Source organism: Cellulomonas cellasea (genome assembly GCF_030372105.1).
In the GTDB taxonomy this organism is placed as follows: Bacteria; Actinomycetota; Actinomycetes; order Actinomycetales; family Cellulomonadaceae; genus Cellulomonas_A; species Cellulomonas_A cellasea_A.
The window spans coordinates 1-53,499 of the sequence record NZ_JAUDBQ010000020.1; the positions used below are offsets into that span (position 1 = coordinate 1).

At 72.8% G+C, this 53,499-nt stretch carries 62 protein-coding genes; 42 read left to right on the forward strand and 20 right to left on the reverse strand.

Features of this window, described 5'->3' with window-relative positions; translation table 11 throughout:
• Together QUV83_RS15980 and QUV83_RS15985 are read right to left on the reverse strand one after the other, a co-directional pair.
• On the reverse strand, positions 1-2,396 hold a 2,396-nt coding region (locus tag QUV83_RS15980; RefSeq protein WP_289565919.1), incomplete at its 3' end, for a DMSO/selenate family reductase complex A subunit.
• A 318-nt stretch (positions 2,397-2,714) separates the two neighbouring features.
• Positions 2,715-4,301 carry a M15 family metallopeptidase gene (locus QUV83_RS15985; protein WP_289565920.1) on the reverse strand — a complete coding sequence of 529 codons (1,587 nt, stop codon included), beginning with the start codon at positions 4,299-4,301 and terminating at the stop codon, positions 2,715-2,717.
• A 223-nt stretch (positions 4,302-4,524) separates the two neighbouring features.
• Here QUV83_RS15985 and QUV83_RS15990 point away from each other — a divergent pair, with 223 nt between their 5' ends.
• The 3 genes from QUV83_RS15990 to QUV83_RS16000 all read left to right on the forward strand — a co-directional run bounded on the left by QUV83_RS15990 (position 4,525) and on the right by QUV83_RS16000 (position 9,589).
• Positions 4,525-4,845: a hypothetical protein gene (locus QUV83_RS15990; protein ID WP_289565921.1), complete on the forward strand. Its 321-nt coding sequence runs from the start codon at positions 4,525-4,527 to the stop codon at positions 4,843-4,845.
• A 16-nt stretch (positions 4,846-4,861) separates the two neighbouring features.
• On the forward strand, positions 4,862-5,437 hold the full coding sequence (locus tag QUV83_RS15995) for a protein-L-isoaspartate O-methyltransferase family protein (RefSeq protein ID WP_289565922.1): 576 nt from the start codon (positions 4,862-4,864) through the stop codon (positions 5,435-5,437).
• Between the two features lie 198 nt (positions 5,438-5,635).
• Positions 5,636-9,589 (forward strand): S8 family serine peptidase, encoded by a 3,954-nt coding sequence (locus QUV83_RS16000; RefSeq protein ID WP_289565923.1) that lies wholly within the window; start codon positions 5,636-5,638, stop codon positions 9,587-9,589.
• A 146-nt stretch (positions 9,590-9,735) separates the two neighbouring features.
• On the opposite strand, the gene QUV83_RS16005 is transcribed toward QUV83_RS16000, so the two are convergent.
• Positions 9,736-10,227 carry a ribonuclease H family protein gene (locus QUV83_RS16005; RefSeq protein ID WP_289565924.1) on the reverse strand — a complete coding sequence of 164 codons (492 nt, stop codon included), beginning with the start codon at positions 10,225-10,227 and terminating at the stop codon, positions 9,736-9,738.
• A 90-nt stretch (positions 10,228-10,317) separates the two neighbouring features.
• The gene (locus QUV83_RS16010) at positions 10,318-11,292 is read right to left on the reverse strand and encodes a 5'-3' exonuclease (RefSeq protein WP_289565925.1); all 975 of its coding nucleotides are present in this window, start codon (positions 11,290-11,292) and stop codon (positions 10,318-10,320) included.
• Positions 11,293-11,310: 18 nt separating this feature from the next.
• On the opposite strand from QUV83_RS16010, the gene QUV83_RS16015 reads away from it, so the two are divergent.
• Positions 11,311-11,577, forward strand: a complete 267-nt coding sequence (locus QUV83_RS16015) for a hypothetical protein (protein WP_289565926.1) — start codon at positions 11,311-11,313, stop codon at positions 11,575-11,577.
• Between the two features lie 56 nt (positions 11,578-11,633).
• Here QUV83_RS16015 and QUV83_RS16020 read toward each other — a convergent pair whose 3' ends face one another.
• The 4 genes from QUV83_RS16020 to QUV83_RS16035 form a co-directional block, all read right to left on the reverse strand.
• Positions 11,634-12,650, reverse strand: coding sequence for a LacI family DNA-binding transcriptional regulator (locus tag QUV83_RS16020; protein WP_289565927.1), 1,017 nt, complete (start codon positions 12,648-12,650; stop codon positions 11,634-11,636).
• A gap of 22 nt (positions 12,651-12,672) precedes the next feature.
• Positions 12,673-13,593: a carbohydrate ABC transporter permease gene (locus QUV83_RS16025; protein WP_289565928.1), complete on the reverse strand. Its 921-nt coding sequence runs from the start codon at positions 13,591-13,593 to the stop codon at positions 12,673-12,675.
• A 1-nt stretch (position 13,594) separates the two neighbouring features.
• Complete coding sequence (locus QUV83_RS16030) at positions 13,595-14,557, reverse strand: carbohydrate ABC transporter permease (RefSeq protein ID WP_289565929.1); 963 nt, start codon at positions 14,555-14,557, stop codon at positions 13,595-13,597.
• Between the two features lie 88 nt (positions 14,558-14,645).
• The gene (locus tag QUV83_RS16035) at positions 14,646-15,977 is read right to left on the reverse strand and encodes an ABC transporter substrate-binding protein (RefSeq protein ID WP_289565930.1); all 1,332 of its coding nucleotides are present in this window, start codon (positions 15,975-15,977) and stop codon (positions 14,646-14,648) included.
• A 195-nt stretch (positions 15,978-16,172) separates the two neighbouring features.
• Between QUV83_RS16035 and QUV83_RS16040 the strand changes: the two genes are divergently transcribed.
• Both QUV83_RS16040 and QUV83_RS16045 read left to right on the forward strand, forming a co-directional pair.
• Positions 16,173-18,329, forward strand: a complete 2,157-nt coding sequence (locus QUV83_RS16040) for a beta-galactosidase (protein ID WP_289565931.1) — start codon at positions 16,173-16,175, stop codon at positions 18,327-18,329.
• 50 nt (positions 18,330-18,379) lie between these two features.
• Complete coding sequence (locus QUV83_RS16045; protein WP_289565932.1) at positions 18,380-20,131, forward strand: glycosyl hydrolase 53 family protein; 1,752 nt, start codon at positions 18,380-18,382, stop codon at positions 20,129-20,131.
• Between the two features lie 70 nt (positions 20,132-20,201).
• Here QUV83_RS16045 and QUV83_RS16050 read toward each other — a convergent pair whose 3' ends face one another.
• From QUV83_RS16050 to QUV83_RS16065, 4 genes are all read right to left on the reverse strand, one after another.
• The gene (locus tag QUV83_RS16050; RefSeq protein ID WP_289565933.1) at positions 20,202-20,666 is read right to left on the reverse strand and encodes a hypothetical protein; all 465 of its coding nucleotides are present in this window, start codon (positions 20,664-20,666) and stop codon (positions 20,202-20,204) included.
• Between the two features lie 114 nt (positions 20,667-20,780).
• Positions 20,781-22,148, reverse strand: a complete 1,368-nt coding sequence (locus QUV83_RS16055) for a hypothetical protein (RefSeq protein ID WP_289565934.1) — start codon at positions 22,146-22,148, stop codon at positions 20,781-20,783.
• Positions 22,149-22,256: 108 nt separating this feature from the next.
• Positions 22,257-22,805, reverse strand: coding sequence for an RNA polymerase sigma factor (locus tag QUV83_RS16060; RefSeq protein ID WP_436231937.1), 549 nt, complete (start codon positions 22,803-22,805; stop codon positions 22,257-22,259).
• A gap of 189 nt (positions 22,806-22,994) precedes the next feature.
• Positions 22,995-24,317: a MinD/ParA family ATP-binding protein gene (locus QUV83_RS16065; protein WP_289565935.1), complete on the reverse strand. Its 1,323-nt coding sequence runs from the start codon at positions 24,315-24,317 to the stop codon at positions 22,995-22,997.
• A 144-nt stretch (positions 24,318-24,461) separates the two neighbouring features.
• On the opposite strand from QUV83_RS16065, the gene QUV83_RS16070 reads away from it, so the two are divergent.
• The gene (locus tag QUV83_RS16070) at positions 24,462-25,190 is read left to right on the forward strand and encodes a glutamine amidotransferase (RefSeq protein WP_289565936.1); all 729 of its coding nucleotides are present in this window, start codon (positions 24,462-24,464) and stop codon (positions 25,188-25,190) included.
• Positions 25,191-25,350: 160 nt separating this feature from the next.
• Positions 25,351-25,797: a hypothetical protein gene (locus tag QUV83_RS16075; RefSeq protein ID WP_289565937.1), complete on the forward strand. Its 447-nt coding sequence runs from the start codon at positions 25,351-25,353 to the stop codon at positions 25,795-25,797.
• A gap of 4 nt (positions 25,798-25,801) precedes the next feature.
• On the opposite strand, the gene QUV83_RS16080 is transcribed toward QUV83_RS16075, so the two are convergent.
• Positions 25,802-26,380, reverse strand: a complete 579-nt coding sequence (locus QUV83_RS16080) for a nucleotidyltransferase family protein (RefSeq protein ID WP_289565938.1) — start codon at positions 26,378-26,380, stop codon at positions 25,802-25,804.
• 57 nt (positions 26,381-26,437) lie between these two features.
• Between QUV83_RS16080 and QUV83_RS16085 the strand changes: the two genes are divergently transcribed.
• On the forward strand, positions 26,438-27,217 hold the full coding sequence (locus QUV83_RS16085; RefSeq protein WP_289565939.1) for an endonuclease/exonuclease/phosphatase family protein: 780 nt from the start codon (positions 26,438-26,440) through the stop codon (positions 27,215-27,217).
• Here the strand turns inward: QUV83_RS16085 and QUV83_RS16090 are convergent.
• Positions 27,195-27,638, reverse strand: a complete 444-nt coding sequence (locus tag QUV83_RS16090) for an ATP-binding protein (RefSeq protein WP_289565940.1) — start codon at positions 27,636-27,638, stop codon at positions 27,195-27,197. The two genes, QUV83_RS16085 and QUV83_RS16090, sit on opposite strands and share 23 nt — an antisense overlap.
• Before the next feature lie 224 nt (positions 27,639-27,862).
• On the opposite strand from QUV83_RS16090, the gene QUV83_RS16095 reads away from it, so the two are divergent.
• Together QUV83_RS16095 and QUV83_RS16100 are read left to right on the forward strand one after the other, a co-directional pair.
• Positions 27,863-29,290 carry a DHA2 family efflux MFS transporter permease subunit gene (locus QUV83_RS16095; protein ID WP_289565941.1) on the forward strand — a complete coding sequence of 476 codons (1,428 nt, stop codon included), beginning with the start codon at positions 27,863-27,865 and terminating at the stop codon, positions 29,288-29,290.
• On the forward strand, positions 29,287-29,553 hold the full coding sequence (locus tag QUV83_RS16100; protein ID WP_289565942.1) for a hypothetical protein: 267 nt from the start codon (positions 29,287-29,289) through the stop codon (positions 29,551-29,553). The genes QUV83_RS16095 and QUV83_RS16100 overlap by 4 nt, the downstream gene beginning before the upstream one ends.
• A gap of 132 nt (positions 29,554-29,685) precedes the next feature.
• Here the strand turns inward: QUV83_RS16100 and QUV83_RS16105 are convergent, their stop codons facing one another.
• Both QUV83_RS16105 and QUV83_RS16110 read right to left on the reverse strand, forming a co-directional pair.
• Positions 29,686-31,302 (reverse strand): ammonium transporter, encoded by a 1,617-nt coding sequence (locus QUV83_RS16105; RefSeq protein ID WP_289565943.1) that lies wholly within the window; start codon positions 31,300-31,302, stop codon positions 29,686-29,688.
• Positions 31,303-31,434: 132 nt separating this feature from the next.
• A complete protein-coding gene (locus QUV83_RS16110) occupies positions 31,435-31,725 on the reverse strand; it encodes a hypothetical protein (protein WP_289565944.1) in 291 nt (96 codons plus the stop codon).
• Between the two features lie 165 nt (positions 31,726-31,890).
• Between QUV83_RS16110 and QUV83_RS16115 the strand changes: the two genes are divergently transcribed.
• The 5 genes from QUV83_RS16115 to QUV83_RS16135 all read left to right on the forward strand — a co-directional run bounded on the left by QUV83_RS16115 (position 31,891) and on the right by QUV83_RS16135 (position 37,910).
• Positions 31,891-32,124 (forward strand): hypothetical protein, encoded by a 234-nt coding sequence (locus tag QUV83_RS16115; protein WP_289565945.1) that lies wholly within the window; start codon positions 31,891-31,893, stop codon positions 32,122-32,124.
• A complete protein-coding gene (locus QUV83_RS16120) occupies positions 32,106-35,039 on the forward strand; it encodes a helix-turn-helix transcriptional regulator (RefSeq protein WP_289565946.1) in 2,934 nt (977 codons plus the stop codon). Before QUV83_RS16115 ends, QUV83_RS16120 begins: the two co-directional genes overlap by 19 nt.
• Before the next feature lie 71 nt (positions 35,040-35,110).
• Positions 35,111-36,319, forward strand: coding sequence for a cobalamin-independent methionine synthase II family protein (locus tag QUV83_RS16125; RefSeq protein WP_289565947.1), 1,209 nt, complete (start codon positions 35,111-35,113; stop codon positions 36,317-36,319).
• 92 nt (positions 36,320-36,411) lie between these two features.
• On the forward strand, positions 36,412-37,143 hold the full coding sequence (locus QUV83_RS16130; RefSeq protein WP_289565948.1) for a DUF5701 family protein: 732 nt from the start codon (positions 36,412-36,414) through the stop codon (positions 37,141-37,143).
• Between the two features lie 56 nt (positions 37,144-37,199).
• Positions 37,200-37,910 carry an alpha/beta fold hydrolase gene (locus QUV83_RS16135; protein WP_289565949.1) on the forward strand — a complete coding sequence of 237 codons (711 nt, stop codon included), beginning with the start codon at positions 37,200-37,202 and terminating at the stop codon, positions 37,908-37,910.
• 2 nt (positions 37,911-37,912) lie between these two features.
• Here QUV83_RS16135 and QUV83_RS16140 read toward each other — a convergent pair whose 3' ends face one another.
• Positions 37,913-38,125 (reverse strand): DUF1918 domain-containing protein, encoded by a 213-nt coding sequence (locus QUV83_RS16140; RefSeq protein WP_066585832.1) that lies wholly within the window; start codon positions 38,123-38,125, stop codon positions 37,913-37,915.
• Between the two features lie 221 nt (positions 38,126-38,346).
• Between QUV83_RS16140 and QUV83_RS16145 the strand changes: the two genes are divergently transcribed.
• Positions 38,347-38,589, forward strand: a complete 243-nt coding sequence (locus QUV83_RS16145) for a hypothetical protein (protein ID WP_289565950.1) — start codon at positions 38,347-38,349, stop codon at positions 38,587-38,589.
• An 81-nt stretch (positions 38,590-38,670) separates the two neighbouring features.
• The gene (locus tag QUV83_RS16150; protein WP_289565951.1) at positions 38,671-40,215 is read left to right on the forward strand and encodes a glycoside hydrolase family 43 protein; all 1,545 of its coding nucleotides are present in this window, start codon (positions 38,671-38,673) and stop codon (positions 40,213-40,215) included.
• A gap of 3 nt (positions 40,216-40,218) precedes the next feature.
• Here the strand turns inward: QUV83_RS16150 and QUV83_RS16155 are convergent, their stop codons facing one another.
• On the reverse strand, positions 40,219-41,382 hold the full coding sequence (locus tag QUV83_RS16155; protein WP_289565952.1) for a DNA cytosine methyltransferase: 1,164 nt from the start codon (positions 41,380-41,382) through the stop codon (positions 40,219-40,221).
• A 63-nt stretch (positions 41,383-41,445) separates the two neighbouring features.
• On the opposite strand from QUV83_RS16155, the gene QUV83_RS16160 reads away from it, so the two are divergent.
• Together QUV83_RS16160 and QUV83_RS16165 are read left to right on the forward strand one after the other, a co-directional pair.
• Positions 41,446-41,892 carry a very short patch repair endonuclease gene (locus tag QUV83_RS16160; RefSeq protein WP_289565953.1) on the forward strand — a complete coding sequence of 149 codons (447 nt, stop codon included), beginning with the start codon at positions 41,446-41,448 and terminating at the stop codon, positions 41,890-41,892.
• A gap of 257 nt (positions 41,893-42,149) precedes the next feature.
• A complete protein-coding gene (locus QUV83_RS16165; protein WP_289565954.1) occupies positions 42,150-43,397 on the forward strand; it encodes a tyrosine-type recombinase/integrase in 1,248 nt (415 codons plus the stop codon).
• Between the two features lies 1 nt (position 43,398).
• Here the strand turns inward: QUV83_RS16165 and QUV83_RS16170 are convergent, their stop codons facing one another.
• Both QUV83_RS16170 and QUV83_RS16175 read right to left on the reverse strand, forming a co-directional pair.
• Entirely contained in the window at positions 43,399-43,788 is a 390-nt protein-coding gene (locus QUV83_RS16170) for an ImmA/IrrE family metallo-endopeptidase (RefSeq protein WP_289565955.1), read from the reverse strand.
• 8 nt (positions 43,789-43,796) lie between these two features.
• Positions 43,797-44,660: a helix-turn-helix domain-containing protein gene (locus QUV83_RS16175; RefSeq protein ID WP_289565956.1), complete on the reverse strand. Its 864-nt coding sequence runs from the start codon at positions 44,658-44,660 to the stop codon at positions 43,797-43,799.
• 179 nt (positions 44,661-44,839) lie between these two features.
• Between QUV83_RS16175 and QUV83_RS16180 the strand changes: the two genes are divergently transcribed.
• From QUV83_RS16180 to QUV83_RS16285, 22 genes are all read left to right on the forward strand, one after another.
• Positions 44,840-45,121: a helix-turn-helix domain-containing protein gene (locus QUV83_RS16180; RefSeq protein ID WP_289565957.1), complete on the forward strand. Its 282-nt coding sequence runs from the start codon at positions 44,840-44,842 to the stop codon at positions 45,119-45,121.
• Entirely contained in the window at positions 45,118-45,885 is a 768-nt protein-coding gene (locus QUV83_RS16185; RefSeq protein ID WP_289565958.1) for a hypothetical protein, read from the forward strand. Before QUV83_RS16180 ends, QUV83_RS16185 begins: the two co-directional genes overlap by 4 nt.
• Positions 45,882-46,673, forward strand: coding sequence for a DUF6551 family protein (locus QUV83_RS16190; RefSeq protein ID WP_289565959.1), 792 nt, complete (start codon positions 45,882-45,884; stop codon positions 46,671-46,673). The genes QUV83_RS16185 and QUV83_RS16190 overlap by 4 nt, the downstream gene beginning before the upstream one ends.
• Positions 46,673-47,026: a hypothetical protein gene (locus tag QUV83_RS16195; protein WP_289565960.1), complete on the forward strand. Its 354-nt coding sequence runs from the start codon at positions 46,673-46,675 to the stop codon at positions 47,024-47,026. Before QUV83_RS16190 ends, QUV83_RS16195 begins: the two co-directional genes overlap by 1 nt.
• Positions 47,023-47,217 (forward strand): hypothetical protein, encoded by a 195-nt coding sequence (locus QUV83_RS16200; RefSeq protein WP_289565961.1) that lies wholly within the window; start codon positions 47,023-47,025, stop codon positions 47,215-47,217. Before QUV83_RS16195 ends, QUV83_RS16200 begins: the two co-directional genes overlap by 4 nt.
• A 72-nt stretch (positions 47,218-47,289) precedes the next feature.
• The gene (locus QUV83_RS16205) at positions 47,290-47,658 is read left to right on the forward strand and encodes a DUF7432 family protein (RefSeq protein WP_289565962.1); all 369 of its coding nucleotides are present in this window, start codon (positions 47,290-47,292) and stop codon (positions 47,656-47,658) included.
• Positions 47,655-47,852 (forward strand): hypothetical protein, encoded by a 198-nt coding sequence (locus tag QUV83_RS16210; protein ID WP_289565963.1) that lies wholly within the window; start codon positions 47,655-47,657, stop codon positions 47,850-47,852. The genes QUV83_RS16205 and QUV83_RS16210 overlap by 4 nt, the downstream gene beginning before the upstream one ends.
• A complete protein-coding gene (locus QUV83_RS16215; RefSeq protein WP_289565964.1) occupies positions 47,849-48,151 on the forward strand; it encodes a hypothetical protein in 303 nt (100 codons plus the stop codon). Before QUV83_RS16210 ends, QUV83_RS16215 begins: the two co-directional genes overlap by 4 nt.
• Entirely contained in the window at positions 48,148-48,510 is a 363-nt protein-coding gene (locus QUV83_RS16220; protein ID WP_289565965.1) for a hypothetical protein, read from the forward strand. Before QUV83_RS16215 ends, QUV83_RS16220 begins: the two co-directional genes overlap by 4 nt.
• Entirely contained in the window at positions 48,507-48,839 is a 333-nt protein-coding gene (locus QUV83_RS16225) for a hypothetical protein (protein WP_289565966.1), read from the forward strand. The genes QUV83_RS16220 and QUV83_RS16225 overlap by 4 nt, the downstream gene beginning before the upstream one ends.
• Positions 48,836-49,021, forward strand: coding sequence for a hypothetical protein (locus QUV83_RS16230; protein ID WP_289565967.1), 186 nt, complete (start codon positions 48,836-48,838; stop codon positions 49,019-49,021). The genes QUV83_RS16225 and QUV83_RS16230 overlap by 4 nt, the downstream gene beginning before the upstream one ends.
• A complete protein-coding gene (locus QUV83_RS16235) occupies positions 49,018-49,212 on the forward strand; it encodes a hypothetical protein (RefSeq protein ID WP_289565968.1) in 195 nt (64 codons plus the stop codon). Before QUV83_RS16230 ends, QUV83_RS16235 begins: the two co-directional genes overlap by 4 nt.
• A gap of 112 nt (positions 49,213-49,324) precedes the next feature.
• Positions 49,325-49,522 (forward strand): hypothetical protein, encoded by a 198-nt coding sequence (locus QUV83_RS16240; RefSeq protein WP_289565969.1) that lies wholly within the window; start codon positions 49,325-49,327, stop codon positions 49,520-49,522.
• The gene (locus QUV83_RS16245; protein ID WP_289565970.1) at positions 49,519-49,806 is read left to right on the forward strand and encodes a hypothetical protein; all 288 of its coding nucleotides are present in this window, start codon (positions 49,519-49,521) and stop codon (positions 49,804-49,806) included. Before QUV83_RS16240 ends, QUV83_RS16245 begins: the two co-directional genes overlap by 4 nt.
• A complete protein-coding gene (locus QUV83_RS16250) occupies positions 49,803-50,165 on the forward strand; it encodes a hypothetical protein (RefSeq protein WP_289565971.1) in 363 nt (120 codons plus the stop codon). Before QUV83_RS16245 ends, QUV83_RS16250 begins: the two co-directional genes overlap by 4 nt.
• A 76-nt stretch (positions 50,166-50,241) precedes the next feature.
• Positions 50,242-50,643 carry a hypothetical protein gene (locus QUV83_RS16255; RefSeq protein WP_289565972.1) on the forward strand — a complete coding sequence of 134 codons (402 nt, stop codon included), beginning with the start codon at positions 50,242-50,244 and terminating at the stop codon, positions 50,641-50,643.
• 44 nt (positions 50,644-50,687) lie between these two features.
• The gene (locus QUV83_RS16260) at positions 50,688-51,059 is read left to right on the forward strand and encodes a hypothetical protein (protein WP_289565973.1); all 372 of its coding nucleotides are present in this window, start codon (positions 50,688-50,690) and stop codon (positions 51,057-51,059) included.
• Positions 51,056-51,916, forward strand: a complete 861-nt coding sequence (locus QUV83_RS16265) for a PD-(D/E)XK nuclease-like domain-containing protein (protein WP_289565974.1) — start codon at positions 51,056-51,058, stop codon at positions 51,914-51,916. The genes QUV83_RS16260 and QUV83_RS16265 overlap by 4 nt, the downstream gene beginning before the upstream one ends.
• Positions 51,913-52,761 (forward strand): hypothetical protein, encoded by an 849-nt coding sequence (locus tag QUV83_RS16270; protein ID WP_289565975.1) that lies wholly within the window; start codon positions 51,913-51,915, stop codon positions 52,759-52,761. The genes QUV83_RS16265 and QUV83_RS16270 overlap by 4 nt, the downstream gene beginning before the upstream one ends.
• Complete coding sequence (locus QUV83_RS16275) at positions 52,761-53,066, forward strand: DUF4406 domain-containing protein (protein ID WP_289565976.1); 306 nt, start codon at positions 52,761-52,763, stop codon at positions 53,064-53,066. Before QUV83_RS16270 ends, QUV83_RS16275 begins: the two co-directional genes overlap by 1 nt.
• A complete protein-coding gene (locus QUV83_RS16280; protein ID WP_289565977.1) occupies positions 53,063-53,185 on the forward strand; it encodes a hypothetical protein in 123 nt (40 codons plus the stop codon). Before QUV83_RS16275 ends, QUV83_RS16280 begins: the two co-directional genes overlap by 4 nt.
• An 86-nt stretch (positions 53,186-53,271) precedes the next feature.
• A partial coding sequence (locus QUV83_RS16285) for a hypothetical protein (protein WP_289565978.1) occupies positions 53,272-53,499 on the forward strand: 228 nt, incomplete at its 3' end.

Consider the following 53,499-nt stretch of genomic DNA (forward strand, 5'->3'; position numbering starts at 1 on the left):
GCTGTGTGCTGCGCATTCCCCTTGGACAACGGGGTGGGATGGATCCGCGTCAGCACGTTCACGGCGCCGCCGGTGTCGACGCCGTCCTTGTCGGGCTTGTACCAGGCGCCCTGGGGCACGGAGAGCACGCCCGGCATGATCCGGGCCGTGACCTTCGCGGGGATGCGGATCCGGCCACGGTCGTTGAAGATCTCGACCATGTCGTCGTTCTCGATGCCGCGCTCCTTCGCGTCGGCGGGGTTCATCCACACCTTCTGCGGGTGGGCCTCCTGCAGCCAGGGGACGTTGCCGTAGGTGGAGTGCGTCCGGGACTTGTAGTGGTGCCCGATGACCTGCAGCGGGTACTTGTCGTTGGTCCGCGCCTCGATGGCGCCTTCCCACGTGTCGACATGCTCGGGCAGGGCCGTGAGCTTGTCGCCGGGCTCCGGGTTGGGGAACTCCCAGGTCGAGGTCATCTCCCACAGCTCGGAGGAGAAGATCTCGATCTTCCCGGACGGGGTGTCGAGGGGGTTGGCGACCGGGTCCTCGCGGAACGCCTTGAGCGGGACGGTGGGGCCGTCGGGGCTCGTGTACCGGTAGACGCCCTGCTTCTGCAGCTCCTCGAACGTCGGGAAGTCAGGGCGGTCCTTGCGCGTCTCCTCGTGCATCCACCGGACCCACTCCTCGCCGGTGCGGCCCTCGGTGAACTCCTGCTCGATGCCCAGGGCCTTGGCGATCCCGGTGCAGATCTCGTAGGACGGCTTGGAGTCGAACAGCGGCTCGATCGACTTCTCGCACATGATCAGGTACGCGACGTCGCCGGTGTACTCGCTGGGCGCCATGTCCCAGCGCTCGGCGGTCGTGGTGTCGGGCAGGATCAGGTCGGCCATCTTCGCCGAGGCCGTCATCTGGTTGTCGACGACCACGATGAACTCGCAGAGCGACTCGTCCTTGAGGATCGCGCGCGTGCGGTTGATGTCCGCGTGCTGGCTGGCCAGCATGTTGCCCGCGTACTGCAGCAGGAACTTGATGCCCACGTCGAGCTTGTCCTTGCCGCGGACCCCGTCCTTGAGCCGGGTGAGCTCCGGGCCGCGCTCGATCGCGTCGGTCCAGCCGAACATCGAGATCTGGGTCTCGACCGGGTTCGAGCCGTCCGGGAACCACATCGACGCGGGCCAGTAGTAGCCCTCGCGACCGCCCGTGCCACCGCCGGAGATGCCGACGTTCCCGGTGATCGCCGCGAGCGTGTAGATCGCCCGGGCCTGGTTCTCGCCGTTGGCGTGCCGCTGCGGCCCCCAGCCCTGCGTGATGTTGGCGGGCTTGGCGAGGGCGATCTGCCGCGCGACGCGGATGATCTGCCCTGCCGGGACGCCGGTGACGTCGGCCGCCCACTCGGGGGTCTTCTCGATCCCGTCGGAGCCCTCGCCCATCACGTAGGAGCGGTAGGAGTTGCCGGAGGGGACACCCTCGGGCATGTGCGCCTCGTCGAAGCCCTGGCAGTACGCGTCGAGGAACTCCTGGTCGTGCAGGTTCGCGCTGATGATCGCGTGCGCCATGCCCGCGACGAGCGCCGCATCGGTCCCCGGGCGGGGCGCCAGCCACTCGTCGGCGAGGTTCACCACCGAGTCGGACTGCCTCGGGTCGATGACGATGAACTTCACGCCGGCCTGCTTCTTGGCCCACAGCGACGTGAAGAGCACGCCGCCGCCGCTCATGCGCGTCTCCATGGGGTTGTTGCCCCACAGGACGATGAGCTGGGAGTTCGCGGCCGAGTCCTCGAAGCTGTTGCTGATCTGCTCGTCCGGGTTCCCGTAGTGGAACCGGGTGCAGGTGCCGATCTGCCCGTAGGAGTAGTTGCCGTAGTACCCGAGGTTGCCGCCCATGAGGTTGAGCAGCCGGGCCCAGCCCCCGCTCGTCGACATCAGGCCGTTCCAGGTGCCCGAGCCGTAGTTGCTGTAGATGGCCTCGTTGCCGTACTTCTCGATCGTCCCCTTGAGCTTCTCGGCGAACAGCTCGTACGCCTCGTCCCAGGTGATCTGCTCGAACTCGCCGGAGCCGCGCTCGCCGACCCGCTTCATGGGGGCCTTGAGCCGGTCGGCGTTGTAGATGCGCTGGCGCATCGAGCGGCCGCGCACGCATGCGCGGATCTGCCGCGTGTAGAGCTCGTCGTCACCGGTGGGGTCGGGCGAGACCCGGACGATCGTGCCGTCCTTGACGTCGAACCGCAGCGGGCACCGTGAGCCGCAGTTGATGATGCAGGCCGACCAGGTGGTCTTGTCCCCGGACACGTCCGCCGTGAGCGTGGCCGCGTTCGAGGGGCCGACGCCGGGCAGGAGGCCCAGCGACGCTCCCGCGCCCACGAGGGCCGCGCCGCCGCCAGCCGCTCCCGACCACTTGAGGAAGGATCGGCGCGGCATCCCGGTCGTGGGTGGAATCTCTGTCGTCCCAACGTCTGTCATCGGGGGGGTCCTCTCGCGCAGGTCTCAGGTACGGCGTGGCGCTGAGACGGATACCCCATGCTCTCGGCCCCCCAATTCGCCACGTAGGGCGATGGTCCTGCCCAGATTGGGACGATTAGCCGATGAAAACTACGGTATAAGCCATGGATATGCGCAAGGCGCGTGTGCGCTATTGCCCGAAATGCGACACTGCCGCACCCGCGAATCCCCCATACGCAAGACGCCCGGCTGGAAAAATCCAGCCGGGCGCCTTGGTGGAACCAGTCGAGCGATATGTCAGCCGTTGTACTCCCAGTGCCAGGCCTCAGGCTTGCTGCCGCCCTGCTGCGCCCAGCTGGGGTGCACCCAGCCGAACCGGCCGGCGTTCGCCTTCATCCACTCGTGCTGGGGCGACCCGAAGGTCTGGATGCCGCCACCCAGGTCGAGGGCGCGGGCCCAGCCGTGGTTCGAGGTGCCAGGCGTCCCGGCCAGGTAGCCGAGCTGCGCCTTGACCCGCACCTGCGCGTCGTAGGACCGGTAGGAGTCCGTGATGCTCATGTCGGTGCCGAACGCCTGCCGGTACTCGATGTTCATGAGCTCGAGCGACGCGGCGGCGTCGCAGCGCAGCAGGGCGCTGGAGTCGAAGGTCAGCCCGCACAGCGACGACTCGGGGAACCGGCCGTTGCTGGCGCTGGGCACGCCCTCGGCGGCGACGCGGGCGGACGCCTGCGCCGCGGCGGCGCGCGACGCCTCGTCCTTGGCGGCTCGGGCCGCGGCCTCCGCCTCGGCCTTCGCAGCGGCCTCGGCGGCAGCCTGGGCAGCGGCGGCCTCGGCGGCAGCCTGCTCAGCGGCAGCCTGCTCGGCGGCAGCCTTCTCGGCCAGTGCCTGCTCGGCCACGGCGATCTGCTCCGCGGTCGGCTGGGGCGCCTCGGGCGCCTGCGCGATCACGGCGGTGCCCGTCGTGCCGATGCCCACCGCGGCGCTGACCTTCTCCGTCAGGTCGGTCACCTGGTCGAGGGCCTCGTGCACGTGCTCAGCCACCGGCTCCGAGGCGTACGCGTTGGCCGTCGCCGACAGCACGTCGGTCAGCGCGGTCGCCGCGGACCGGTCGGTGGTGAGCGGGCCGATGTTAGTCGGCTCGACGGCGGCGAGCTTGGCCGACGCGATGAAGTCGTCGCCGACGACCTCGGTGGACTCGGTCGGCTGAGCCTGCTCGGCCTCCTGCTTGGCGGCCTCGATCACTCGGGCGACCTCCACATCAAGGGCGGAGGCCTCCTCGACCAGGCCATGCTCGCTGAGGAGGTCGTTGAGCTGCGCAGTCGCGGCGTCGAGCTCGTCGGTGGGGATGTCAGCCTCACTCGCGGCCTCGCGGATGGAGTCGGCCACCTTGGCAGCCTCGGCGGCCGCCTCGGAGACGTCGGCCAGGCGCTCCTCCTCGGACATCTCGGAGGCCTTGGAGCTGATCTCCGGGGTCGCGTACGCGGCGCCGGCACCGAGGAGCAGGCCTGCGGCGAGCACGCCCTGCGCGACCGGGCGCGACTGCAAGGTGCGCGTGATGTGATGCATGCGCACCGTCTCGACGATGCGACCGGCGTGGTGCGCCGCGCGGCCGGTGGCCTCGCGCATCACGTCGGCGGCCCGGCTCGTGCGCACTGCCTCGGCAGCGGGGCTGGCGAGGAGCGTCTGGGCCTGGTCGCTGGACCAGGCGAGGAGCGCCTGCGCCTGGTCGCTGGACCAAGCGAGGAGTCGGGCGAGCTCGGCTCGGAGCGTCTGGACGACGGTGGTCTGCTGGAGGACGGAGAAGAGGGTGGCCAGGCCGAGGAGCTGGACCATCTTGTGAGGCCGGAGGGCCCGGATCACCCTGTGGATGCGAGTGTTGGTCATCATCAACATGGTGGATATGTCGGGGGCGACAGAGCGCATCGCCCGATGGACGCGGCCTCGGAGAGACCGCCGGGCTATCGAAGGCTTTCTGTTACTCACGCGTAACACGATAGGCAGCCGGACAGCCGTCCAAAAGCCCCTGGGCTGAGATTTGCGTCACGTTGGCGTCTCAGATAGGCCAGGCGCCGCCTGAGGCCGCAGGCGGACGGCTAGGCTCGCCTGCGTGACACCCGCAGACCCGGCCACCCCCGCCGATCCCGCCATACGCCCTGGTGGGCTGGACGACCTGTACGACATCGCACGGCTGGCTGCGCGCCTCAACGTCGAGAACGCGACGATCCGGGTCTGGCTCTCCCGCAAGGTTCCGTGGCTGCCGCCGCCCGACGGCCGGCTCAACGGCGGGGCCGTCTGGCGCGCGTCGACCCTCGAGGGGATCGAGGAGCGCCGCACGCCCGGCCGCCCCGGACGCAAGCCGCGCGGCGTCATCGTGCACACGCCGCCGCACGGCACCCGGCTGCCGCAGATCGCGCCGCTCTCGGAGTGATGCCTACGCTGAGGCGATGACCGGGTCCGCCACCTCGGACGCCGTCGCGGAGGCCATGACGACGCTCACCCGTCGCGCGTTCTTGCCCCCAGCACAGCGCGCCCACGCCGATGAGGACCGACCGCTGCCGCTCGTCCACGGCCAGACGAACTCGCAGCCGAGCACCGTGGCCGCCATGCTCCGCCTGCTCGACGTCCCGCCCGGCGCGAGGGTGCTCGACATCGGGTCCGGCTCCGGCTGGACCACAGCCCTGCTCGGCCGGCTCGTCGGCCCGGGGGGCAGCGTCCTCGGCCTGGAGATCGACCCCGACCTGGCTGCCTGGGGCGGGGAGAACCTGGCCGCGTGGTCCATGCCGTGGGCCACGATCGAGCAGGCCGACCCGGCAGCCCTGGGGCGGCCCGTCGAGAGCGGCTGGGACCGCATCCTCGTCTCGGCCTCCGGCCAGCAGCTCCCCGACGCGCTGGTGGCCCAGCTCGCGGACGGCGGTCGGATGGTGCTGCCGGTGCGCTCGACGATGTGGCTGGTCGAGCGGCGTGGCGAGGACATCGCGCGCACCACGCACGGCTCCTACGCCTTCGTCCCGTTGCGCTGACGCACAGCGCGCCCGCGTGATCGCGGAGCCTTCGCGTACCGGGCCTTCGCGTACCGGTCGGTAACGGATGTCCCTCGGAAGGGTGACGAACCACCCATCCGCCAGTACGGTGCAGTCCGGGGGCCCTCCCGGACCGGGACGCACGCGACGGTGGCGCCGCCAGACACCATCCGCGCCCGCCGCCCGCAGGAGTGACCCATGACGCGTCGCTTGCCGTCCGCCCCCACCTCTCGCCACCCCGGCATATCCCGCCGTTCCGCGCTCGCCCTGCCCGTCGCGCTGGCGCTGCTGGCGTCCGCGCTCACGGGCGCCGGCCCCGCCACCGCCGCCCCGCCGGACAGCCCCGCTGCAGAGGCCGGCGCCCCCGGCGGCTCCGTGGCCCCCGCCGACGCGCTGTCCGACGCGAAGGTCTCCCGGGCGATGGCCGAGGCGACCGGGCACGTCACCGCGTTCGTGCAGCTCGACGCGCCCTCCGCGCTCGACGTGCACGAGGACGGCGGCGACGCCGCGCAGGTGCAGGCCGCCACCGAGCAGGTCGAGCAGCTCGCCGAGGCCGTCATCCCGGCCGAGGCCGCCGCGCCCCAGGCCCGCTCGGCCCAGGCGGGCGAGCCGCAGCGCATCTCCACCCTGACGAACGTCATCGCGGGCAGCCTGGTGTCCGGCGACGCCGCACAGCTGCGGGCCCTCGCCGAGCGGGACGACGTCGTCGCCGTCCACCAGGTCACGCCGCGCACCATCGACAACACCAGCAGCGATGCCCTCACGCGCGCGCTGGACGTGTGGCAGAGCACCGGGCAGACCGGCGAGGGCATCCGCATCGGGATCATCGACACCGGCGTCGACTACACGCACGCGGCATTCGGAGGCCCCGGCACTCAGGAGGCCTACGCCGCCGCATACGGCGCGGACGGGACGGGCCCCGTCCCCGACGGGCTGTTCGACGGCGCCAAGTACCTGGGCGGCCGCGACTTCGCCGGGCACTCCTACGACGCGAACCCGGCGTCCGCCCTGCCGGGCGCCACGACGGTCCCGACGCCGGACGACAACCCGATCGACAGCCTGGCCACCAGCCCCAACAGCGGCCACGGCACCCACGTCGCAGGCACCGCCGCTGGATACGGCGTGCAGGCCGACGGCGCCACGTTCCGCGGTGACTATGCGGCACTCTCGGACCTGACCGGCTGGCAGGTGGGCCCCGGCTCGGCGCCCGGCGCCAGCGTGTACGCGCTCAAGGTCTTCGGCGACATCGGCGGCTCCACGAACCTCACCGCCCAGGCGCTCGACTGGGCCGCCGACCCGAATGGCGACGGCGACCTCAACGACCACCTCGACGTCGTCAACCTCTCCCTCGGCGCCTCCGCCACGCCGTCGGACGACCCGGACAACCTGCTGATCGACCGGCTCGCCGACCTCGGGGTGCTGTCCGTGCTGTCGGCCGGCAACTCCGGCGACATCACGGACGTGGGCGGCTCCCCCGGCAGCGCCGCCAGCGGCCTGACCGTCGCGAACTCAGTGGGCAGCCCGCTCACGCTCGACGGCGTGGAGGTCACCGCCGCGCCCGACGCCGCGCTGCTCGGCGCCCACGCCGCACAGCACTCCGTCGCCTACGCGGGCGACCAGGACGTGACCGCGCCCGTCGCCTTCCTCGGCGAGACGGTGAGCGGCTGCTCGTCGCTGGCCGGCCAGAGCGCGGAGATCACCGGGAAGGTGGTCTACCTCTCGTGGGACGACGATGACGCGACCCGGGCCTGCGGCAGCGGCGCGCGGTTCAACAACGCGCAGGCCGCAGGCGCGGTGGGCGTGCTGCTCGGCACCGAGCGGGCCGTGTTCTCCGGCGGGATCGCGGGCAACGCCGCCATCCCCGGCGCGCAGCTCACCGCCAGCGCCACCGACACGCTGCTCCCGGCGATCCGCACGGGCGCCGTGAGCGTCAGGCTCGGACCGTCGCTCGCCGCGTCGGTCAACGACGACTCCGCGGGCGACGTGCTCAACCCCGGCTCCTCGCGGGGCGCCCACGGGTCGCTCGGCATCGCGAAGCCCGACGTCGCGGCGCCCGGCACGAGCATCCTGTCCGCCGCCTCCGGCAGCGGCAGCGCCGCGCACTCGCTGTCCGGCACCTCGATGTCCGCGCCGCATGTGGCGGGCATCGCCGCCCTGGTCCGCGCCGCCCACCCCGGCTGGACGCCCGCCGAGGCCAAGGCCGCCGTGATGAACACCGCCACGCATGACGTGTTCACCGGCGCCCGCGGCACAGGCGACGTCTACGGCCCACAGCGGGTCGGCTCCGGCCGGGTCGACGCGGCCGACGCGGTCGCCGCGTCGGTGCTGGCCTTCGGCTCGGAGGACCCGGACCAGGTCTCCGTGACGTTCGGCGTGGTCCCCGTCGGCGCCGAGACAGTCGTGCAGCGCAAGACGGTGACCGTCCGCAACACCGGCAGCACAGCGGTGCGGTACTCGACGTCCTTCGCGGCGGCCACCACCACCGGCGGCGCGACGATCACCACGTCACCGGCGACGATCACCGTGCAGCCCGGCCGCACCCAGCTCGTCACCCTGACGCTCACGGCCGACCCGGCGACGCTCGCCCGCGACCTCGACCCGACGTCGGCGGCGACACAGGGCGGGCTGCCCCGCGAGCATGTCGCCGCCCTCACCGGCCGGCTCCTGCTCACCTCGGGCGGCACCGAGCTGCGCGTGCCCGTGCAGGCCGCCCCGCGCCTGGTCAGCAGCCTCACCGCCGCCGACATCGCGTTCCCCGACGCGGGGGCCGTCGAGGCCGAGCTCGCCCTCACCGGCCGCGGCATCGCCTCGGGCGGGTGGACCTCGCTCGTCGCGCCGCTGCAGCTCGCCGCCACGAGCCCCCGGCTCGAGCGTGCCCCCGGCCTCGTCACCTCCGACTCGTCGGTGGCCGCGGGCGACGTGCGCGCGGTGGGCTGGGCGTCGACGGCGCCGCAGCGCTCCGCGGCGGGGCTCAACCCCGCGGGCGGGTATCTGGGCGTCGGCATCGCCGTGGACGGCGAGTGGGCGACGCTGGGCCAGTCGGTGCTGCCCGTCATCGACCTGGACCTCGACGGGGACGGCGCCTACGACCGGCAGACGGTGGTGCAGAAGCTCAACGAGGCCACCGACGTCACCGTGCAGCTCACCTACGACTACACCAGCGGCGAGCTGCTCGACGCGCAGCCTGTCAACGGGTTCTTCGGCGACGTGGACACCACTGTCTTCGACAACAACGTGGTGCTGGTGCCGCTGAGCCTCGCGGACGTCGGCATCACACCGGGGTCCACCCCGACGCTGCGGGTGTGGACGCACTCCCAGTACGCCGCCGACCCCAGCCGCCAGGTCGACGCGGTGGAACCGTTCACCGTGGACCCGTACGCCCCCGCGCTGTGGTTCGACGGCGGCGCTGCCGACGCGTTCTGGTCGGTGGGCGAGGAGGGCGCCGTCGCGACTGTGCACCGCGACCCCGCCGCCGCTGAGCTGCCGCAGGTGCTGGTGCTGCACAGCCACAACGCGACCACGACGACGCGCACGCAGGTGCTCGACGTGACGGTCCCCACCGCGACGCCGCCGTCCGCGTCCACCACCACGGCCAAGGCCTTGCCGCGGGTCAGCGGCTACGGCTCGGCCGCGAGCGTGGCCGTCACGGTGACCGGCGCCTCGGCCGGCCCGACGGGAACAGTGGAGGTCCGGCTGCGCGACACGGTGATCGCCACCGGGGCCCTCACGGTGGACGGCCTGACCGGCACGGCGACCGTCCCGCTGCCACGTGACCTGGCCGTGGGCGCGCACACCCTCACCGTCGCCTACACCGGCAGCGTCGAGGTGTCGGCGTCGTCGGCCACTGTCGGCCATGTCGTGCTCCCGGCCCTCACGCGGCTCAGCGTGGCGACCACGTCATGGTCGGTTCCCCGAGGCTCCACACCCGCGCTCACCGTGAAAGCCGCAGGCGCCGACGGCGCGCCCGCGCCCACCGGCGCCGTGCGGGTGCTGGTGAACGGGCGCACCGTCGCGACACCGGCCCTGGTGGACGGCGCCGCGACGGTCACCCTGCCCCCGGTCACGGGACGCGCGATCGTCACCGTGTCCTACGGCGGCGACGGCGGGTACCTGCCAGCCGTCGCGGGCGGGGTGCTCACGGCGCGGCGGTAGGCGGTCGCCGCAGGTCGGCTGACAGGTCGATCGGCCTGTCAGCGCACGCCGAAGGCCGGGCCGCCGGGACGACTCCCCCGGGTGGCCCGGCCTTCGGCGCGTCAACGGCCGCGGCCGGCGAACAGCCGGAGCAGCCGGTCAGCCGCTCAGAACAGGAAGTCGGGCTCGGGCGCCGGCCGCGGCGCCACCGGCACCCGGTCCGAGGTGCCCGCCAACGCCGCGCGGGCCGCCTGGCCCGCGAGCACGTCCGCGCGCTCGTTGAAGGTGTCGCCCTGGTGGCCGCGCACCCAGTGGAAGACGACCTTGCCAGGCCGCTCAGCGATGGCCTTCTCGATGGCCTGCACGAGGGCCAGGTTCTGCACGGGCGAGCCGCTGGCGGTGCGCCAGCCCTTGCGCTTCCACCCCGCGACCCACTCGGACGCGCACTTGATCGCGTACTGCGAGTCGGACTCGATGCGGAGCTGCTCGTCGCCCGGGTGGGCCAGGATCGCCTCCAGCAGCGCGGTGAGCTCCGCGATCTGGTTGGTGCCCGACGGGCCGCCGCCCGACTCGCAGGTGCCGTCGTGGTTGACCCAGGCCCAGCCGATGGCCCCTCCGGGGTTGCGCAGGCAGGAGCCGTCCGTGCTGACCGTGATCACCGGAGCATTCTGCCTGCCCGTCCCGCGACCCGACGACTCGGCGCCCCGGTCCGGTCGTCGACGCCCGCTCAACCCGCGCGTCAGCGCCGCTCAGCCGGACAGCGTGCCCGCGGCGGACAGCGCGTCCACCACGCGCCGCACGCTCGACGCCAGCCCCCACCGCTCTGCGAGCGCGACCAGCCCGTCGGGGTCGACGGGGGTGGCCGGCAGGGTGTCGTCGAACTCCCCCACGGGGGCGTCGGGCGCGACCCGCACCACCATCGGCGCGACCTCCAGGTACGACGCGGCCTCCTGCAACCGGCGCCGCTGCGTGGCCGTCAGCCCGGAGTCGCCCGCATCCCGTGCGGCCAGCACCCCCGCGAGGTCCCCGTAGCGGTGGATGAGCGCCGCGGCGGTCTTCTCCCCGATGCCGGGCACGCCGGGCAGCCCGTCGCTGGGGTCGCCGCGCAGCACCGCGAGGTCCGCGTACGCGGCGCCGGAGGTCACGGCGTACCGCTCGGCCAGCCACGCGTCGTCCACCACGGCGATGTCCTTGATGCCGCGGCTCACCGTGTACAGCACCCGCACCCCGGCGTCGTCGTCGACGAGCTGGAACAGGTCCCGGTCGCCGGTGACCACATCGACCCCCGCCCGCACAGCGTCAGGGCGTGCGACCTCGCGGGCCACCAGGGTGCCGATCACGTCATCGGCCTCGTAGCCGGGCGCCCCGACCCGGGCGATGCCGAGCGCCGCCAGCACCTCGATGATCACCGGGATCTGCGGGGTGAGGGTCTCGGGCACCACCTCGATGCCCGTGGTGCCGGGCACCTCCTGGGCGACCCGCTGCGCCTTGTAGGACGGGATCGCCGCCACCCGGAACTCCGGGCGCCAGTCGTCGTCCCAGCACGCCACGAGCCGGCCCGGGCGGTGGTCGTCGACGAGCCGGGCGATCATGTCCAGCAGCCCGCGCACCGCGTTCACCGGCGTGCCGTCAGGCGCCCGCACCGAGTCCGGCACACCGAAGAACGCCCGGAAATACAGCGAGGCGGTGTCGAGCAACATGAGCTTGTCGATGCGTTCGGCCATGTGCGTACTCTCCCACCGGTGACCGTTCTGGCCACCCGAGTTCTGGCTCCTCGGGCGGGCATCATGAGCCACATGACGGCGATCGCAGACGACGAGACCACCTACCTGCGCCTCATCGAAAAGCTCGCCCACGAGGTGATCGGGCTAGCAGTTGACGAGCCGTGGTTCGGCTTCGGTGAGGAAGGCCAACTCGCGGCCGAGCCACTCCATCGCGCCATCAACGAGCTCGCGAGCCACCTGCGGATGCGGCATCACGAAGGCGACGGGTGCGTGGACGAGCACTAACCGCGCCGGTTCGGATCCATGAGGACGACCGTGCCAGATCCGCGGCCCGGTTCGAGCTACGCCGAGGCGCGCCGCACCAGTGATGTCGGCAGCGTGATCGCGGCGGGCTCCTGGCCCTCGATGACCTCGAGCAGCAGCCGGACCATCTCGGCGCTGATCCGCTCGAAGGGCTGGCGCATGGTGGTGAGCGGCGGGTGCAGGTTCGCGGCGAGGCCGGAGTCGTCGAAGCCGCCGACGGCGACGTCCTCGGGCACGCTGCGGCCGGCGTCGCGCAGCGCGACGAGGGCGCCGGAGGCCATGAGGTCGGAGGCGACGAACACGGCGTCGAGGTCGGGGCGCCGGGCGAGCAGCTCCCGCATCGCCTGCTCGCCGCCGTCGCGCGTGTAGTCGCCATGCGCGACGAGGGTCTCGTCGAAGCGGTCGCCTAGTTCCTCGCGGTACCCGGCGAGCCGCATCGTGCCGCCGGGGGTGTCCAGGGGGCCGGTGATGGTCGCGACGTGCTGGCGGCCCTGGTCGAGCAGGTGCCGGGTCATGCGGCGCGCTCCCCCGGCGTCGTCGGCGGTGACGTAGCCGACCTGCTCCTCGAAGCCGAGCGGCATGCCGCACGCGATGACGGGGACGTCGGCGCGCAGCAGCGACGCGACCAGCGGGTCGTCCCGGTGGGAGGAGATGAGCAGCACGCCGTCGACGTGGCCGGCTGTCACGTACGCGGTGATGCGGCGGCGCTCCTCGGGGGTGGACGCGACCATGAGCAGCAGCGGCATCTCCCGCTTGGCCAGGGCCTCGGCGGCGCCGCGCAGCAGGATGGAGAAGTTGGGGTCCTCGAAGAGCAGGTGCTGCGGCTCGGTGAGCAGGAACGCCACCGAGTTCGAGCGCCCGGTGACGAGGCTGCGGGCGTGGTGGTTGGCCGCGTAGCCGGTGGCCCGGATGGCCTCGTTGACGGCCGCGAGCGCATCCGGGGACACCCAGTGCCCGCCGTTGATCACCCGGGAGACGGTGCCGCGCGAGACTCCGGCGGCGGCCGCGACGTCCCGGATCGTCGGCCGTTTGCGCGGTGTCGGCTGCTGCTCCACGCCACGTGACTCTAGGCGCATCTCAGGCCTTCACCGCGCCCGCGGCGAGGTCGACCTGCCAGTAGCGCTGCAGCGTGAGGAAGAGCGCGACCAGCGGGATGATCGACAGCAGCGCGCCGGTGATCACCGAGGTGTACATCGCGGGTTGTGAGGCGCCCTGGTTGAGCAGCCCGGACAGGCCCACGGTGAGCGGGAACAGCCGGTCGTTGCCGAGCATGATGTACGGCAGCATGAAGTTGTTCCAGATGGCCACGAACTGGAACAGGAACACGGTGACCAGCCCGGGCAGCATCATCGGCACGGCGACGGTGGCGAAGATCCGCAGCTCGCCGGCGCCGTCGGTGCGGGCCGCCTCGATCACGTCCGTGGGCACCGAGGCCGCCGCGTAGATGCGCGCCAGGTAGATGCCGTACGGGCTGATGATGCTGGGCAGCAGCACCGACCAGTAGGTGTTGGTCAGGCCCACCTGTGCCAGCAGGAGGTATTGCGGGATCGCCAGGACGACGCCGGGCACCAGGACCCCGGCGAGCAGCACGTTGAAGATCGCCTTCTTGCCGGCGAACTGGTACGTGGCGAGCCCGTAGCCGGCGGTGGCGGAGACCACCACCGACAGCAGCCCGCCGACGCCCGCGTACAGCGCGGTGTTGGCCATCCACCGCCAGAACAGGCCTCCCCGGTAGGACGCGAGCTCACCGATGTTCTCCAACAGGTGCGTCGACGGGGCGAAGGTGAACGTCGAGAACAGCTCGCCGGCGCTCTTGCTGGACGCGATGAGCACCCACGCGACGGGTAGTAGGCAGTACACGGCGCCGAGCACGAGGATCGTGGTGGCGACGGCGCTGGGCCGCTCGCCTCCCGCGGGCCGCTTGGGCCGGCGGCGCGTCGGCGTGGCGCCGGTGGCCGTCCCGGTGGCGGGCGCCGGGGTGGGGTACGTGGTGGCCATGTCACTTCTCCTGGTTGAAGGCATGGTTCTGCACGAGGCGCAGGAACCCGAACGACAGCAGGAAGGTCGCCAGCGCGATCACCACGGAGGTCGCGGCCGCGGAGTACAGGTCGTCCCGGGTGAACGCGTCGCGGTACACCTTCATCAGCGGCGTCCACGTGCTGGAGATGGTGTTGGTCAGCGGCTTCAGCGTGGTCGGCTCCGCGAAGACCTGCAGGGTGGCGATCATCGAGAAGACGAACGTCATGATGAGCGACGGCGCCACGATCGGGACCTTGATGCGCCAGGCAATGGCGATCTCGTTGCAGCCGTCGATGCGCGCCGCCTCGTACAGCTCGGTGGGGATCGCCTTGAGCGCGGTGTACAGGACCACCATGTTGAAGCCGACGCCGCCCCACAGCGCGATGTTCGCGACAGCGAAGATGACCAGGTCGGAGGACAGCAGCTGGGGGAAGTCGCCGCCGAGCCGCTCCGCGATCCACGCGAACGGGCTGACCGCGGGCAGGTAGAGGAAGCCCCACAGCAGCGAGGAGATCACCGCGGGCACCGCGTACGGGAGGAAGATCGACACCCGGGAGAACCCGCGGGCCCGGGTGCGCCGCGAGTCGAGCAGCAGCGCGAACAGCAGCGCCAGCCCGAGCATCGTCGGCACCAGCAGCAGGCCGTAGAGCCCCACCCGGAGCACCGACGCGATGAACTCGGGGTCGGAGAGCGCCCGCTCGTAGTTGGACAGCCCCGCCCACACCTCGGTGCGCGCGCCCTTGCCGAGCCCCAGGCCGCTGACCTTGACGGTGCGCAGGCTGAGGTAGGCGGCGTACCCGATGGGCAGCGCGAGGAAGAGCACGAACAGGGTGACGGCGGGGGCGAGGAACGCGTACGGCGCGAGCGTGCGGCGGCGGCCGGGACGCGGGCCCTGCCTGGTGGCGGGCGCGCCGGGCCGCTGGACCGCTGTGGGGCTGGTCACGGGCTGATCTCCCTCGGTGGGCGACGGGTGCGGTCAGTGCGCGGTGGGCCGGCCGGCCGGGGGGAGGACGGCCGACCCACCGCCTGCCTCACTCCTTGACGGAGAACCCGGAGGTCTTGAGGTCGTCGATCGTCGCCTTCTGCATGGCCTTCACCGCGTCGGTGAACGCGCTGCGCGACTTCGCCTCGGTGGCCTTGCCGAACTCGTCGTTGTAGGCGGAGTACGCCACGTTGACGTTGGGCCCGAAGGTGAAGCTGCCTGCCGTCTGCGCGATCTCGCCGGCCAGGTCGTAGAAGTCGGCCTGCTCGGAGAAGAACGCCGGCGGGTTGGCGAGCGCCTTCGCCTGGCCCGGGATGTTCGCCGGGTAGAGGCCGCCCTCGGAGACGAGCGCGCTCACGGCCGCCTGGTCGGTGTTGAGCCAGGTGATGAACTCGGTGGCCTCGGCGACGTGCTTCGACTGGGTGGTGACGGCCGTGGCCGAGCCACCCCAGTTGCCGGTGGCGGGCTTCGACGCGTCCCACTGCGGCATGGCGGCCATCTGCCACTTGCCCGCGGTGTCGGCGGCGTTGCCCTCGAGCACCCCGGGCGCCCAGATCGCCGACAGCCAGCCCACCTGCGTGCCGTCGTTGAGCGCGGCGTTCCACTCGGGGGTGTACATCGGCTTGTTGTCGATCACGCCGGACTCGACGAGGCCGCCCCAGTAGTCCGCGACCTTGAGGGTGGCGTCGTCGTCGATCGACACCGTCCACGACTCGCCGTCGATGCCCCACCACGACGCCCCGGCCTGCTGGGCGAGCCCGGTGAACCAGCCCGCGTCGGCGGCGGAGAACGTGCCCAGGTATTTGGTGGGGTCGGCGGCGTGGAGCTGCGCGGCCACGTCGGCGTACTCGTCCCAGGTGGTGGGGACGGCCAGGCCCAGGGACTCGAAGATGTCGGCCCGGTAGTAGAACTGCATCGGCCCGGAGTCCTGCGGGACGGCGTAGACCGCGTCGCCGCCCAGGGTCACGGAGTTCCAGACGCCCTCGGGGAACTGGCCCGCGACGTCGTCGCCGAGCTCGCCGGAGATGTCGGCGAGGGCGTCGGACGAGACCAGCGTGGGGATCTTCTGGTACTCGGCCTGCATGAGGTCGGGCGCCCCGCTGCCGGCCTTGATCGCGGTGAGCAGCTTGGTGACGGCCGGGTCCCCGCCGTCCTGCTTGTTGACGGTCACCTGGATGTCGGGGTGCGTGGAGTTCCACTCCGCGACCACGGCGTCCATGCCGGGGGCCCACGTCCAGAACGTGAGCTCGACCGTGTCACCGGCTCCGGCGCCGTCGTCGGCGGAGCCCTCGCCGCCGTCGCCTCCGCCTGAGCAACCCGCCATGAGCGCTGCCGTGGCAGCGAGGGCGGCGACTGTCCTAATGCCTGTGTGCAGGCGCATCTGTCCTCCTCGTCAAGGACCCGCCGCTCCGTCGCGGCGGGGCGCACTGCGACTTCACGGACGTCGCTGTGCCTGTGCACGGTCACAGTACGGGCACCCTTCTGGGCCTTGTCAATGGGTCAATCGTGGTGTTATCTCTTCGTTGCATGGCCCGATGTGGCCTGGGAACGTGCACAACGACGTGTCAGGAGAGTCATGAGTTCAAGCTTCACCCTCGCCCCCGCGCCGGCCGCGAACGGCAGCCGCGCGCCGCAGGGCCGGGTGCTCGGCGACCGCGGGATCTCCTACGGGGGCGACTACAACCCCGAGCAGTGGCCCGAGGAGGTCTGGGCTCAGGACGTCGCGCTCATGCGCGAGGCCGGGGTCAACCTGGTCAGCATCGGCATCTTCTCCTGGGCGCTGCTCGAGCCCCGCCAGGGCGAGTACGACTTCGGCTGGCTCGACCGGCTCATCGACCTGCTGCACGCGAACGACATCCGCGTCGACCTCGGCACCCCCACGGCGTCCCCGCCCGCCTGGTTCTTCGCCGCTTACCCGCACACCCGCGTCGTCACCCGCGAGGGGACCACGCTCGGCTTCGGCTCACGCGGCATGGCCAGCCCCAGCTCGCCCGAGTACCGCCGCGCGTCCGTCGCGATCGCCCAGCAGCTCGCGCGCCGCTACGGGCAGCACCCCGCCCTCGCCCTGTGGCATGTGCACAACGAGTACGGCGCGCCCGTCTCCGAGGACTACTCCCCCACCTCCGCCGCCGCCTTCCGCACCTGGCTGCAGGCCCGCTACGGCACGCTGTCCGCGCTCAACGACGCCTGGGGCACCACCTTCTGGGGCCAGCGCTACGGCGAGTGGGAGCACGTCGGCGTGCCCGCGATCGCCCCCTCGGTGGTCAACCCCGCCCAGCGGCTCGACTTCGCCCGGTTCACCAACGACCAGCTCCTCGCGTGCTTCATCGCCGAGCGCGACGCGATCCGCGCCGAGTCGCCCCACGTGCCGATCACCACCAACTTCATGGCCGGCTCCTGCCCGGCAGTGGACCTGTGGCGCTGGGCCCGCGAGGTCGACATCGTCGCCAACGACCACTACCTCACCGCCGCCGACGAGCGCGGCCACGTCGGCCTCGCCCTCGCCGCCGACCTCACCCGCTCGGTGGCCGCCGGCCGCCCCTGGGTGCTCATGGAGCACTCCACCTCCGGGGTCAACTGGCAGCCGCGCAACGTCGCCAAGCGCGCCGGGGAGATGGCACGCAACGCCTTCACGCATGTGGGCCGCGGCGCCGACGCGGTGCTGTTCTTCCAGTGGCGCGCCTCCCGCTCCGGCGCCGAGAAGTTCCACTCCGCGATGCTCCCGCACGCCGGCACGTCCAGCCGCGTGTGGCGCGAGGTGTGCGCCCTGGGCGCCGACCTCGGCCGCCTCGACGAGATGGTCGGCTCCGAGGTGCGGGCCGACGTCGCACTGCTGTGGGACTGGGAGTCGTTCTGGGCGCAGGACCTCGAGTGGCGGCCGAGCGCCGACCTGTCCCACCGCGAGCGCTCTGAGGCCTTCTACGACCGGCTGTGGCGCGACGGGCTCACTGTGGACATGGCCCACCCCGAGGCTGACCTCTCCGGGTACCGGCTGGTCGTCGCGCCCGCGTCGTACCTGCTCACCCAGGCCGCCGCCGACAACCTCACCCGCTACGTGGAGGGCGGCGGCACGCTGCTCGTCTCCTACTTCTCCGGGATCGTGGACGAGCACGACGCCGTGCACCCCGGCGGGTTCGGGGCGCCGCTGCGCGACGCGCTGGGCCTGACCATCGAGGAGTTCCTGCCGTTGCGCGCCGGGGAGCAGGTGCGGCTGGCCTGGCCCGGCGGCGGGCTGTCGGGCGGCGGGCTGCCTGGCGGCGACCCGTCCGGCGACAGCGCGCTCGAGCTGGTGGGCGATGTGTGGACCGACGACGTGACGCTCGACGGCGCGGAGGTCGTCGCCGCGTACCTCGACGGCCCCGCCGCCGGAGGCCCCGCCCTCACCCGGCACGCGCACGGCGCCGGGTCGGGCTGGTACCTGTCGACCCGGCTCGACGCCGAGGCGCTGGCCCCCGTCCTCGCGGCCGTCTACCGCGACGCCGGGATCACCCCGGCCGGCCTGCCCGAGGAGCTGGAGGTCGTGCGCCGCCACGGCGCCGGCGCCGAGTACGTCATCGCCGTCAACCACGGCGAGGCGGCGGCGACCGTCCCGCTCGGCGGCGCCCGGCAAGGCGTGGCCGACGACCTGATCAGCGGCCAGCGAGTCGAGCACGCGTTCACTGTGGCCCCCGGCGGCGTCCGGGTGGTCCGCATCGCCCATGACGCCGACGCCGCGCACACCGCACCGAGCTGACCGGCCGGGGCGCCCGCCCCGGCCTCCGCCCACGCGTCAAGGAGGACACGATGAGGCACCATCCCCGCACCGCCCACCGCGCTGCCGATCCACGCGATCCCGTCCCACGCCCGGCCCCGGGCTCCCGCAGGCGGCCTGCCCGCCTCGGCGCGCTGGCGCTGGCCGGGGCCCTCGCGCTGGCCACCGCCCTGCCCGCCGCGGCGGCGCCCGGCTCCGGGGCGCAGGGCTCCGGGGCGCAGGGCCGCGACAAGGCTCCCCAGCAATCGGGCGCCTTGGTGAACGGCGACTTCGAGGCGGGCCTCACCGGCTGGAAGGTCACCGGGGCCACGGGCGCCGCGAAGGCCGAGGGCCCCGGGCACGACGGCTCTGCCCAGCGCCTCACCCACTGGTCCGCCAGCGCCTACGACGTGCGCACCCGGCAGACGGTGAAGCGCCTGGCGCCGGGCTGGTGGACGGTCAGCGCATGGGTGAAGTCCGGTGGGGCGCTGGACGCGACGACGCTCGGGCTCACCGGCTGCGGCGTGGACGACGTGACGACCACGCCGCTCACCGAGCAGGACGACGCGTGGGTGCGGCTGTCCGTGTCCGCGAAGGTCCGCGGCGGATCGTGCACCGTGGAGATCGCCACGCGCGGGCCGGGCGGCGCCTGGGCCAACGTGGACGACGTGACCCTCACGCCGGGGCAGGTCTCGCGGGACGTGCGCGGCGGCGACCTGTCCGGGCTCGCCAAGAACGAGGACCACGGCGCCACGTACAAGACGGCGAAGGGCAAGTCCGGGGACGCGGTACGGATCCTCGCCGACGCCGGGATGAACGTGGGACGGCTCAAGGTGTGGGTGGACCCGGCGGACGGGTACAACGACCGCGAGCACGTCGTGGCGACGGCCAAGCGCATCAAGGCCGCGGGCATGGGCCTGCTGGTCGACTTCCACTACTCCGACCGCTGGACCGACCCCGGCGCGCAGGGCGTGCCGTCCGCGTGGGCGGGCCAGTCACCGGCCGAGCTCCAGCAGTCCGTCCACGACCACACCCGCGACGTGCTCGACGCCCTGGCCGCCGAGGGCATCACCGCCGACTACGTCCAGGTGGGGAATGAGATCAACCCGGGGATGCTGTGGCCGTGGGGCCAGACCTGGGACGTCGACACCACCGACGGCGTCGCGGGCGCGCAGTGGGACAACCTGGCCGCGTTCCTCACCGCGGGAGCCCAGGCCGTGCGCGAGGTGGACCCGGACACCCGCGTGATCCTGCACCTGACGAACATCAACAACGGCATCGGCTCGCTGACCTGGTGGTTCGACGAGGTCACCGCCAGGTCAGTCCCGTTCGACGTGATCGGCCTGTCGTACTACGGCTACTGGCACGGCAGCCTGGCGGATCTGCAGGGCGCCGTCAGCACCCTGTCGGAGCGCTACGACCGCGACGTGCTCGTCGTCGAGACCGCCTACCCGTTCACCCTCGAGGACGACTCCCCCGCGTGGGAGAACATCATCAACCTCCCCGACGAGCTCGTCTCCGGCTACCCCGCCACCCCGGCGGGCCAGGCCGCCGCGTTGCGCGCCGTGCAGGACGTCGTCGCCTCGGCGCCCGGCGGACGCGGCATCGGGACGGTCTACTGGGAGCCCGCGTGGACGGCTGTGGAGGGCAACGGCTGGGACCCGGAGGACCCGTCATCGGGCAACGCCTGGGAGAACCAGGCGCTGTTCGACTTCGACGGCCGGCTGCTGCCCGCCGCGAGGGAACTGGCCGCGGACCCGTCGACGCGGGCCCTGAGCGGGCACAGCGGCCACCGCGCCCGCTGACTCCGCTGAACTACCGGGTCCAGACGACAGCAGCCCGCCCCGCCTCCTGCGAGCGCGGGGCGGGCTGTGCTCACGTGGAGGGCTGGCCCCGCCCGACCGCGAGCGCCGCGAGCCCCACGGACACCGCATCCTCGACGAGGGCGCCCGTCCAGTCAGGGGCACGCGCGTCGACCCAGCCGCGCCACGCGGCGCCCGTCCAGGTCCCCGCGAGGGCGCCGGCCGCTGCGGCGAGCGCGGGCAGCGGCACCGGCGAGCCCGCGCGTCGGGCGAGGATCGCCGAGCCGGCCACGGCGTTCGCCACGCGCAACGCGGGGCCCGGCGGGTTGAGGCGGCTGGGGGTGGTGGGGAGCTTGTCGATCACCAGCTCGCCGACCACCCCGATCGCCAGCGCCCAGCGGCGCGCCCGCATCCGGCGGGAGGCAGCCTCGGGCGGCGGGCCGGTGAGCAGCAGCGGCGCCGCCAGCCCGAGCGATCCCCGTCCACCTGTCGCCACGCCGAGCACGAAGCATCGTGCGACAACCTCACGCGCCTTCATCCGCCGCTCCCCCATCCGCCCAAAATGGCCCCTGCGGGGGCGGGCGGCAACTGCTGCGGCGAGTGTTCCCACGGCCGGGCGCCACACCCTCCTGCGGAGCCCGGCCATGGAGCCTCAACCGGCGGGCGCGAAGTCCAGGTGCGCGTCCGCCACAGCCACGACGCTCCAGGTGGTCCCGGAGTCGTCGGACAACTCGTAACTGGGCAGCAGCACTGTGGCGCCGTTGTCCAGGGTGGTCAGCCCGAGCCCGAGCCGTGCCGACGTCAGCGTGACTTCGGTGACGGCCCACGGGAGCTGGGCGCCCGCGCGCGGGGTGGGCGGGACGGTGAAGTCGGGCTCCACGGGCATGATCGCCAGGTCGGGCTCGGCGGCGAGCCCGGCAGTGCGGGCCAGCGGCATGATCCCGCCCCACGTGCTCCCGAACCGGGGGTCGGTGAGCCGTGCGACGGCGTCCGCGGGGCTGATGATGTCCAGCGCGCCGAGCTCGACCGTCGGCGCCAGGGTTCCGTACAGGCTCTGCACCACACCGCCGGCGGCGAGCGTCACGTTCCAGGCGACCCCGGTCCGCTGCCCGTCGAGCAGCAACTCTGCGGACACCGACGCCAGCTCGGTGGTCCAGCTCTCCGTGAGCGCGAAGTCGTACGCGGTGTCGTCGACGCCGATGGTCCGCAGCACCTCGCGCGTCCGCTCGATCGCCTGATCGGCGCCGGGCGCCGGCTCGCCGCCCGTGCACGTCGCAGGCGCGGGCGCCGGGGCGATCTCCACCGCCGAGCCGCTGGGGGCGTCGGCCGCGCCGCCCATGCTGGTGGACGTGTCGACGCACTGGCCCGCCTGGACGGTGGGGTCGTAGTAGTTGACGCTGGTGAGCCCGTCGGGCTGCACCTGCACCATCGGCGCGGTCCCGTCGTTGGGGCCCACCTGCCAGGAGCCCCACTCCTGCACGGGCTCGCCGGTGACGCCGAGCGCCTCCGCGATCCGCGCAGCGCCCTCGCTCGCGAAGGTCGCCTCGGCGTCGAAGCCCCAGGCGGTGGCGGTCCCGCCGTCGGTGGACAGGCCCGATCCGGTGAACACGGTCCGCCCGCCGAAGCCCATGGACATCCGACCGTCCGCCTTCATGGCCGCGCTGTCCGCGCTTGCGGGGGCTCCGGCGCCGCTCTCCGCGACGGCTCCACCGAGGTCGATGGCCGCGGGAATGGGGCTGCCAGCGGCGACCTGGTCCGAGCCGGACTGCCCGGCGCCCAGGGCGAAGCTGCCGGTCCCGACGATCGCGAGGGCCGCGACCCCCGCGGCGACCTGGAACCAGCGCGCGCCCATCGGGAGGCGTCGGCGACGCGCGGCGAGCTCGTCCACGGGGGCAGCGGCGAGGTCGCCGGTGCGGGCCGCCACGGCGGCGTTGAGCCGGTCGACGTCGGGCTCGGCGCCGGCGGCCGGGTCGGCGTCGCGCAGGCGGTCGAACGGGTCGTCGGGCGGGAGTGGCGGCACGCTGTTCACGGTGACCTCCGGGATCGGGATGGGGGTGCGACAGGGTTGAGGAGCCTCTGCCCTGTCTATGTGTCGTCGGGGCCGGGACTTGCACCCGGCGGCGCCAGGTCAGGCGGGGGCGTGCGCCGCCCAGGCGTCCTGCAGGCGCGTGCGGGCGCGGGACAGCGCGGCGTCGGCGCCACCCCGGCTGATGCCGAGCACCTCGGCCAGCTCGGCGCCGTTGAGGCCCTCCCAGGCGCCGAGCAGCAGGATGCGGCGGTCCCGGGGGCTGAGCGCGGCGAGCACCTCGCGCACCTGCTCGTCGGCCACCGCGAGGGTTGCGGGGTCGCTCTCGTCGATCTCGTCGGGCACGTCGCCCACGGGCACCGGGCGGCCCTTGCGCCGGTGGTTCGCGAGCACGAAGCCCGCGGTGCGGTACAGCCACGGCAGCTCGGCGCCGAGGGGCACGTCGGCCCGGCGGCGCCAGGCGACGGCGAGCACGTCGGCGGCCAGGTCCTCCGCGTCGTCGCGGGGCGCCCGGCGCATGAAGTACCTGGAGAGCGCTGGGCCGTGCTCGCGCACCACAGCCTCGAACCACGACGCGTCCTGCGGTACGCCGACGCTCAACCCCTCGGGGGTGGGCGTCGTGTCGTGGTCACGTTCGGTCCGCGGCGGCACGGCGTCTCCTGGGCTCGGGGGGTGCGCTCGGGCGAGAGCTCCTCCACCCAGCCTGTGTCGCGGCCCACCGGCATCTTGCACGCCGCCTGCGACATTCCTCGAACTCGTCAGCCCGCGCCCAGGCCCGTGCCCCGCCGGCACGAGCCCGGGCCGTCGTCACGGGCCCTGCGCCACGCGGGCGGCTCGCGGCTACAGGCCGTCCGCCACCTCGGCGGTGACCTGCAGCCACGCCTCCCTGGTCCGCCGGGACAGCGCGTCGTAGCCGATGGGCCCGCCGCTGACGAGCCCGCTGTCGTACGGCACGTCGATCACCGATCGGGTGAGCGCCCCGAAGTGCTGGTGCAACCGCCGGCGCAGCCTGCGGTCCACGCGCGGCGCCGGCGCGGAGAGCACCGTCACCGCCTGCCGGATGAGGTCGTCATGGCCGGTGGCCCGCAACGCGTCGAGCGCCCACGCGGCGGACTGCGCAGTGTCCTCGCGAACGGTGGACACCACCACGAGCTGGTCGGCGACGTCCACCGCCGCCTGCCAGTTCGACGCCCGCATGTTGTTGCCGGTGTCGACCACCATGACCCGGTAGAAGCGCTCGAGGGTGCGGTGCAACTCGCCGAAGGCCTCGGCGTCGACGGAGGCGGCGGAGGCCGCGTCCTCGTCGGAGGCGAGCACGTCGAACTGCGCCGAGCCCTGCGAGCGCACGTAGTTGTCGAGGTCGCCCACGCGGGCCACCTGCAGGTCGGTGAAGCGCGACAGGTTCTGCAGCAGGTTGACGGCCGTGTTGGTGTGGCGCGCGTGCTCCGAGCGCCAACCCAGGGTGCCGCGCGTCTCGTTGTTGTCCCACGCCAGCGTGTAACCGCCGCGGTGGATGCCGAACGTCGAGGCGAGCAGCAGCGTCGCCGTGGTCTTGTGCGCGCCGCCCTTGGGGTTGATGACGACGATGGTCTTGGGGCCGTCGAGGCTGCGCTGCACGGCCCGCACGGCGTCGCGGTGCCGGTGCTCGTTGCGGCCGGGCCCCACGGTGACCAGCCCGAGGGTCGCGCGCCGCACGGCCACCTGCCAGCCGTGCTCGGCGGGGCCGGTGGGGCTCTGCGACCGGGTGGCGAGCAGGTCGTCGAGGGTCGGCAACGCGTCGTCGTCGGGCTCCGCGGCCGCCGGGCGCCGGGTGGAGCGCGTCGTGCGGGCCGTCCGGCCGCTGGCATGCGCTCCCCCGTCGGGGGCGTCACGGTGGCTCGTGGCCGCTGCGCTGGCCGCCTCCTCGACGGTGCCGTCGGGGTGGATGACCAACGACCAGGTGCCGTCGGGGTCCTCGACCTCGGCGGGCAGCGGCCGCCCGGCGCGTCCGGCGAGCTCGGCGATGAGGCCCGTGACGGCGGCCCCCGCCTCGGCCATGCTGCCGGTGGCGACGCGTTGGACTATCCCCTCGATCACGATCTCGCCCGTGCCATCGGCCCGGACGACGGCTTGCACCGGGTCGGACGTGTGCACGTCTTGAGCAACGGCTCCTGGCTCGCTCATCAGCTGGGCCTCCCATCGACGGTGACGATGCCGTCCCGAACCTACGCTGGACCTGTCGTTTTCGCATCGTAAAGGACATTTCCGGCATTAGTGGCGCAGAGCGCCCGCGCGCCGGGGCGGCCCACGGCGCCTAGGCTCGGACCGGTGAGGACCTTCCTCCTGCTCGCGTCACGCGCCGAGGACGTCGCCGCGGACGACGAGCTGGCGGCCTTCCTCCGGTTCGGCGGCCTGGACCCCGATCGGCTGCACCGGGTGCGCATGGAGGCCGGCCCGCTGCCCCCGATCGACCTCGACGACTACGCGGGCGTCCTGATGGGCGGGAGCCCGTTCAACTCCTCCGACCCGGAGGACGCCAAGCCGCCGACGCAGCGCCGCGTCGAGGCCGAGCTCCGCCCGCTGCTGGACCAGATCGTCGAGCGCGACGTGCCGTTCCTCGGCTCCTGCTACGGAGTCGGCACGCTCGGCGTCCACCAGGGCGCGGTCATCGACAGCCGCTACGCGGAGCCGGTGGGGCCCGTGGCCATCACCCTCACCGACGCCGGGGTGGCCGACCCGCTGCTCGCCGGGCTGCCGCGCGTCTTCGAGGCGTTCGTCGGGCACAAGGAGGCCTGTGCGGAACTGCCCGCCGCGGCCACCCTGCTCGCCTCCTCCCCCGCGTGCCCGGTGCAGATGTTCCGGATGCGGCGCCACCTGTACGCGACGCAGTTCCACCCGGAGCTCGACGCGCAGGGCATCCTCACCCGCATCGAGGTGTACCGGCATGCGGGGTACTTCCCGCCGCATGAGGCTGATCAGGTGGCCGCCCGGGTCCGCGCCGGCGACGTCTCCTGGCCGCATCTGGTGCTGCGCAACTTCGTGCGGCTGTTCGGCTGACTGGCGCGCCGGGCCCCGGGACGGCCCGCGTCCGGCACAGCGGTATCGGTCGGCGGATGGGCTCTTGCCGCGCCGCCGTGGGGTCACTACCTTCACGATGCCCCGGCCTGGACGCGCACCGCCCACCCCGATGGCCTCCCTGCGACGAAGCGAGGACGACATGCCGCCCCGAGCGCACCCCCCGACCTCCGCCGAGTCGCCCCCGGCACCCTCCGCACGGGCGACGGCGCACCGCAGGGTCGCCACCGCCGCCGGAGCCCTGGCGCTGATCGTGCTGCTCGCCGTCGGCTGGCCAGTCGCCCAACGGATGATGTTCGACGCCACCGCCCAGCCTGGCTGGGCGGTGGTGCAGGGCTCCATCGGCGGCGAGGTGCGCGCCGTGCACGACTCCGACCCCGAGGGCCCGACCTTCGCCCTCGACCTGGGCTCCACTCCCGCGTCGCCAGGCCAGCGGGTGGCAGTGCGCTACGACCCGGACGATCTGCAGCGCGTCGTCCCGGCCGCGAGCTCGGTGTGGAGCGCGCCGATGCTGGCCGGCGCGGTGCTGGGCCCGGCACTGGCCGCCGTCGCGATCGGCGCCGCGATGCGCGGGCGACGAGGACACTGACCGCTCAACTCCGCGGCGCCGCCACCCCGAGCTCGTCGAGCAAGAAGAGGAACGCCCGGGCGTACGGGTGCTCGCGGACCTCGGCGGCCAACCGGTCCCAGTCGACCTGCTCGCGCAGGGCCCGGGCGATCGGCAGCAGCCGCGTGTAGTCGCAGAAGTGCTCGCCCAGCACCCGCAGCTTCGCGGACAGCACGTCGGTGGCGTCCATCACCGGCATCCGCACGGCCAGCACCTCGATCACGTCGGAGCGGGCCAGCATCTCGGGGGTGACCGGCTCGCCCACCATCCGGAAGATGACGTCCACCAGGGCGCCCCGCCGGTAGGCCTTGAACAGCCAGTCCTCAGCGGGCTCCCGCACGTCCAGGCCCGCGGCGGCGATCACCGCCTTCGCGCGCTCGACATCCGCCTCCGCGATGGCGAAGTCCGCGTCATGGCTGGGCTCCGGCGCCCCGCGGGCCCAGGCCGCGTACCCGCCCACGAGGGCGAACGGGATGCCCGCGCGGCCCAGCGCGACGGCTGTGCGGCGCAGCCCGTCCTGCAGGTCGTCGCGCGGCCCGCCCTCGGGTTCGGCGCCGTCCGTCATGAGGCGTGTGTACACGACAGCGCGCGCCCGCGCAGCGTGGACAGGACAATCGAGCCGATGCGCCTCGCGACCTTCAACATCCTGCATGGACGCTCCCCGACCGACGGCCGGGTGGACCTCGACCGCCTCAGGTCGGCTGTGCGCGCCCTCGACGCGGACGTCCTGGCGCTCCAGGAGGTCGACCGCGACCAGCCCCGATCCCACGGCGCCGACCTCACGGCGGTGGCCGCCGAGGCCATGGGCGCCGACGAGCACCGGTTCGTCGCGACGATGCACGGCGAGCCCGGGGTGTGGTCGGCGGCGACGGGCGACGAGCAACCCGCCGCGTCGAGTTACGGCATCGCGCTGCTCAGCCGCCTGCCGGTGCTGTCCTGGCAGGTTGTGGCGCTGCCCGCGCTGCGGGGGCGCGCGCCGGTGCAGTTCCCGGGCGCCCGGCTGCCCGCGCTGGTGCGGGACGAGGCCCGGGCCGCGGTGCTCGCGGCCGTCAGCACCCCGCAGGGCCCGCTGACGGTCGTCGCGACGCACCTGACGTTCATCCCGGGCTGGAACGTGGTCCAGTTGCGCCGACTGGTGCGGGCGCTGCGCCGTCAGCCGCGTCCGCTCGTGCTGCTGGGCGACCTGAACCTCGACCCGCGGCGCGCGGCGCAGGCCTCGGGGATGCGCGCCTTGGCCCACGCGGCGACCTTCCCGTCGCAGTCACCGCAGCGGCAGCTCGACCACATCCTGGCCGACGGCCCGGTGGCCGCCGACGGCGCCGCGGCGTCGCTCGACCTGGGGCTGTCCGACCACCGCGCGCTGGCGGTGGACGTGCGCGTCAGTCCTGGTTCTCCACGGTGAACCACACCGTCTTGCCGCCGTCGTCCAGTCGCTCGACGCCCCACGCGGAGGACAGCGTCGCCACCAGTGCCATGCCGCGCCCGTTCGGGTCGGTGGGCTGCGGGCGGCGCACCCGTGGGCGGGTCGGGCTCTCATCCGTGACCTCGACGCGGACCTCGTCCTGGTAGATCCGCACGTGCACGCGGATCTCCCCGTCGGACGGCCCGTGCAGCACGGCGTTCGCGACCAGCTCGCCGGCGAGCAGCTCCACGACCTGGTTCGACGCGCCGTGCACGCCCGCCGCCGCGACGGCCCGCATGATCCAGTGCCGGGCCGCTCGAGGCGCCGAGCGCTCGGCTCGAAGGACCAGCTCGCCGGTCTCGGCGAGGGCCTCCCTGCGCCGCACGCTGCCGGCACTGCGTAGCTCTCGGACGTCGCCCACCGGTCCACTGTGCCCGACGCATGGACCGTCTGCCGGGTGAACAGCGCCCTGGATCTGTACTCGTGTCCAGGTCGCGCCACCCCAGTGGGAGGATTTGCCCGACTCCTCCCGCTATCGCCGTGGGAGCCCTCTCACCAGGCACGTTCACCCACACGGCCCCTAACCTGACGAGACCCGGACGGCCCAGGCCCGCCGGGACGCGACCACGACGGCGAGGAGCGGGCATGGCGTCCGATGCGCTCGTGTACGGCACCGCACGCGCCCGATGGGTGCTGCTCGCCACGGTGCTCGGCTCGGCCGTGGCGTTCATCGACGCCACCGTCGTGACCATCGCCCTGCCGCACATCGGCAGCGAGCTCGACGCGGGCACCGCCGACCTCCAGTGGACCGTCAACGGGTACGCGTTGACGCTCGCCGCCTTCTTGCTGCTCGGCGGCTCCCTCGGCGACAGGCTCGGGCGGCGGCGGATGTTCCTGGTCGGCGTGGTGTGGTTCGCCGCCGGATCGGCCCTGTGCGGGTTCGCGCCGAACATCGGGACGCTGATCGGGGCCCGCGTGCTGCAAGGCGTCGGCGGGGCGCTGCTCACCCCCGGCTCCCTGTCCATCCTGCAGGCGTCCTTCGACGAGCAGGACCGGGGCAAGGCCATCGGGGCGTGGTCCGGGCTGGGCGGCATCGCCGGCGCGGCGGCGCCCTTCCTGGGCGGCTGGATCGTGGACGTGGCGAGCTGGCGCTGGATCTTCTTCATCAACCTGCCGCTGACGGCCCTGGTGGTGGCGGTCACGCTGCGCCACGTCCCGGAGTCCCGCAACCCGCAGGCCGCCCAGTCGCTCGATGTGGGCGGCACGCTGCTCGGCGCGGTGGGGCTCGCGGGCCTCACCTACGGGTTCACCGCCTGGCCGGCCTACGGGCCCACCGACCTGCGGGTGGCGGGCTCGTTGGCCGTGGCCATCGTCGCGCTCGCCGCCTTCCTCCTGGTCGAGCGACGGACAGCGCATCCGCTGCTGCCCCTGCGACTATTCCGCTGGCGCCCGTTCAGCGGCACCAACGCCGCGACGTTCCTGGTGTACGCGGCGCTCGGCGGGGTGTTCTTCTTCCTGGTGGTGACGCTGCAGGTCGTCTCCGGGTACAGCGCGCTGGCCGCGGGCCTCGCCCCGCTGCCCGTGACGGTGCTGATGCTGCTGCTCTCGCCGCGCGCCGGCGCGCTGGGCACCCGCATCGGCCCCCGGCTGCCCATGACCCTGGGGCCGCTCGGCTGCGGGGCGGGGGTGCTGCTGCTCGCCGGCGCGGGTCCCCACGCCCCCTACCTGACGGCGGTGCTCCCCGGGGTGGTCGTGCTGGGCCTCGGGCTGTCGCTGACCGTGGCGCCACTCACCTCGACGGCGCTCTCCTCGGCGCCGGACCACCTGGCGGGGGTCGCCAGCGGCGTCAACAACGCCGTGGCCCGGATCGCGAGCCTGCTGGTCATCGCCGTGCTGCCGCTGGTGGCGGGCGTGGGCAGCAGCCTCAACGACGCGGCCACGCTCGCCCCCGCCTACCGGACGGCGATGTTCGTGTGCGCGGGGCTGATGGCCGGCGGGGCCCTGATCGCCTGGTGGACAGTGCCTGGGACCGCCGCTGGCGCACGGCCATCGCCGGGGCTGTCGGCGGCATGAGCGACGATGGGCGGGTGCCCGACTACCTCGCCCGCATCACCGTCCAGGACGTCCCCGACGAGGCGGTGCGCGCCGGCATGGCCGACGCCCTCGGCGCCAGCGGCGACGACCACCCCGATGGGCTCGGCCCCGACGGCGGCGCCGTGGCCTTCGAGGTCCCCGGCGAGGCCCCCGACCTCGCCACCGCGCTGGACGCCGCGCACCGGCACGCCGCCGAGGTGCTCGACGGGTTCGTGTGGGAGGTGGAGGTGGACCCGCGCTGAGCCCGCGCAGACGCTGAGCCCGAGCAGACGCTGAGCCGGCTGCGCGTCCGCACCGGGGAGTCCCCCCGACCCCCGGTGCGGACGGGCAGCCGGCTCAGAGCCGCGCTGGCCCGGCGAGTCGCCCTGGCTCCTTCACCCGATGTCGATGTCCTGCCGGTACACCGACGCCGGGTCGACGCCGAAGCGGTGCACGAGCTGGGCCACCACAGCGGCGGCATGCGCGTCGTCCGCCACCGCCTGCACGCGCAGCCGCTCGCGGAAGTCCACCCGCTGGTAACGCCCCCGGAAGGACTCGACCACCGGCGTCGCGGAGTACACGGCGGCCTCGGACAGCACGATCGACTCGGCGCCCGCGGCGAGGAGCGCGTCGCGCAGCTCGTCGACCCGGCCGGCGTCCACCAGCGCGGTGACGAGCTGGCGCCCGGCGCGCCGACGCCGCCGGCCGCTCGCCGCCACCACCGGCACTGGCCGCGGGTCGCCGGCGCCGTGTCCGGCGGACTCCATCTCGGAGGCGGCCACGCCGCTGAGCGCGTACGCCGCCGCGCCCTGCTGCGCGCGGTCCAGGTCGCCCTGCTCGTCGAGCGGGACCCGCAGGCCCACCGTCACGTTGACCAGTGCGGCGATCACCCAGCTCAGCACGAAGGAGAAGACGACCACGCTGACGATCGCGATCACCTGGTCGCCCAGCAGCGCGCCGCCTCCGCCGTTGAACAGCCCGTCCGCGCTGATCGGGTTGATCGCGCTGTCCGCGAAGAACCCGAGCAGGAACGAGCCGAGGATGCCGCCGGTGAAGTGCACGGCGATCACGTCGAGCGCGTCGTCGTAGCCGAGCCGGAACTTCACGCGCACGGCGAGGTTGCACACCAGGCCGGCGATGACGCCGATGAGGATCGCCGCCCCGGTGCTCACGTAACCCGCGCAGGGCGTCACCGTCGCCAGGCCCGCCACCGCGCCGGACGCCGCGCCGACGAGCGTCGAGTGCCCGCTGGTGAGCCGCTCGAGCAGCAGCCACGCGCACATCGCCCCGGCGGCCGCCACATGCGTGTTCATGAGCGCCTGCGCGGCGATCCCGTCAGCCTGCAGCCCATCCCCCGCGTTGAAGCCGAACCACCCGAACCACAGGATGCCCGCGCCCGCCAGCATCAGCGGCAGGTTGCTGGGCGATGACGAGACGTGCGGCCAGCCGCGCCGCCGGCCGACCACCAGCAGCACCGCGAGCGCCGCGGCCCCTGCCGACGCGTGCACCACCATCCCGCCGGCCCAGTCCTGCGCGCCCATCGCCGTGAGCCAGCCTTTGGGGTGCCACAGCCACCGGGCGACCTGCGGGTACACGGCCAGCGACCACAGCGCGAGGAACACCACCCAGCCCAGCATCTTGAGCCGGCCGGCGGTGGCGCCCGTGAGCAACGCGGGTGTGATGACGGCGAACATCATCTGGTAGGCGACGAAGGCCAGCACGGGGATGGTGACGCCCGCGGCGACGGTGTGGAACTGCGGCTGCTCGACGTCCAGCAGCGCCGTCGCGTCGAAGGCCCCCAGGTACTTGGTGCCCTCGTTGCTGAAGGCCAGCGTGTACCCCAGCAGCACCCAGGTCAGCGAGATGACGCCCAGCGGCACGGTGTTCTGCAGCATCATCGCCAGCGTGTTGCGCGAGCGCGCCATGCCGCCGTAGAACATCGCCAGGCCCGGGGTCATGAACAGCACGAGGGCAGCGCACACCAGCACCCATGCGGTGTCTGCCTCGTTCATGTCGCAGCCTCCCCGAGAGCGTGCCCCCGCCGCTCTGCTCGGGCCCCGGCGGCGGTCTCCCGCGCCTGCGCCCTCTGCTGCGAATGTAAACGAGTGGGACATAGGCCGCGATTCGACCCGGCCCGGCCCGGGTCAGCGCACGGGCGTCCACCGCGGTCCGGCGCGACGGTCGAGCGTCGGGCGGATCGTGTGGCCGAGGCCGTCGACGGTGGCGACCACGTGCTGGCCCACCGCGAGCGCGTGCTCGTCGTCCGGGACGGTGAACCGCACGCTGATCCGCGCCTCGCCATGCGTGACTGCGAGGTCGGAGGCCTCGACCGTGGAGAGCTCGCGCGCGGCGGCGGCGGCCGTGGGCAGGACGCCGGCCGGGTCGACGCCAGGGCGCAGCAGTCCGACGCCGATCGAGACGCGGTAGGAGGGCATGGGCGTCCACCGTACGCGCCCCGACGCCTTCTCTGAGGCGCCTCAGACCGCTGCCCGACGACGCCGCCCCGGCAAGACCCGTCATCTGACTGATCCGTCGGCCCGGGCCTCAGGGCCACTGTGCGAGACGCGGAAGAAGGCGCGCATCGGACACAGGAGAAGGCGATGAACGACATGTGGGGGCAGGGCTTGGAGGCCGAGCTGGCGTACCGGCGGGAGCGGATGCTCGCGGACCTGGTGGGCATCGGCGGGCGCCCGTGGGGCAGGGACGACGAGGGCGGCGTCATCGGGCGGAGGGTGGTCGAGGTGGGGCTGCTCGCCCGGGTCCGCCGTGCGGTCCGGCGGGCCGGGCGTGGGTGGGGCCTGACAAGATCGGGGACATGGGCCGCACCTCGATGACGACGCAGTTCGTGGCGCGGCATCAGCAGGTCGAGCAGATCGCCGCGGCACTGGCCCGGGCGGCCGAGGGGCGCCCGGGCGCGGTGCTGCTCGGGGCCGACGCGGGTGTGGGCAAGACCCGGCTGCTGCAGCGCAGCGCCGAGCTGGCGCAGCGGGCCGGCGCCACAGTCGTCACGGTGCACTGCGTGGACCTCGGCGAGATCGGGCTGCCGTACCTGCCCTTCGCGGAGGCCCTGTCGCAGCTCCGCGCCCTGCAGCCGGAGGCGGTGGGCGGGGCGCTGACGTCGCGCCCTGCCCTGGGGCGGCTGCTGTCGGCGGGCGCCCATGAGCTGCCCGCGGGCGAGGACCAGACCAGCCGGCTGCAGCTCTTCGACGGGCTGACCGAGGTGCTGGGCGCCGTGGGCCGCGCGGGCGCGCCGCTGCTGCTGGTCATCGAGGACCTGCACTGGGCCGACCCGTCGAGCCGGGACGTGCTGCGGTTCCTGCTCGCGCGGCTGCGGCAGGAGCATCTGCTGGTCGTCGCGAGCTACCGCGCCGACGATCTGCACCGCCGCCACCCGCTGCGGCCGATGCTCGCTGAGCTGACCCGGCACCCCCGCGTCGAGCGCATCGACCTGCCCGCGTTCACCGTCGACGAGCTCCGCGAGTTCGCCACCGCGACCCTCGGCCGCGCGCTGCCCGAGGCCGAGCTGCGCCGGGTGAGCGAGCGATCCGAGGGGAACGCGTTCTTCGCCGAAGAGCTGCTGGAGACGACGGCGGCGGACGACGACTCCCTGCCGTGGACGCTGCGCGACGTGCTGCGCAGCCGGCTCGAGCAGCAGGACCCGGCGGTGCAGCGGCTCGCCCAGGTCGCCTCGGTGGCCGGGAGGCGCGTCGACGAGCCGTTGCTGCGCGCCGTGGCCCAGGAGGCGGCGGGCGCCGAGCTCGACGCCGCGCACGGCTTCGACGCCGTGCTGCGCGAGGCCGTGGCCCATCACGTGCTGCAGGGCGAGGACCAGCGGATCGCGTTCCGGCACGCGCTGCTGGCGGAGGCCGTCTACGCGGACCTGCTGCCGGGCGACCAGGTCGCGCTGCACCGCGCCTACCTGCGCGCGATGGAGGCCGACCCGACGCTCGGCCTACCGTCCCAGGTGGCGGTGCACGCCATGCGCGCCCACGACCTGCCGACGGCGCTGCGGGCCTCCCACGCGGCCGCCCGTGCGGCGGCCCAGGTGCTGGCCCACGTCGAGGAGCTGCGCCAGCGCGAGACGGTGCTCGAGTTGTGGGACGCGGTGCCCGGAGCCGCCGCGTTGGTGGGGGCGGACCTCGTGGACGTGCTGCTGGCGGCATCCAGGGCCGCGAGCCGGTGCGGCGAGCTCGAGCGCGCCATCGCACTGGCGGCGAGGGCGGTCGAGGCCGCGACGGGCGACGTCACCCGCCAGGCGCAGGTCCGCACACTGCTGGCCCGGCGCCTGCTCGCCGACGACCGGGTGCGCGACGCGCACACCGAGGCCGGGCTGGCGTTGGCCGCCCTGGCCGAGGCCCCCAGCCCGGAGGCGCTGCCCTGGGCGTTGGCGACCCACGCCCGCGCGGCGATGAACCTCGACCTGGACGAGGAGGCCGAGCGCAGCGCGGAGTCGGCCGTGGCCAGCGCCCGGGCAGTCGGCAACGCCGGCGCGGAGGCCGACGCCCTCACCACCCTGGCGGTGCTCGTCGTGGACGACCCGGAGCGCGCCGCCGCGCTGCTGACCGAGTCCGCGGCGCGCGCTCGGCAGGCGGGCGATCTCGCCACCGAGCTGCGCACGCTCCACAACCTGGCGACCACGCACTACTACGCGGGGCAGCTCGCCCAGTCCCACGCGATCGCCACACAGGCGACGGCGCAGGCCCGCGACGCCGGGCTGGCGTTGAGCGTCGGCGGGGTCACGGTGTGGGCGTTCTCGGAGATCGTGCGGTACGCGCTGGGCGACCTGAGCCCCGCTCCGCAGGACCACCCACCGGCGCCGGCGTCGATGGCGCCGCTCTTCGCGGCCATCGAGCTCTACTCGGCGGTGGCGCGCGGCGACGCGGACGTGATCGAGCGCGGCCAGGCGATGCGGTCCTCCTGGGACCGTGACGGGCAGCTCGCGCTCATCGCCGGGGGCTGCACCATCGAGGCCCTGGCCTGGGCCGGCCGGGGGGACGAGGCCGTCGACCTGGCGCTCGAGCTCATCGACCACCTGGGCCGCACCTGGAGCGACAACTTCCTGGGCGGCATCCGGCTCGCGGCGCTGGCCCTGGGCGCCCTCGCGGACGGCGCCGAACGGGACCGCCACGCGGGCGCCGACCCGGCCGCACGCCTCGCGCTGGGCTCCGAGCTCATCGAGCGCGCCCGGGCCGCCGCCGAGCGCGGGCGCCCGAGGGGCGGACGGCTCGGGCCCGAGGGCAAAGCCTGGCTGGCGCGCGCCGAGGCGGAGCGCGCACGGCTCGACGGCGCCGCCGACCCGGCCCGCTGGCAGGCCGCCACCGAGGCGTTCGCCTACGGCCACCACTACGACGGCGCGTGCACGCGGGCCCGCTGGGCCGAGGCGCTGCTGGCGTCCGGCGACCGCCTCGGGGCGTCACGGGAGGCCGCCCGCGCACTCCTCGACGCGCAGCAGATGGGCGCCGAGCCACTGCGGGCCTGGGTCGCCGCGCTGGCCCGGCGCGGCCGCCTCGACGTGCCCGGCGTCCGCGCGCCAGCGGTCGACCTGCTGACGGCCCGCGAGGCGGAGGTGCTGGCCCTCGTGGCCGACGGGCTCAGCAACCGGCAGATCGGCGAGCGCCTGTTCATCAGCGGCAAGACGGTGAGCGTGCACGTGTCGAACCTGCTGGCCAAGCTCGGGGCGTCGGGCCGCGCGGAGGCCGTCGACGTCGCGCACCGACGCGGGCTCATAGGGGCGCGGGTCGAAGGCTGAGCACCCACAGGGCCTCCCGGCCTGCTGTGCCACGATGGCGCCACCCATTCCTGCATGACTCGAGGCGCCCCATGATCCACAGCACTGACCGCATCCAGACCACGCACGCCGGCAGCCTTCCCCGGACGCCCGAGCTGCTGGCCGCGAACGCCGCCCGCGAGGCCGGCGGGACCGCCGAGGGCTATGACGCCCTGCTCTCCGACGCGGTGCTCGACCTGGTGCGCCGCCAGCGCGACCTGGGCATCTCCGTCCCCGGTGACGGGGAGTTCGGCAAGTCGATGAGCTCCGCCGTGGACTACGGCGCCTGGTGGTCGTACTCGTTCCAGCGGCTGGGCGGCCTGGAGCTCGACACCGCGATGGCGTGGGCCACCGCCGACCACACGTCGTCGCCCGGCGACATCCGCCTCACCGGATTCGGCAACCGCCGCGACCAGGTGCGGTTCCGCGAGGCGTACACGGACCCGGCGAGCGGCATCTTCGCCGCCGAGGGCCCCAAGCCGTTCCCGAAGTGCACCGGGCCGCTGACGTACACGGGCCAGAAGGCCATCGCCTCCGACGTCGCGAACCTGCGCTCGGCGCTCGACGCGACGGGTGTCGCCGAGGGCTTCATCACCTCGATCGCGCCCGGCAGCGCCGCCCGCATCGCCAATGAGCACTACGCCACCGACGAGGAGTTCGTCTGGGCGTGCGCCGACGCGCTGCGCGAGGAGTACGTGGCGATCATCGAGGCCGGCCTGGTGCTGCAGATCGACGACCCGTCGATCGCGGAGAGCTGGGACCAGATCAGCCCCGAGCCGAGCCTCGAGGACTACCTGGCGTTCACGCGCGTCCGCGTCGAGGCGCTGAACCACGCGCTGCGCGGGCTGCCGGAGGACCAGATCCGCTACCACCTGTGCTGGGGCTCCTGGCACGGCCCGCACACCACCGACCTGCCCATGAAGGACATCGTCTCGACGATGCTCGAGGTCAACGCCGGCGCGTACTCCTTCGAGGCCGCCAACGTGCGCCACGAGCACGAGTGGCGTGTGTGGGACGACGTGAAGCTGCCCGACGGCAAGCTCATCCTGCCCGGCGTGGTGAGCCACTCCACGAACGTCGTCGAGCACCCGGAGCTCGTCGCGGACCGCATCGAGCGCTTCGCGACCCGCGTCGGCCGCGAGAACGTCGTCGCCGCCACCGACTGCGGCCTCGGCGGCCGCGTGCACCCGCAGATCGCGTGGGCGAAGCTCGAGTCGCTGGTGCAGGGCGCCGAGATCGCCTCGCAGCGCCTCTGGGGCTGATCGCGCCCTGATCTGACCGGCCGGCTCGTCCCCTCCGCGAGGCGACGAGCCGGCCCGGGAAGAACCCGGGCCCTCGGGAGCGTTCCGCTCGCATGCCCACAGTGATCACGCCTGTCGACCCGCTGCTGCCCACTGTCAGCGCCGAGGCGTCCCCCACCGCCACGGCCTACGACCCCGCCGCCGACCGGCAGGCAGAGCTCGACCGCCAGATCCAGGCGTATGTGGAACTGGGCGTGGCCGGACTGCTCGGCCTCGACGCCGCGGGCCTGCGCGCCCTGGCGGAGCCGCTGCGCCCTGCCCTCGCGGCCCTGCCGGCTCCCGCCGCCGACGCCGGTGACGACTCCGTGCCCTTCGTGCTGGTGCTGAGCCCCGACCTCTTCGCCGAGCACGGCCACGACCTGAACGACGCGGTGCCCGCGATGCGACGCGGCCGCCAGCGCGGCGTCAGTGTGATCGACCGCGAGGAGCTCGCGACGTACCGGCCTATCGAGGGCGTCGAGCAGCCGGCCGGCCCGGTGTGGTTGCTGCACGGCATCGACACCGGCTCGGAGTTCTGCGGGACGCCGCCCGAGGCCGCGCTGGTCACGGTGCGCGGCCGGGACCGGACGCCACTGACCATCCCGGAGGGCATCGCGCTGACCGTCGTGCGGCCCGACATGCTGCGCCCCAACAAGTGCTACTCGCTGATGGGGTCGCGAGCCGGGAACCAGCGGGTGCCCGCCGTGTGGATCAGCGAGCGCCGTGCGAAACTCGGCTGGTGCTGGGACCGCAACCCGCACACCTGGCTCGGGGCCGCGTCGGCCGCCGGGCGTCAGGGAGTCTGAGAGCCGTCCACAGCCGGACGCCTTACCCTCCGAGCGTCAGTCCAGCAGCCTCACCCGTGGACTCGCGCCGCGGGCGACCCGTAGAGGAGTCACCCATCACCGCCTCGCTCGTGTTCGTGCACGGCATGCGCACGTCCTCGGCGATCTGGGACCGCCAGGCCGCCGCGGTGACCACGTCAGGCCACCACGCCCGTGCCGTGGACCTGCCCGGCCATGGCTCGCGCGGCGGCGAGCGCTTCACCTTCGACGCGGCCCTCGAGACGATCGACGACGCCGTGAGCTCCTGCCCCACCCCGCCGCTGCTGGTCGGGCTGTCCCTGGGCGGGTACGCGTCGCTCGCCTACGCCGCCTCCCACCAGCGCAAGCTCGCCGGGGCGGTGCTGGCGGGCTGCTCCGCCGAGATCCGCGGCAAGCCGATCGGGGCGTACCGCCGGGTGACCAACCACATGTCACGGGCCTTCGGGCTGGGCGGCGACGACTGGCATGTCGTGAGCGACATGCTGGGCGCGCTCAAGGGGTACTCGTCGCTGGCGCACCTGCGCCTGCTGCGGCTGCCCGTGTGGCTGGTGAACGGCATCCGCGATCCGCTGCGGATAGACGAGCGGCGCTACCTGTCCGTGCTGCCGAGCGCGCGCCTGACGGTGGTGCCCGGCGCGGGGCATGACGTGAACAGCCACGCGCCGACGGCCTTCAACCGGGTGCTGCTCGACGCGGCGCACCGCTGGCGCGCCGCCAGCCCTGTTCCCGCCAACGCCGTTCCCGCCTGATGTCACACGGGGCCGGGGGCCACGTGCCCGTCGGCTGTGCGCAGCGTGGTGTCCGGGCCGGGGAACACCAGCGTCCGCTCCCCGGAGTCGTCCCACTGCACCACGAAGGGTGGTGTCCCGTCGGCGTGCCTGAGCTCCACCACCAGGCCCTCGCGGACGTGCCCGCCCACGACCCCGGAGCTGCTCATGATGCGATCCCCCACGGTTGCCTTCATCGCACTCCCCCAGTGCTCGAACGGGATCGGCCGCCGGTGTCGGCGCCCTTCCTCCCATCCTGCCCCGCCGACGCGCGGATGACACGTGCTCGCCGGAGCCCGCCCGTCTCCGTGTGAGATGCGTCCGGTCAGCCCTCGACGACCCCGCCGAAGGGGTTGACGGACTGCGCATACCGGACATGTGTCCACATGAAGCCCCGCAATAGTGGAAGATCGTAGAGATGCCCTACCGACCCGCCGGGAAACCCCGCCATCTGCCGAACAGTCCCTTCAATGCCGCACGCGAGGCGGCGCTCGCCAAAATCGTCCCGTTGCCAGTCGGCACACGGGTCTCGCATGAGCGGCACGGCCTCGGCCGCGTCATCGCACTCGACGGCGACGCAGCCGTCATCGTCGACTTCGGGAATGGGGAGCGTCGGCGCGTCGCGCTGAACAGCCCCAAGATCGAGCGCCTGGAGGACTGACCGGGCCGTGGCCCGGTCTCCTGGACACTGGCGTCCTGTGCACCGCCGATCGGCGGGCACGGAAACGAGGAGGTCCGTGCCGTGCGCGCCATCGACAACCCCGTCCTCGCGGGGTGCCACCCCGACCCGTCGGTGTGCCGGGTCGGTGACACGTACTACCTGGTGACGTCGTCCTTCGGCTACTTCCCGGGCATCCCGGTGCACCGCAGCCAGGACCTCGTCGAGTGGGAGCTGATCGGCCACGTCCTCGACCGCCCGGAGCAGGTGGACTTGCACGGCCTGGACATGTCAGACGGGGTCTGGGCGTCGACCATCCGCCACCACGACGGCGTGTTCTACGTGGTCTCCGGCATCGCCCGCGAGCGCACCGGCGCCAGCATCTTCGTCGTCACCGCCACGGATCCCGCCGGCCCGTGGTCGGATCCGGCGGAGCTCGACGCCGAGGGGATCGACCCGTCGCTGTTCTTCGACGATGACGGGCGCTGCTGGCTCACCGCCGCGCGGGACGCCGTGGCCCCCTCCGCCACCGGCCCAGGCGAGCTGTGGATGCGGGAGCTGGACCTCGCCACACTCCGGCTCGTGGGCGAGACGCATGTGCTGTGGCACGGCGCCCTGAGCGGCCAGTGGGTGGAGGGCCCGCACCTGTACCTGCATGCCGGCCGTTACGTGCTGCTCGCCGCGGAGGGGGGCACCGAGCGCCACCACGCCGTCACCGCCGCGACGGCCACCGCCGTGACCGGCCCGTACTCCACCGATCCCCGCAGCCCGCTGCTGACCCACCGGCACGTCGGCAGGGGGCACCCCGTCCAGAACGTCGGCCACGCCGACCTGGTCGACACCCCGTCCGGGCAGTGGTGGGCGGTCGTCCTGGGCGTGCGGCCCGTCGCGGGCACGCATGTGCTGGGGCGCGAGACCTTCCTGGTCCCCGTCGAGTGGTCGCCCGACGGGCCGGTGTTCGCGCCAGGCGTCGGCGCGGTGCTTGTGCGCGATGAGGGCGACGCGGCGCCGGGCCACGTCGAGGCCCTCGATCCCGGAGCCTCCCTTGCCCTGCAGGGCTGGTCCAGCCTGCGCGGCCCGGTCGCGGACCGGATGGCGCCCCAGGACGGCGCCCTGGTCCTCACCCCCTCCACCGCACGCCTCGAGGGCTGCGGCGCCCCGACGTTCGTCGCCCGCCGCCAGCAGCACCTGCGGTTCCACGCCACCTGCCGATTGCGGGTCGACGGCCTCACCGGCGACGAGCAGGCCGGGCTCGTGGTGTTCATGCACCAGGACCGGTTCGTCACGCTCGCGCTCGGCCTCGACGACACGGGAGCCCTCGAGGTCCGCGTGGTCGCCCGCACCACAGCCGGCAGCGAGGTGCTCGCACGCGCGCCAGCGCCCGGGGGCCCGGTGACCCTGCGCGTGACCGGCGACGACACGAACTACACCTTCACGCTCGACGGCCCCGGGCAGGCCCGGCCGCTCACCCTGGCGGAGGTCGACCGGTCGTTCCTCAGCACCGAGGAGGCCGGCGGGTTCCTGGGCGTCCACCTAGGTGTTTTCGCCGACGGAGCCCTCGGGCCCACCTCCGCCCGCGCCACCATCGAGGAGTTCGTCTACGAGCCCCAGGCCCCGCCGACGCCCTGACGGTCAGCGGGAGGCGCCCACGACCTCCGCCGTCATCCTCGACGCCGAGCGCTCCACCAGCGGGCGCAGGTAGTGCGTGGCGAGCCACGCGACGACAGGCGCGGCGACCGCGTCACCGAACCCGTACAGCGCCTGGTTCGTGCGCGCCCCGGACAAGTCGTAGTCGGCGGCGCCCATGAGACGCGCGTACTCGCGCGGTGTCATCCACCGCACCCGCACCCGACCGTCTCCGAGCTCGACGACTGCCTGCTTGGACGACCCGCCGCGAGCGGTGCGCAGGCATCCGGAGATGTCGTCGGCGCGCACCTCCCACACCGCGACGCCCTTGCGGGTCCGCCGGTAGGCCGTCCGACGGCTGACCGCGGCAGCCCGCTGGAGGGCCTGCACCCGGGCCGCCTGCACCGGCGACAGCGAGTCGAGGAACGCCTGCGTCCGCACCGCGTCCCACCAGCGCGGATCCTCGTCAGGCAGGTCCTCGGTGAGGCCCGTCAAGCCGGTGCTGCGCAGCGCGGGCGGCTCCGGGAGCGCCGCCTGATGCGTCACCAGCGTGGGGTCATCGAACGGGCGCCGCAGCCAGTCCGGGCGCAGCTCAGCACTCGGCGCCCCGCCATCCGCAGGTGGGTTCAACGCCCCCACGAGGAACAGCCGGGGCCGCGACTGCGGCACGAACCGGCGCGCGTCCAGCGTCAGCACGTCCACCGAGTACCCCAGCGCGTTGAACGCCCGGACCGCCGCCGTCAGGTCCGCGCCGCCGTGCGACGTGGCCAGGCCCACCACGTTCTCCAGCACCACGACCCCGGGCCGATCCGCGCCCAACTCGTCCAGCAGCCGGGTGAACTGCCAGAATGCCCCCGACTCGCGTCCGGCCAACCCCGCCCGCCCGCCAGCCAATGACAGATCCGTGCACGGCGACGACGCCCACGCCAGCGCGGCCCCACGCGGCAAGTCCGCACCAGCCACCAGGCCGATGTCCCCCAAGACGAACGTGTGCCCCGCCGCCTCATCCTGGAAGTGCCCCTGGTACAGCGCGCGCTTGTCCGACTCGTAATCGTTCGCCCACACGACGTCGAACCCCGCGGCCTCCAGCCCGAGCCGGGCGAGGCCCATGCCGGCGAAGAACTCCAGGACCTGCGGCTTCACAGTCAGCGGTGCGTCCGGCGTCGGCATGGGGCCCATCCTAGGGAGCCCCCCGCGCGCTCCCCCGGCGGCGCCCCGTCGTACGGTGGTGGCGTGACCGACGCAGCCTCATGGGCGAGCTCGCCAGCCGTCCGGAGGTCCATGCAGGGCAACCGCTCCCGTGACACCGCCCCCGAGCTGGCCGTGCGGCGTGCCGTGCACGCCCGGGGCCTGCGGTACCGGGTCGCCGCCCGCCCGCTGCCCGGCCTGCGCCGCACCGCCGACCTCGTCTTCAGCCGCTCGCGCATCGCTGTGTTCGTGGACGGCTGCTACTGGCACGGCTGCCCCGAGCACCACCGGCTGCCCGCCACCCACGTCACCTACTGGTCCGAGAAGGTCGCCCGCAACCGCGCCCGCGACCTCGACACCGACGCGCAGCTCGCCGCCGCCGGGTGGACCGTCATGCGCTTCTGGGAGCATGACGACCCGGCCGTCGTCGCGAACGCCGTCGAGGCCGCCGTCCGTTCGGCGGCCCCTAAGCCGCCGCACGAGAAGCCGTAACCCCGGGCTCCACGGGCTCGTGGCTCCTCGGGCGCGCCCGTGGCCAGACGCAGAAAGAGGCCCCCGAAGGGGCCTCTGACCTGCTGTCTTGTTGGAGCCGCCTAACAGAATCGAACTGTTGACCTTCTCATTACGAGTGAGAGGGTCGTGTAGTCTAGGACCCGGGTCTATGCACTCTGACCTGCACAGATATACCCTGACCTACCCTGGGGATACCCCCAGAATGGCTACAGTGTTGGCTACAGTGGAGGACCCAAATGGCCGAGCAGAAGACCCGCCGCCCACACGGCACCGGAGGCGTGTACCAACGGGCGTCCGACGGGCTGTACGTCGCCACGATCGAGGCAGGCTGGACAGCCAAGGGCACCCGGCGCCGGATCACCGTCTCGGCCAAGACGAAGCGCGCATGCGAGGCCAAGCTCAAGGAGAAGCAGCGCGAGATCGCGAAGAGCGGCACCCCCGTCGCGGGCGTCTCCGCGAAGACGACGGTCCGCACATGGGCGGAGCAGTGGCTAACGGTGACCGAGACGCAGGTGCGGCCGAAGACGTGGGCCACCAACCGGTCCGCCGTCAGGACGTGGATCATCCCGACGATCGGCCACCGCCGCCTCGACCTCCTCGCGCCGGCCGACATCCGCGCTGTCAATGTCGCCATCCGGAAGGCAGGCCGCAAGGGATCGACGGCGGTCCGCGCGCATGCCGTGCTCACGAAGATGCTCAAGGACGCACTCGTCGAGGGCCACTCGGTCCCCCCGCGGGTCCTGGCCACCGAAGGGCCGCTGGGGAACGAGGCGGACCGTGACGCGATCCCACTGCCCGACGCGCTCGCGATCCTCGCCGTGGCGTCGGAGCGCCCCGACTCCTCGCGCTGGGCCGCGGCCTTCATGGAGGCGATGCGCCCCGCTGAGGCACTCGGCCTCACCTGGTCCGCCGTTGACTTCGAGAAGCACCGGATCGAGGTGTCCTGGCAGTTGCAGGCGCTCCCGTACAAGGTCACGCGCGACCGCACGTCTGGCTTCCGCACCCCCGACGGCTACATCAGCCGCCAGCTCGACGGCGCCCTGCACCTCGTGCGCCCCAAGACAGCGTCCGGCCTGCGGGTTATCCCGATGGTGCCGTGGATGGAGGCGGCGCTGCTGGCCTGGCGGGACATCTGCCCCGCGTCACCCCACGGCCTCGTGTGGCCGCGCCCCGATGGGCGCCCGGGTAGTGACGCGCTCGACCGGGCGGCATGGGTCGAGATAGTCGACACGGCTCAGGTGGCGCGCGTCGACGAGGATGGCAATGGGCGCCGGTATGACCTCTATGAGGCCCGGCACACCACCGCTTCGATCCTCCGAGAGGCGGGGGTCGACGACGAGACCATCACCGCGATCATGGGGCACTCGACGATTCTGTCGACCAAGGCCTACCTGCACACCACTGATGCCCGCACCCGCGAGGCGCTCGAGCATGTGGCGACGAGGCTGGGGCTCGGCGTCCCCGCGCCCCGAATCGAGGCCTGACCTACGAGGGCGCGCGCTGCGTGGGGATGAAGTTGACCCGCCGTCGCTCTTGCCACGCCAGGACGATCTCGCGCGTCACCCCCAGTTCCCTGGCGAGGGCGCCAGCATGCGACCCGACGAGGCGCTCGGCGGCGGCGTACTCGACTGGGCTGATGAGCAGCCGAGCGGCGTACGTCGTCGCACGCCGCTCGAGTGCTGCATCGACCGCCTCGTCGCCATAGGCGGCATGGCCCAGCTCGTGAGCCATCGTCGCGCGCTGTTGCGCCACCGAGAGCGTTTGGTTCACCACGATGAGCCCGTGCCGATGCCGGTACTCACCGCGGCGACGTCCCAGGTTCCGCCACACCACGCGGAGGCCTCGCGCCATTGCGAGGTCGATCAGATCCTGCACAGTCCTCCTCAGGGCTCGCGCTCGGTCTCTTCCTGCTCCTGCTCGATGTCGTCATCGGGCTCGTGGGCGGCCAGTCTGTAGTCGCCCTGTGACATGAGCTCGTCGAGGAGACGCTCGGCCTCCTCCTGCTTCTCCGCGTCAGGGTCTCGCGTCATGGCCGGGCTCCCCCCGGCCTGCGTACTGGGGGCGGAACGGTCATCGCGAGTCTCCTCGTCATTGGGCACCATCGGCTTGGAGCCGGGCGCAGGGGGTGGCAGGCGCAAGCGATCCCGAAACATGGGGTCATGGCGCAACTCTTCGCGTAGCGGGTCGATGACCCCGGTGATTCGCATCGCGCCGAACCACATGTTCAGGACGTCCGGCAGGACGCCCACCTTGTAGTACGCGTGCCGGATCTCAGCTGCATCCGCCGATTCCACGAGTTCCCGCTCGAACGTCGAGAGGTCGGTCACGAGGCGGGTTCCGAGATTCACGATGCGTGCCGCTTCCTCGATCACCGCGGCAGAAGTAGTCGCAGCTCGCGACGGGAGAGCCTTCGGAGGAGCGGCGCGCGGCACCGTGTCCGACTCCATCGCAAGCGCCAGGAGTTCTCCGAGCGGCGCCCGCCGCGGTCGCTTGCCCGCGATCTCGGACGCGAGGCCAGCCGGCCAGTTCAGAGCCTGGTCGAGTTTGGCCAGGGTCTTGAGGCTGGGCTGCGCGCGACCGTTCTCGATGTTGCGGACAGTCACCTCGCCAGGGCCGCCACGCTCCTGCAACTCGTCCTGATTGAGACCCCCCTGCTCGCGTCGCATACGAACGACCTCGCCGAGGGCGTCCCCCGCGCGGGGCCCTACCTCGGCGCTATCGGGGCCGCTGCCGGATCTGTCTTCCATGTGGCTAGCATCCCCCGACAGGGCGCGACAAGTCCAGCGCATCGACGACAACTAGGCGTTCGAACAAGAGCCCAGGTCACGGATGACATCGGTGTGATTCCGCAGGTCAGGCCATACTTGTCGGGTGATGTTGGTCGCTGTCGTTGTGGTTGTCGGGAGTTGTCGCTACTGTTGGCGACATGCCAGCAACAGAACCCCTCGGACCCATGGTCCGCATAGCCGATCTTCGGAAGGCGCACGGCTGGTCCCAGGACCAGCTCGCTGACCGCATCCGGGAGCACGGAGTTCAGATCACCGCGGCCGGTATCTCCAATGTGGAGAGCGGCAACAAGCAGGCGTCTGACCGTCTCCTCACTGCGTGGGCCAAGGCCTTCGGCATCGACACGCTCAACGTGTGGCACGGGCCGCTTCGTAAGCCGATCGCGCCTGGCGTTCCGGCGCGACGGCAGGCAGCACGATGACCATCGAGACGACTCCCCTGCTTACCGAGGCGGACGCCCGACGGCTAACCCTCCGGATCGGCCTGCTGCTCGACAGCGCGGCCGGGGTGCTGGACAACCTGTCCGCCGCGATCCGCGAGGCTCGCGACCGCCGCGCCGACCTGGCGCTCGGGTATGAGTCGTGGGCGGAGTACGCGACCGCGGAGTTCGGCGACCGCACGGCTGGACTCGCCCCGGCGATCCGGCGCGAATTGGTCGCCTCGCTCAGCGTCGAGGTGGACGGGTCGCCCGCCCTCTCCACGCGGCAGATCGCACCCGCCGTCGGGGTGTCACAGATGCAGGCCGTCCGCGACGTCCGCGCGGCCCAGGTGAAACCTGATGTTTCACCTGGGCCCACCCGCGTGGTCGATCGCGATGTCGATACCTCGGAGAGCATCGCCGCGCCGCTCGTCACTCCTCCGCCGTTCGACCCGGCCGCCGGTGAGGTGCTCGACGAGGCCGCCCCGCGCCCCGCGGTCCTCGGGCTCGACGGCAAGACGTACACCCGGCCCGCCCCGAAGCCGCCCACGGTCGACCCGAAGAAGGGCACCGACCTCTACGCGCTCCGCATGGCGATCATCCCGGCACTCGACGCCTGGACCGATCAGTGGTCCACCAAGCCCCTGCTGGACGACTCCGTCACAGCAGAAGAGGCCGCGCAGGTTCTGCGCGACCTCTCCCGATTGACGCCTGTCCTGTCACAGATCCGACGCCTTCTCACCTCTCGAACGGAGCCTACCAAGTGAGCATCCACCCGATCATCAAGGAGATCCGGGTCCGCGACCTGATCGTCGACCCAGCCGTCCAGCGCAGCCTCGACCTCAACCGTGCATCCCGCATCGCCGCGAGGTTCGACCCATCCGCCCTCGGAGCCATCACGGTGTCCGAGCGCTCCGACGGCAGCCACCACATCGTCGACGGCCAGCACCGATCCGCCGCCGCACGCATGGCGCAAGGCGACGACGCCACCGTGCTGTGCCTCGTCTACATCGGCCTGAGCGTCGAGGACGAGGCTGCACTGTTCCGCAAGCTGAACACCACCAAGCAGGTGCACCCGCTCCAGCGGTTCAAGGTCCGACTCGTCGAGGGCGACCCGATCGCGCTGATCCTCAACGACATCCTCTCGAACAGCGGGTGGTCCGTGCAGGGCGGCAAGGAGCAGCGGAAGTTCGCTGCGGTCGGCGCCCTTGAGCGCGTCTACCTCGGTGCCGGCATCAAGCGGAAGGGCTTCCAGCAGGGCGCGGTGCGGACCACGATCCAGACGATCACCACCGCGTGGGGCCACAACCCTGACGGCGTTCGTCAAGAGATCGTCTCCGGACTCGGCATGGTGTTCATCAAGCACCCCGAGGCCGACGCGAACAAGATCACCCGCGAACTCGCCTTGCTCGGCTCCCCGCTCGCCCTGATCTCCAAGGCGAAGGCGCGCAGCACGGGCTCCCGCTACACGCTGGCCGCGACGATCGCGGGTCTGGTCGTCGAGCTGCACAACAAGGGTCGCCGCGCCAACCGTCTCCCGTACTGGGAGGCCTGATGCGTCCGGACCTTCGCATCGTCCCCGCCGCCGGCACCCCGGTGGAGCGCGCGGTCGGCTACGACGCCGACACCAGCCGCGTTGTCTACGGCCAGCGCCACACCGCCTGCCCGAACTGCGGACTGCCGACGGTGGCCGGCGAGGAGATCACCCACTACCGCCGCGGCTGGTGGCACATCAAGTGCGCCCGCCAGCACCTCGCCAGTCGACCCGCGTCAGCGGCGTGGATCGCCCTGGCCGAACAGGTGGTCCGCCGTCCGTCCGCGTTCAAGCCGCGCGAGGTCAAGGCGATCACGGCCGCGCTGCTCGACATCGTCCAGCCGGGCTACGTCATCGAGAGGCGGCCGTCGTGAAGGCGCTGATGAAGCTCAAGGACGCCGCCGCGGAGACCCCGTACGACGAGAAGACGCTGCGGAAGGCGATCCGAGCGACGGACCCGACGGTCTTCCCTCCGCCGCTGCGGGCCAAGACGGGCTCGCGCGGCGAGTACCTGATCACCGACACGGCACTGCGGGAGTGGATCGACTCCCTCGCCGACGCCTGACCCCACCCAGCAACACGGGCGGCCCCCAGCCAGAGGTCACCGCCCGCATCACGTCTACCTGAGGAGTATCCCATGGCACGTCCCAGCACCCACGGTGACCTGAGCGAGCACCAGCGCAAGCCGGTCACGATCGCGTCCGCCTACCTGTCCACGCTCGTGCAGTACCCGACCCTCGGCCAGCACTTCGTCGCCGCGCTCATCGAGGCTGGGCGCCTCGGCCTGACGGTGACGGACGACGGTGAGATCCAGCGCCCTCGGACCGACGCCGAGCTCGACAACACGCTGAGGTCCGCGCAGGCCACCTGGGACGACGGCAAGGCGGACTACGAGGCCGCTCTCGCCGGGGCCACGCCGACTTACCGGTACCGCATCGAGGCGTACTGCAAGGCCGAGGGCCTTGAGATCCCGGCCAAGCCGGAGCCGGTCGAGGTGACCCGATGATCCGCGTCCTGGCCCTCCTCCGACCAGCGCTCGCTGCTGACGCCGCCGCTGTCGAGTCCGACGTCCGCGCCCTGATCGCCGAGCGTGAGGCCGAGCGCATCCGCCAGCAGGTCGAGGCCGAGCGCGACTGGCTCGGCACGGACGTCACGACCCCCGAGTTTCTCGCCGAGTACCTGCCGGGGCGTGCGGCATGAGCGCCCCGAAGCCGGGCACCCCGGCCTACACCCTCGCCGCCCTGAACCTGCTCGCGACGAACCGCGCGCTCGTGGAGACGGATCTGATCATGGCGAGGGTCTCCGCGTGGGGCGGCCTGGATCTGCTCTACCGCACCGACGCCGCAGCCCAGCAGGCCGCCGCGCACCTCGACATCACCGCGGAGCCGAGGCCGAATCCCTCGCTCCGTCTCGACGGGTTCATCCGCGCCGGCGCTGTCGCTGGCGTCACGGTGCGGATCGAGTCGACCTGGCCCGCATCCCTGGCCGGTGTCGCATGAGCGCCATCGACCTGACCGAGGCTGTCGAGGCAGCGGCACGAGCGAACTACGAGCGCCACTACAGGGGCGGGCTCTCGTGGGAGAACCTCACCAACGAGCAGCGCGCATCCAACCGGGCGACCGTCCATCCCGTCGTCACCGCCGCCGCCCCCCTCATCGAGGCGGCCGTGTGGGCGGAGGTGGCGGCAGACATCCTCGAGTGGGGGCAGCAGTACGTCATCGGGACCATCTCTGAGCCCGGTCACCTCCGCTGGGTGTGCGGCCACGATTTCACCGGGCCCACCTGTGACACGTGCTTCACCAACGCGGGGCACGCCGCCCAGGTGGCCGCCCGCATCGCCCGTGGCGGTGCCGCATGAGCGACATCGACCTGACGGCCGCGCAGATCGCAGGCTACGGCGCCGTCGAGGACACTCTGATCGACCTCCGCGACTCGCGCATCTCGATCCTCGGCTACGCGAACGGCGTCGTCGTCAACGAGCGGGACGGGAGCCCTAGCCCCGTCGTCCGGATGCGGACGCGCTGGGCGACGGACCAGGCGATCGTGGCCGCCGCCCCCCTCATCGAGGCCGCCGTTCGCGCGCAGGTTTCCCGCGAGATCGAGGCGTCGAAGCGCGACCGCCACCCGACGCCCGTGCGGTCCGCGCTCGAGATGGCCGCCCGCATCGCCCGTAGGGGTGCCGCATGAGCACCCGGACCCTCTACGCCGCGTGCACCTGCGTCGACTGGTCGCACATGTGGCCGAGCCGCCGCCAGTGGTGGCCGACGACCGACCTGGCGAGGCGAGACGGCGCGGCGTTCGCGTACGCCGACGTTCACTACGTCCGCCAGACCACGACCGTCGAGCTCGTGACGGAGGTCGAGCCGTGAGCGCCGACTTCCAGGACTCCCTCTACACCGAGCGCCACGAGGCCCGACACGAGGCCGACCGGGACGCCTACTACGCCGCCATCGAAGCCGAGCAGCAGACCGAGCTCGACGCGATCGCCGCAGAGCACTGGGCCCGCGACGAGGGCTGGGACTACCCGCAGACCAACGACATCCGGAGGGCAGTGGCATGAGCACCATCACGACCTGCACGTTCTGCACCGAGACCCGCGACGACCTGAGCACCGGCAGCGACGGCATCACGACCGCCTGCGCCGACTGCATCGCCGAGGGCGAGGTCACGCGATGAGCAGCGACCGCTCGACCACTTCCGGTGGCATCGGCTTCACCGGCCTGCTGACCATCGCGTTCATCGTCCTCAAGCTGACTGGCGTCATCGCCTGGTCGTGGTGGTGGATTCTCTCGCCACTGTGGATCAGCGCCGCGATCACGCTCGTCATCCTCGCGGTGGCGCTGATCTTCGTCGCGGTGGTCGACCGATGACCGCCGAGCCCATCGAGCCGCAGTGGCTCGCCGAGGTCTACGACGAGGCGTTCTGCACCCTCCACGGCATCGCATGGGGTGAGCCGGAGCCCGTCGTCACCGTCACCCCGCAGCCCGTCGTCGGTTACCTCCTCGGCTGCTTGCTCGTCACCGTCGGCCTCCTCATCGGCTCGACCACCCCACACCTCTCCGGCGGCACCATCCTCGCCGTCCTGCTCATCACCGCCGGCGGGGGCATCTGCGTGCGGGTCGCCATCGTCGCGGGACGGGGGGCGGGGAAGTGAGCGACCACAGTGTCACCGTCGAGTGGGACCGCGACGGCTACCCGCGCTACTCCTTCACCTGCACCGCGCCCGCCGAGTCTGACTGCCACGCGCACTACGAGTGCGAGTGCGAGTCCTGGGTCAACTCGGGCATCGAGGACGGGAAGCCCTGGCACTCGCCCGAGGAGTGGCACGAGGGCGACGGGCTGTCGGAGGAGATCGAGGTCCGCCACTTCGGCCGATTCGATGCCGAGTCGTGCGGCCTCCGCGACTGGTTCGAGAACTGCGACGACGTCATGCGCGGGTCGATCACCTTCCCCATCAAGACCGAGTGGCACGGCGGCTCCTACACCTTCGCCCCCGCCGAGCCCACCTCGTGACCCCCCTCCCCCGCGCCCACCAGCGCACCCACCGACCAGCCGACCGCCCGCAGTGGCGACCAGACAGGAGTGCAGCGTGAACATCGGAGAGAAGCTCGACGAGATCGAGCGGGTCACCAACGCCGCGACCGAGGGGCCGTGGGTCCCGAGCCATGACGTCGAGGTGAACACCCGTCCCGACTGGACCTACGACGTAAACGCGTACGGGGGCGATGTCGTTGTCAGCAGCGGCTACCACGCCGACACGGTCTTCATCGCCGACGCCCGCACCACCGTCCCCATGCTCAGCGACGCGCTGCGGGCCGTGCTCGCGGTGCTGCCCAACTCGTGGGAGGGCGACCCCTACCTGATCGAGGACGGCCTCGTCGACTGGAGCAACCTCGACGACGTCGTGAGCACCGCCGTGACTCAGGGTCAGGGGCACCTCGCCGCTCAGATCCGCGACGCCATCGCCAAGACCCTCGGCGGTGTCGCGTGACCCCCGTCGAGCGGCTCCGAGCCGCAGCAGTACGCATCCGGGAGATGGCATCTGCGGCAACGCCCGGCCCATGGAGCCATGAGGGCGCGCCCAACGGGTTCTCACCGATGGTCGTCGGGGACGACATGGTGGTGGCCGAGACCTTCGACAAGCCCCACCTGTCCGACGCCCGCCACATCGCCCTCTGGTCCCCGCCCGTGGCCCTCGCGGTCGCGGACTGGCTCGACGGTGAGGCCGTGGTCATCGACGGCATGGGGCCATTCGTCAACCTGCTGAACGCCGCGATCACGAACCAGTCGGGCCCCATCGGCACCCTCACCCTCGGGCGCACCGAGGACGGCGAGATCAAGATGCACGCCGAGTCCACGCCCGCCGCACTCCGGCTCGCCGACCTGATCCTCGGCGGTGCCGCGTGATCATCACCGAGCCTGGCATCTACGACCTCACGGACGCGGAATACCACGCCGACAAGAACGTGCCCGGCGGCTCCCTGTCCAGCTCTGGTGCCCGGACCATCCTCAAGTCCCCCGCGCTGTACCAGTGGGAGCGGCAGCACCCGGTCTACAAGGACGTCTACGACGTCGGGCACGCCGTCCACGCCAAGGTCCTCGGCGTCGGGCTGGACACCGTCGAGATCCCCACCGACACCCTCGCAGCCAACGGCGCGACCAGCACCAAGGCCGCGAAGGACTTCATCGCCCAGGCGCGCGCCGAGGGGAAGGTCCCGCTCAAGGCCGACGTCATCGCCGAGATCAACACCATGGCCGAGTCCGTCCTGAGCCACCCCCTCGCCCGGGCACTACTCGAGCGTCCCGGCCGGTCCGAAGCGTCCCTGTTCGCACCCGACCCTGAGACGGGCGTCTGGCTCCGAGCCCGCATCGACCGGCTCCCCGACGCCCACCCCGCCGGCCGCACCATCGCCGTCGACCTCAAGACCGGGCGCTCAGCGGACCCCGCCGAGTTCAAGAGGTCCGCCGCCGACTACGGCTACGACCTCCAGGCCGAGTGGTACCAGGCCGTCCTCCGCCAGGTCCGCGGCGACGACGACACCGCGTTCGTCTTCATCGTCGTCGAGTCCGCCGCACCCCACCTCGTGTCCGTCATCGAGCTCGGCGGCACCTTCCCCCAGATCGGCCGCGACCGGATGCGCCGCGCCATCGACACCTTCCACCACTGCCGCGAGACCGGCGAATGGCCCGGCTACGACCCGGTCGTCCACTACGTCGAGCCGCCCCGCTACTACGAGATCCAGAACGAGGAGCCAGCAGCATGAGCACCGAGATCACCACCACCCGACCAGGCAGCGTCGTCGAGAAGCAGGAGTGGGCCCGCGCGCTCGCCCCGTCCCGGCTCCTCCCCCAGGCGTACCGCGACAACCCTGCGAACCTGTTCCTCGCCGCCGAGTTCGCCGACGCACTCGGCATCGAGCGCATCAACGCACTGACCTCGATTCACGTCATCGAAGGCAAGCCGTCCGCCTCCGCCGACCTCATGGCCGCACTCGTCCGCCGCGCCGGGCACCGCCTGCGCGTCACCGGCAACGACCAGGCGGCCCGCGCTGTCCTCATCCGCGCCGACGACCCCGAGTTCGAGTACGTCGCCGAGTGGGACCTGTCCAAGGCCCGCCAGGCCGGGCTCGTCGGCAAGGGCGTCTGGACGTCCTACCCCGCCGCGATGCTCCGCTCCCGCGCCATCACCGAGGTCTGCCGCATGGCCGCGTCCGACGCGCTCCTCGGTGTCATCTACTCCCCCGAGGAGTTGGGCGCAGAGGTCGACGGGGCCGGCCAGCCGACACGGCCCACGCACGTCACCGCCGGGCGTGTCACCGCCGCCGAACTGCTGGGCCAGGAGGAGGTGCCTGCCGAGCCCGAAGCGCCCGCCGAGGTGATCGAGGACGCCGAGGTCGTCGAGCCCGGCATCACCCCGGCCCAGTCCAAGCGCCTCCACACGCTCGTCACCCGCCTCGACATGGACCGCGACACGAAGCTCGCCGGACTCTCCCGCATCGCCGGCCGCGAGATCACGTCCTCCAAGGACCTCACCGAGACCGAAGCCGCGTGGGCCATCGACGGTCTCGCCGCCAAGGTCGCCGCACTCGACGTCGAGGGCGGTGCGTGATGCGCGTCTACATCTCCGGCCCGATGACCGGCTACCCCGGCTGGAACTTCCCCGCCTTCAACGCGGCCGAGGAGCGCCTGCGCACTCTCGGCCATGACGTCCTCAACCCCGCCGACGGCGGAGCGGACGAGGCGAAGACGTGGGCCGACTACCTGCGCGAGGACATCGGCCTCGTCGTCACGGCCGACGCGATCGCCGTGCTCCCCGGCTGGCAGGAGTCGCGAGGTGCATGCCTCGAGGTGCACGTCGCCCACCAGCTCGGCATGACCGTGCTCCCCATCGACCGGTGGGAGGCGGCGGCATGACCCGCACCCCGCCCCAGAACCCCGACTGCCGCGGCGGGAAGCACGCCGCCTGCTCCGGCACCGCATGGAACGACGACATCGACGACATCTGCGCCTGCGGATGCCCCTGCCACACCTGACCCACCCCCACGCGCCCGGCCTGGCACCAGCCACCAAGCACAGCCCAGGCCGGGCGCCCTCCCCACACCTACCGGAAGGACCCGTCATGACGACGAGCAGCACCACGCTACCGACCGACCACGCCACGGCGGTCAGGAGGCTCCTCAGCGTCGCCTCCCGCACCGAACCTGAGGGCATACGGATCGCAACCCGCGCCCAGGTCCACGCGACCCTCACCCTCGCCACCGAGCAGCGGACCGCGAACCTGATCGCCTACCTCGCCATCGCCCAGGGCCGACCGACGGCCGACCGACTCCGCGACGACATCGAGTCC

Excerpts from the sequence above, each read along its gene's own strand:
- QUV83_RS15985 (WP_289565920.1), bottom strand. The coding sequence starts at position 4,301 with ATGACCAACACTCGCATCCACAGGGTGATCCGGGCCCTCCGGCCTCAC.
- QUV83_RS15995 (WP_289565922.1), top strand. The coding sequence starts at position 4,862 with ATGACCGGGTCCGCCACCTCGGACGCCGTCGCGGAGGCCATGACGACG.
- QUV83_RS16000 (WP_289565923.1), top strand. The coding sequence starts at position 5,636 with ATGACGCGTCGCTTGCCGTCCGCCCCCACCTCTCGCCACCCCGGCATA.
- QUV83_RS16010 (WP_289565925.1), bottom strand. The coding sequence starts at position 11,292 with ATGGCCGAACGCATCGACAAGCTCATGTTGCTCGACACCGCCTCGCTG.
- QUV83_RS16025 (WP_289565928.1), bottom strand. The coding sequence starts at position 13,593 with ATGGCCACCACGTACCCCACCCCGGCGCCCGCCACCGGGACGGCCACC.
- QUV83_RS16035 (WP_289565930.1), bottom strand. The coding sequence starts at position 15,977 with ATGCGCCTGCACACAGGCATTAGGACAGTCGCCGCCCTCGCTGCCACG.
- QUV83_RS16040 (WP_289565931.1), top strand. The coding sequence starts at position 16,173 with ATGAGTTCAAGCTTCACCCTCGCCCCCGCGCCGGCCGCGAACGGCAGC.
- QUV83_RS16045 (WP_289565932.1), top strand. The coding sequence starts at position 18,380 with ATGAGGCACCATCCCCGCACCGCCCACCGCGCTGCCGATCCACGCGAT.
- QUV83_RS16050 (WP_289565933.1), bottom strand. The coding sequence starts at position 20,666 with ATGAAGGCGCGTGAGGTTGTCGCACGATGCTTCGTGCTCGGCGTGGCG.
- QUV83_RS16065 (WP_289565935.1), bottom strand. The coding sequence starts at position 24,317 with ATGAGCGAGCCAGGAGCCGTTGCTCAAGACGTGCACACGTCCGACCCG.
- QUV83_RS16075 (WP_289565937.1), top strand. The coding sequence starts at position 25,351 with ATGCCGCCCCGAGCGCACCCCCCGACCTCCGCCGAGTCGCCCCCGGCA.
- QUV83_RS16080 (WP_289565938.1), bottom strand. The coding sequence starts at position 26,380 with ATGACGGACGGCGCCGAACCCGAGGGCGGGCCGCGCGACGACCTGCAG.
- QUV83_RS16085 (WP_289565939.1), top strand. The coding sequence starts at position 26,438 with ATGCGCCTCGCGACCTTCAACATCCTGCATGGACGCTCCCCGACCGAC.
- QUV83_RS16095 (WP_289565941.1), top strand. The coding sequence starts at position 27,863 with ATGGCGTCCGATGCGCTCGTGTACGGCACCGCACGCGCCCGATGGGTG.
- QUV83_RS16100 (WP_289565942.1), top strand. The coding sequence starts at position 29,287 with ATGAGCGACGATGGGCGGGTGCCCGACTACCTCGCCCGCATCACCGTC.
- QUV83_RS16105 (WP_289565943.1), bottom strand. The coding sequence starts at position 31,302 with ATGAACGAGGCAGACACCGCATGGGTGCTGGTGTGCGCTGCCCTCGTG.
- QUV83_RS16110 (WP_289565944.1), bottom strand. The coding sequence starts at position 31,725 with ATGCCCTCCTACCGCGTCTCGATCGGCGTCGGACTGCTGCGCCCTGGC.
- QUV83_RS16115 (WP_289565945.1), top strand. The coding sequence starts at position 31,891 with ATGAACGACATGTGGGGGCAGGGCTTGGAGGCCGAGCTGGCGTACCGG.
- QUV83_RS16120 (WP_289565946.1), top strand. The coding sequence starts at position 32,106 with ATGGGCCGCACCTCGATGACGACGCAGTTCGTGGCGCGGCATCAGCAG.
- QUV83_RS16125 (WP_289565947.1), top strand. The coding sequence starts at position 35,111 with ATGATCCACAGCACTGACCGCATCCAGACCACGCACGCCGGCAGCCTT.
- QUV83_RS16130 (WP_289565948.1), top strand. The coding sequence starts at position 36,412 with ATGCCCACAGTGATCACGCCTGTCGACCCGCTGCTGCCCACTGTCAGC.
- QUV83_RS16140 (WP_066585832.1), bottom strand. The coding sequence starts at position 38,125 with ATGAAGGCAACCGTGGGGGATCGCATCATGAGCAGCTCCGGGGTCGTG.
- QUV83_RS16145 (WP_289565950.1), top strand. The coding sequence starts at position 38,347 with ATGCCCTACCGACCCGCCGGGAAACCCCGCCATCTGCCGAACAGTCCC.
- QUV83_RS16155 (WP_289565952.1), bottom strand. The coding sequence starts at position 41,382 with ATGCCGACGCCGGACGCACCGCTGACTGTGAAGCCGCAGGTCCTGGAG.
- QUV83_RS16165 (WP_289565954.1), top strand. The coding sequence starts at position 42,150 with ATGGCCGAGCAGAAGACCCGCCGCCCACACGGCACCGGAGGCGTGTAC.
- QUV83_RS16175 (WP_289565956.1), bottom strand. The coding sequence starts at position 44,660 with ATGGAAGACAGATCCGGCAGCGGCCCCGATAGCGCCGAGGTAGGGCCC.
- QUV83_RS16180 (WP_289565957.1), top strand. The coding sequence starts at position 44,840 with ATGCCAGCAACAGAACCCCTCGGACCCATGGTCCGCATAGCCGATCTT.
- QUV83_RS16185 (WP_289565958.1), top strand. The coding sequence starts at position 45,118 with ATGACCATCGAGACGACTCCCCTGCTTACCGAGGCGGACGCCCGACGG.
- QUV83_RS16195 (WP_289565960.1), top strand. The coding sequence starts at position 46,673 with ATGCGTCCGGACCTTCGCATCGTCCCCGCCGCCGGCACCCCGGTGGAG.
- QUV83_RS16205 (WP_289565962.1), top strand. The coding sequence starts at position 47,290 with ATGGCACGTCCCAGCACCCACGGTGACCTGAGCGAGCACCAGCGCAAG.
- QUV83_RS16210 (WP_289565963.1), top strand. The coding sequence starts at position 47,655 with ATGATCCGCGTCCTGGCCCTCCTCCGACCAGCGCTCGCTGCTGACGCC.
- QUV83_RS16215 (WP_289565964.1), top strand. The coding sequence starts at position 47,849 with ATGAGCGCCCCGAAGCCGGGCACCCCGGCCTACACCCTCGCCGCCCTG.
- QUV83_RS16220 (WP_289565965.1), top strand. The coding sequence starts at position 48,148 with ATGAGCGCCATCGACCTGACCGAGGCTGTCGAGGCAGCGGCACGAGCG.
- QUV83_RS16225 (WP_289565966.1), top strand. The coding sequence starts at position 48,507 with ATGAGCGACATCGACCTGACGGCCGCGCAGATCGCAGGCTACGGCGCC.
- QUV83_RS16230 (WP_289565967.1), top strand. The coding sequence starts at position 48,836 with ATGAGCACCCGGACCCTCTACGCCGCGTGCACCTGCGTCGACTGGTCG.
- QUV83_RS16240 (WP_289565969.1), top strand. The coding sequence starts at position 49,325 with ATGAGCAGCGACCGCTCGACCACTTCCGGTGGCATCGGCTTCACCGGC.
- QUV83_RS16245 (WP_289565970.1), top strand. The coding sequence starts at position 49,519 with ATGACCGCCGAGCCCATCGAGCCGCAGTGGCTCGCCGAGGTCTACGAC.
- QUV83_RS16260 (WP_289565973.1), top strand. The coding sequence starts at position 50,688 with ATGGCATCTGCGGCAACGCCCGGCCCATGGAGCCATGAGGGCGCGCCC.
- QUV83_RS16270 (WP_289565975.1), top strand. The coding sequence starts at position 51,913 with ATGAGCACCGAGATCACCACCACCCGACCAGGCAGCGTCGTCGAGAAG.
- QUV83_RS16275 (WP_289565976.1), top strand. The coding sequence starts at position 52,761 with ATGCGCGTCTACATCTCCGGCCCGATGACCGGCTACCCCGGCTGGAAC.
- QUV83_RS16280 (WP_289565977.1), top strand. The coding sequence starts at position 53,063 with ATGACCCGCACCCCGCCCCAGAACCCCGACTGCCGCGGCGGGAAGCAC.